The 57,671-nt window shown below is 71.8% G+C and carries 17 protein-coding genes and 4 tRNA genes (2 of these 21 only partly in view); 4 read left to right on the top strand and 17 right to left on the bottom strand.

The features are described 5' to 3' along the window. The 12 genes from EV699_RS12075 to cysS all read right to left on the bottom strand — a co-directional run. On the bottom strand, window positions 1-38,238 hold the 5' portion of the coding sequence (locus tag EV699_RS12075; protein WP_165904118.1) for a CARDB domain-containing protein. Its footprint begins 3,450 nt before the window's first position; the window shows 38,238 of its 41,688 coding nt (coding positions 1-38,238); its start codon is at window positions 38,236-38,238; the stop codon falls past the left edge of the window. Between the two features lie 512 nt (window positions 38,239-38,750). Further along, window positions 38,751-39,557: an efflux RND transporter periplasmic adaptor subunit gene (locus EV699_RS12080; RefSeq protein ID WP_132543021.1), complete on the bottom strand. Its 807-nt coding sequence runs from the start codon at window positions 39,555-39,557 to the stop codon at window positions 38,751-38,753. Continuing rightward, complete coding sequence (locus EV699_RS12085) at window positions 39,554-41,533, bottom strand: preprotein translocase subunit SecA (RefSeq protein ID WP_132543023.1); 1,980 nt, start codon at window positions 41,531-41,533, stop codon at window positions 39,554-39,556. Before EV699_RS12085 ends, EV699_RS12080 begins: the two co-directional genes overlap by 4 nt. Then, window positions 41,526-43,673 carry a PqqD family peptide modification chaperone gene (locus tag EV699_RS12090; RefSeq protein WP_165904119.1) on the bottom strand — a complete coding sequence of 716 codons (2,148 nt, stop codon included), beginning with the start codon at window positions 43,671-43,673 and terminating at the stop codon, window positions 41,526-41,528. The genes EV699_RS12085 and EV699_RS12090 overlap by 8 nt, the downstream gene beginning before the upstream one ends. Before the next feature lie 16 nt (window positions 43,674-43,689). Further along, complete coding sequence (locus tag EV699_RS12095; protein ID WP_132543027.1) at window positions 43,690-45,525, bottom strand: efflux RND transporter periplasmic adaptor subunit; 1,836 nt, start codon at window positions 45,523-45,525, stop codon at window positions 43,690-43,692. An 86-nt stretch (window positions 45,526-45,611) separates the two neighbouring features. After that, complete coding sequence (locus EV699_RS12100) at window positions 45,612-45,896, bottom strand: DUF3467 domain-containing protein (protein ID WP_132543029.1); 285 nt, start codon at window positions 45,894-45,896, stop codon at window positions 45,612-45,614. Between the two features lie 567 nt (window positions 45,897-46,463). Further along, the gene (locus EV699_RS12105; RefSeq protein ID WP_132543031.1) at window positions 46,464-47,030 is read right to left on the bottom strand and encodes a cohesin domain-containing protein; all 567 of its coding nucleotides are present in this window, start codon (window positions 47,028-47,030) and stop codon (window positions 46,464-46,466) included. Window positions 47,031-47,554: 524 nt separating this feature from the next. After that, window positions 47,555-47,630 (bottom strand) — tRNA-Lys (locus EV699_RS12110). A gap of 6 nt (window positions 47,631-47,636) precedes the next feature. Continuing rightward, window positions 47,637-47,712, bottom strand: a tRNA-His gene (locus EV699_RS12115). Window positions 47,713-47,740: 28 nt separating this feature from the next. Next, window positions 47,741-47,817 (bottom strand) — tRNA-Arg (locus EV699_RS12120). 30 nt (window positions 47,818-47,847) lie between these two features. Continuing rightward, a tRNA-Pro gene (locus tag EV699_RS12125) sits at window positions 47,848-47,924 on the bottom strand. 83 nt (window positions 47,925-48,007) lie between these two features. Next, window positions 48,008-49,390, bottom strand: coding sequence for a cysteine--tRNA ligase (cysS, locus tag EV699_RS12130; RefSeq protein ID WP_132543033.1), 1,383 nt, complete (start codon window positions 49,388-49,390; stop codon window positions 48,008-48,010). A 182-nt stretch (window positions 49,391-49,572) separates the two neighbouring features. On the opposite strand from cysS, the gene EV699_RS12135 reads away from it, so the two are divergent. From EV699_RS12135 to lpxH, 3 genes are read left to right on the top strand one after another with little or no spacing between them, the layout of a single operon-like run. Further along, window positions 49,573-50,133 (top strand): peptidylprolyl isomerase, encoded by a 561-nt coding sequence (locus EV699_RS12135; RefSeq protein ID WP_132543035.1) that lies wholly within the window; start codon window positions 49,573-49,575, stop codon window positions 50,131-50,133. 14 nt (window positions 50,134-50,147) lie between these two features. Next, a complete protein-coding gene (locus EV699_RS12140) occupies window positions 50,148-50,636 on the top strand; it encodes a peptidylprolyl isomerase (protein WP_132543037.1) in 489 nt (162 codons plus the stop codon). A gap of 10 nt (window positions 50,637-50,646) precedes the next feature. Then, entirely contained in the window at window positions 50,647-51,360 is a 714-nt protein-coding gene (gene lpxH / locus EV699_RS12145) for a UDP-2,3-diacylglucosamine diphosphatase (RefSeq protein WP_132543039.1), read from the top strand. Window positions 51,361-51,566: 206 nt separating this feature from the next. On the opposite strand, the gene EV699_RS12150 is transcribed toward lpxH, so the two are convergent. The 5 genes from EV699_RS12150 to EV699_RS12170 form a co-directional block, all read right to left on the bottom strand. Next, complete coding sequence (locus EV699_RS12150; RefSeq protein WP_132543041.1) at window positions 51,567-51,803, bottom strand: hypothetical protein; 237 nt, start codon at window positions 51,801-51,803, stop codon at window positions 51,567-51,569. Between the two features lie 207 nt (window positions 51,804-52,010). Next, the gene (locus EV699_RS12155) at window positions 52,011-54,089 is read right to left on the bottom strand and encodes a carboxy terminal-processing peptidase (protein ID WP_132543043.1); all 2,079 of its coding nucleotides are present in this window, start codon (window positions 54,087-54,089) and stop codon (window positions 52,011-52,013) included. An 8-nt stretch (window positions 54,090-54,097) separates the two neighbouring features. Further along, window positions 54,098-55,039: a LabA-like NYN domain-containing protein gene (locus EV699_RS12160; RefSeq protein WP_132543045.1), complete on the bottom strand. Its 942-nt coding sequence runs from the start codon at window positions 55,037-55,039 to the stop codon at window positions 54,098-54,100. A 127-nt stretch (window positions 55,040-55,166) separates the two neighbouring features. Next, window positions 55,167-55,628 (bottom strand): PaaI family thioesterase, encoded by a 462-nt coding sequence (locus EV699_RS12165; protein ID WP_132543047.1) that lies wholly within the window; start codon window positions 55,626-55,628, stop codon window positions 55,167-55,169. Window positions 55,629-55,634: 6 nt separating this feature from the next. Then, the gene (locus EV699_RS12170) at window positions 55,635-57,449 is read right to left on the bottom strand and encodes a methyl-accepting chemotaxis protein (RefSeq protein WP_132543049.1); all 1,815 of its coding nucleotides are present in this window, start codon (window positions 57,447-57,449) and stop codon (window positions 55,635-55,637) included. Between the two features lie 199 nt (window positions 57,450-57,648). Between EV699_RS12170 and EV699_RS12175 the strand changes: the two genes are divergently transcribed. Then, window positions 57,649-57,671, top strand: the beginning of a protein-coding gene (locus tag EV699_RS12175) for a response regulator (RefSeq protein WP_132543051.1). Its footprint extends 658 nt past the window's final position; the window shows 23 of its 681 coding nt (coding positions 1-23); it begins with the start codon at window positions 57,649-57,651; the stop codon falls past the right edge of the window.

Here is a 57,671-nt window from a genome sequence, read left to right on the forward strand (position 1 = left end):
GCCGTCGGCGTCGAGCGCGGCGTGCACGCCCGGCGCCGCGAAGCTCAGCGTGCCGTCGGCCGCGAGCGCCAGGTGGCGGTCGTAGCCGTCGTAGCCGTGCACGAAGCCGAGGGTGTGCCCGACCTCGTGCGCGATCACGCTGAAGAGGTCGTAGCGGCCCGCGGCCGGGCCGTCCGCAGCGGCGAATTCGGACGCGTCGAGCGGGGTCGCGTCGACGAACCAGCCGTGGCCGTCTCCGTTCCAGTCGAGCACGATGCGCCCTTCGGACGGGCGGCCGTCGGCGTCGAGCTGGGTGATCGTGGCCGCGCCGAGCTCGCCGTCGGGCAGGTCGGCCAGCGCGAAGCGCAGGTGCGGCACCTGCCCGCCCGCACCGCCACCGAGCTGCGCGCCCCACAGTTGCAGCGCCTGCTCGCCGAGCGCGAGCGCCGCGCTCCAGGAAGTCGCGAGGCTCGCCGCCGCGACGGCGGGTGCGGCGCCGGTGGCCGTCGGCAGCGCGAGCAGGGGCGTGCCGGGCCGGTTCGGCACGCTGCGCACGTCGACCAGGTTGCCCGCCTGATCGCGCACCGTGCGCGTGTAGCTCTGCGGGATGCCGCCGCTGAACGGGCCGGTGGCGCCCGAGGGGGGCGGCTCGAACGCCACGTCGATGCGCACCCGCACCCCACCGGTCGCGGCCCGCTGCTCCGCCTGCGCGTTGGTCCAGACCTCGAGCTGCCGCCACTGCCCCTGGTTGAGCCCGGTCGAGCCGCGGCCGACCATCGGGCTGACGTTGGACATCACGTCGAGGTCGCGCACCGCCTCGTGATAGGTCCCCGCCAGCTCGCGCGGCGCCAGGTGGCCGCGTTCGTAGACCGTGTTGGTGTACGCCGACGAGGGGATCTGCTGCGTGCGCGGAATCGTGCCCTCCAGCCGGAAGCCGGTGCGCTCCGGCAGCGCCAGCCCCTCGGCGCCGCTCAGGTTGAACTCGACCCAGCTCGGCTGCATCCGCACCGGGTCGAAGCCGAAGCGCATGCCGAAGGCCGTCTCGGCGCTGTTGTACTCGTGGAACTGCATCCCCGCGCGACCGTAGGTGCCGAGGTCAGCCGCCTGCAGGATCGCCGGGTCCACCCGCGTCGCGTCGACCAGGCCGACCTCGGGCATCACGCCTCGCCACGCCTGGCCCGCGCCCACGTCGAGCTGGAGCGCCGCACCGGCCGCGGCGTCGGCCTCCGACAGCGGGCCGACGCCCTGGAAGCTCACGAACCAGCTGCACTCGTCGGCGTTGTGCACCAGCACCGCGCCGTCGGTGTCGTCGAGCGGCGAGACGAAGTAGCTGTGGTAGCCCTCGACCTCGATGTTGCACACCGCGGTCGGCTCGACCGTCACCGCCTCGCTCGCGTCCACGCGCGCGCGGCTGCCGCGCACGCACAGCAGCTCGTCGCCGGCCACGATGGCGCCCGCCCGGGTCCAGCCACGGCCGACGACCCAGAACGGGTGCTCGTCGGTGGTGCGCAACGCCTGCCCCGCCAGTTGCAGCACGCGCAGGCTGCGCGTCGAGCGGCGGAACACGTGCACGACGCGGGCGAAGCCGCGCGCATCGCCGTCCGGGTCGGCGGCGAGCACCTGGTCGCCGGGTTCGAGCGCCTCGATCGGCCGCGTCGTGAGCGCCCCGCCCGCGCCCGCCACGACGACGCGCGTGCCCTCGACGAAGCACACGCCGACCGGCGGCGACTTCGGCACGTGGCCGCCGACGAGTTCGATGCACTCGGGCCCGTTGTTCAGCAGCCCCGGGCCGAGCACGTCGCCGGCCTTCGCCGAGGTCGCGCCGAGTTCCGCGCCGGCCTCGCGCAGCGCCGGCGCGACCTTGCGGTAGGTGGTGCCGCCGTGGATCGTGTCGCGCGTGCCGGAGAGCTCGTACAGCGCGCCCCGGCTCTGCGCGGTGTCGCCGAGCAGCGTGGTCTCGAACTCGCCGATGTAGCTCGCGCCGCGCTGGCGCACCACGTTCGGGCCGGGCACCTCGACGTCGACCCGGAGCAGGTAGGGCTTCTTGCCCTCGCCCTTGTTGAAGCGCACCGCCCATTCCTCGGCGGTCTTGCGGTCGGCGGTGAAGGAGATGCCCTGGGTGTCGGGGCCGGAGCCCTCGACGTGGTAGGCGGCGTACTTCTCCTCGTTCGACGCCCCCTTCAGCCAGGCGCGGTCGCCGCTCTGCCGCTCGGCCCATTCGATCGCCTCGCGCCGCCACTGCGCCTGCTGTTCGGCGGAGAAGCCGTTGCGCGTGGCGTTGCTGAGGATCGGCCGGCCTTCGGCGAGGTCGGCCGCCATCACCGCGGCCTGCTCGTCGGTGAGGTACACGCCGCGCCACAGCGTGATGTCCTTCTTCGCCGCGCTCGCGGCGGTCGCCACCTTCTCCAGGCGCGCGGCCTCGATCAGGCGCTCGGCACGCGCCGCGCGCGCGGCGACCTCGGCCGCCGTCAGTGCCTGCGAGGCGACCTCGACCGCGGCGGCCTCGGCCTTCAGCACGCGCCCGACCGACATCGCGGCGCCGACGCCGCTGCGCACGAGGCGCGCGGCCTCGGTGGTGATCTCGGCGACCACGCGCACGCCGGCGCGCGCGATGCCCGCGCCGCCTTCGACCACCTGCGCGGCGGTGCCGACCGCGAAGCCGATCTTGGCCGCGGCGCCGAAATCGTCGCCGCGCAGCACGCGCCGCTCGACGTCGTTCCACCACTCGCCGGCCGCCTGCTTGGCGACGCCGGGTAGCGACTTCACCGCCGCCGGCAGCTTGGCGACCGCACCGGCCGCATCGCTGACCAGCCCCCAGATCACCTTGGCGGTGTCGCCGCAGGCGGCCTGGTAGCGCTGCTGGACGTTCTCGTAGGCGTCGTAGGCGAGGTCGCCGAGGCCGCCGGTGGCCAGGTGCGCGATGCCCTTGGCGAGTTCGGCCAGCGGCACGACGACCGAGCCGGCAACGCCGATCAGCCCGCCGGCGGCCTGCTGCGCCAGCAGCAGCGGGTTGGTCAGGTCGCGCGCCAGCCCTTCCCACGGCCCGGCCTGCGAACCCGACGGGATCAGCGCGCGGCCCGGGATCACGTAGTCCATCGCCTTGTCGACCCAGGCCGTCGCGGTCTCGTGGCCGCTCGGGTCGACGCGGTCGAGCGGGCGGTTGGCGACGTAGCGGTACAGGTTGGCGTCGCCCGCGGCGAAGCCGATCGGGTCGACCGACACGAACTGGCGCAGGTTCGGGTCGTACCAGCGCGCGCGGTAGTCGAGCAGGCCGGTCAGCGTGTCGAGCTCGCGCCCGGTGTAGCCGAAGCGCGGCGCGGCGGCGGCGTCGCTGTGCCCGGTGACGACGCCGAAGCTGTCGTAGCGCAGGTGGTCGCGCACGACGCCGTCGGCGTCCGCCACGTCGCGCACCGTGTGCTGCAGGTCGGTGAGGCTCCAGCGCAGTTCGCCGCCGCGCTGCTCGGCGAGCACGGCGTCCATGCCGTCGCCGTGCAGGAAGGTCTCGCGCAACTGCTGCGCGCCGTCGAACAGCATCGCGACGTCGTCGCGGTCGTGCACGTAGAGGAGCCGGCTCGCCGCCTGCGCGCCGTCGCCATCGGCATCGGTGGTCGTCGCGACCTTCCAGTCGAAGGCGTCGTAGCGCAGCGTCTGCCACGCGGTGACGTGGCCGCCGGCGTCGCGCTGCACGACGCCGACCAGGCGGTTGCGGTGGTCCCAGGTGTATTCGGTGACCGCGCCGGTCGCGATCTCGGTGCGGCGGATGCGGTTGCCTTCGGCGTCGTAGGCGTAGCGGTAGCTGCCATCCTCGGTGATGCGGTTGCCGGTGCCGACCGTGGTGCCCGCGCCGCTCGGGTTGCCGCTGGCGTCGTAGCTGAACGACTGGTCGGCCTGGTACGAGAAGTCCGCGGCGATGAGCTGGTCGCGGTCGTCGTAACCGAAGCGCGCGCTGCCGTCGGTCGAGTCGACGCCGACCAGGCGGCTCGCGGCATCCCACAGGTAGTGGTAGCTCGCGAGCGCCGTGCCGGCCGCATTGCTGTGGGTGATCGCGGTGAGCCGGCCGGCGGCGTCCCAGGCGGTCGTGGTCGAGAGGTCGGCGCCGCTGCCGGTGGCGTCGTAGCGGCGCGTGGCGACGTTGTGCCCGGCCGCGTCGTAGTCGAACTCGACGCGCTTGCGCAGCGCCTGGCCGCCGGACTGCTCGATCGCGATCACGCGGTTCAGCGCGTCGACCGTGTAGCGCGTGCGCCAGTCGGCGTTGCCGGCGATCGTCGTCGCCACCTCGCGCAGGTTGCCGGCGGCGTCGTAGGCGTAGTCGAGCACGACCGGCACGAGCCCGGGCGACCCGGCGTTGTCGATGCGGGTCATGCGGCCGAGCGCGTCGTAGCCGAGCGCGTAGCGCGCATCGGGGTCGCGCACCGTCAGCAGCCGGCCCATGCCGTCGAAGCTGCGCTCGATCACGCGCGCGACGCTGCCGTCGGCGTTGCGCCAGGTCTCCGCGGTGTTGCGGTCGAGCGCGTCGAACGTGAACTCGGTGACGCGCCCGAGCGCATCGACCGTCCGCACCCGGTTCCCGACCGCGTCGTAGGCGTAGCTGCGCACCGCGCCGAGCGGGTCGGTCTGCGCGACCAGGCGCGACAGGCGGTCGTAGGTCGACCGTGTCGCGTTGCCCGAGGCGTCGGTCAACGCGGTCACGTTGCCGAGCGCGTCGTAGGCGTAGGCGGTGTCGTTGCCCGCGGCGTCGGTTTCGCGCACGACGCGGTTCAGTGCGTCGTAGTGCCGTGCGCTCGTGTGCCCGAGCGGGTCGGTGACGGCCGTCAGGTTGCCGAGTGCGTCGTAGCCGAACGTGGTCAGCAGCGGCTGCGCCGGGCCGCCGGCACCGTCCGGGTCGGGCTGCTCGACGCCGATGCGCCGGTCCAGGCCGTCGAACACGTAGCGCGTGCGCTGGCTCAACGGGTCGATCGTCGCGATCACGTTGCCGACCGCGTCGTACACCGTCTCGCTGAGCTGGCCGAGCGCGTCGGTGCTGCGCACGCGGCGGTTCAGCGCGTCGTAGGCGTAAGCGGTGACATGGCCGAGCGGGTCGGTGATCGCGACCAGGTTGTCGGCCGCGTCGAACGCGTAGCGCGTCACCGGCGCCGCCAGCGGGCCGCCGCCGTCCGGGTCCGGTGCGGTCACGCCGACGCGCCGGTCGAGCGCGTCGTAGGCGTAAGCGGTGACGTGGCCGAGCACGTCGGTCGACGCAAGCAGGTTGCCGGCCGCGTCGTAGGCCATGGCCGCGGTCTGCCCGAGTGCGTCGGTGATCGTGATGCGACGGTTCAGCGCATCGTAGCCGTAGGCGGTGCTGCGGCCGAGCGCATCGGTGCTGCCGACCAGGTTGCCGACCGCGTCGTAGCGGTAGTGGTCGACCGGCGCGGCCTGCGCACCGCCGTCGTCCGGATCGGGCCGCGTGACGCGGATGCGTCGGTCGAGGGCGTCGTAGGCGTAGTGCGTCGTCGCGCCCGAAGCGTCGGTGCTCGACGCCACGTTGCCCGCCGTGTCGTAGGTGAGCGTCACCACCTGGCCGAGCGCATCGGTGCTGCTGGTGCGCCGGTTCAGCGCGTCGTAGCCGTAAGCGGTGACGTGGCCGAGCGCGTCGGTGCTCGCGATCAGGTTGTCGGCGGCGTCGTAGGCGTAGGCGGTCTGCGGGGCGGTCGCGGCGCCGCTGCCGTCGGGGTCGGGCGCGCTCACCAGCACCCGGCGGTTCAACGCGTCGTAGGCATAGGTGCTCGTGCGCCCGAGCGCATCGGTGGAGGCGATCACGTTGCCCACGGCATCGAGCGTGAGCCGGGTGACGCCGCCCAGTGCATCGGTGACCGTCGTGCGCCGGTTCAGCGCGTCGTAGCCGTAGCGCGTGACCCTGCCGAGCGGGTCGGTCTGCGCGACCAGGTTGCCCTGGGCGTCGTAGGCGTAGCGCGTCACCGGCGCCGCCTGCGCACCGCCGCCGTCGGGGTCGGGCCGCGCCAGCGTGATGCGGCGGTTCAGCGCGTCGTAGGCGTAGGTGGTCGTGCGCCCGAGCGCATCGGTGCTCGCGCTCAGGTTGCCTTCGGCGTCGTAGGCGTAGCTGCTGTCCTGCCCCAGCGCGTCGGTGCGCCGCACCAGGCGGTTCAGCACGTCGTAGCTCAGCGTGGTCACGCGGCCGAGCGCATCGGTCATGCCGGTGCGGTTGCCGGCGGCGTCGTAGGCGTAGGTGGTCTGCGGCGCGGTCCCGGCACCGCTGCCGTCGGGGTCGGGCTGCGTGACGCCCACCCGGCGGTTCAGGGCGTCGTAGCTCAGCGTGGTCACGCGGCCCGCGGTGTCGGTCGTCGACACCACGTTGCCGTTGGCGTCGTAACCGGTGCGCCGGGTCCGGCCGAGCGCGTCGGTCTCGCTCACCGCGCGGTCGAGCGCGTCGTACGCGGTTTCGGTGCGGTGGCCGAGCGCGTCGGTGCGCGCGACGAGGTTGCCCCCGGCGTCGTACTCGAAGGTGAGCACCGGCGCCGCGCCGCCGCCGCTGCCGTCGGGATCGGGCAGCGTGGTGCGCACCAGGCGGTTCAGCGCGTCGTACTCGCGCGTGGTCACGCGGCCGAGCGGGTCGGTCGTCGCGATCTCGTTGCCGGCGGCGTCGTAGGTCGCGCCGCTGCTGTGGCCGAGCGCGTCGATGGTCTCGATGCGGCGGTCGAGCTTGTCGTAGCCGAACTGCGTGACCTTGCCGAGCGCGTCGGTGGTGCGCACCAGGTTGTCGCTGGCGTCGTAGCGCATCCGCGTGACCGGTGCGGCCTGCGCGCCGCCGCCGTCGGGGTCGGCGTCGATGCGGGTCACCAGCCGGTTCAGCGCGTCGTACTCGAAGCGGGTCGCGTGGCCCAGGCGATCGGTGCGGGCGAGCAGGTTGCCGACCGCGTCGTAGGCGAGCGTCGTCGTCGCGCCGGCGGCGTCGGTGGTCGCGATCAGCCGGTGCAGCAGGTCGTAGGCGTAGGTCGTCGCGTGGCCGAGCGCATCGGTCACGCGCGTGCGGTTGTCGGCGGCATCGTAGCCGTAGGTGATCACCGGCGCGGCCTGCGCACCGCCACCGTCCAGGTCGGGCAGCTCGGCGCGCACCCGGCGGTCGAGCGCGTCGTAGCCGTAGCGCGTCGCATTGCCGCGCGCATCGATCGTCTCGATGACGTTGCCGACCGCGTCGTAGCCGGTGCGCGTGACCTGGTCCAGCGCATCGGTGCGGGTGATCTGCCGACCGAGCCCGTCGTAGGCGTAGCGCGTCGTGTGGCCGCGCGGGTCGGTCTCGGCGATCAGGCGGCCGCGGGCGTCGTAGGCGTAGTGCGTCACCGGCGCACCGCCGGCACCGCCCGGGTCGGGCGCGGTCATCGACGTGCGCCGGTCGAGCGCGTCGTAGTGGTAGCGCGTCACGTGGCCGCGCGGGTCGGTGCGCGCCAGCAGGTTGCCGACCGCGTCGTAACTCGCGCCGCTGATGCCGCCTTCGGCGTCCTCGGTCTCGATGACGCGGTCGAGCGCGTCGTAGCGGTAGAGCTGCGTGTTGCCGCGGCCGTTGGTGCTGCCGGTCAGGTTGCCGGCCAGGTCGTAGCTGAAGCGCTCGACCGGCGCGGCATCGGGGCCGGTGCCGTCGGGGTCGGGGTGCGTGATCGAGGTGCGGCGGTCGAGCAGGTCGTAGCCGTAGTGCGTCACGCGGCCGAGCGCGTCGGTCGTCGTCAGCACCTTGCCGACGGCGTCGTAGGTGGTGCCGGCTTTCTGGCCGAGCGCATCGGTGGTCTCGACCAGCCGGCCGAGGGCGTCGTAGCGCAGCGTCGTCAGCGCGCCGAGCCCGTCGGTCATGCGGGTGCGGCGGCCCGCCGCGTCGTAGCCGTAGCGCAGCACCGGCGCCGCGAGCGGGCCGCCGTCGTCCGGGTCCGGCCGTTCGACCTCGATCAGCCGGTTCTGCGCATCGAAGCCGTTGCGCGTCACGCGGCCGAGCTCGTCGGTCGAGCTGACGAGGTTGCCGACGGCATCGAAGCGGCGGTACGCGGTGTGGCCGAGCGCGTCGGTGATCGACACGACGCGGTTCAGTTCGTCGTAGCCGAACACGGTTTCGAAGCCGAGCGCATCGCGCGTGCGCACGCGGTTGCCGACCGCATCGTACGCGTAACGGGTGACCGGCGCGGCCGCACCGGCCTCCGGCACCGGCTCGGTCACCGTCACCAGGCGGTTCAGCGCGTCGTAGGCGTACCCGGTGCGCCGCCCCAGCGCATCGATCGTCGCCGTCAGGTTGCCGGCCGCGTCGTACTCGCGCTGGCTCACGCCGAGCAGCGCGTCGGTGGTCGTTTCGAGGCGGTTCAGCTTGTCGTAGGTGTACGCGGTGACGCGGCCGAGCGCATCGGTCGTCGACGCCAGGTTACCGACCGCGTCGTAGCTGCGTCCGGTCTTCGTCGTCAGCGCGCCGGCCTGCTGCGGGTCGGTGCGCTGCGTTTCGACCAGCCGGTTCAGCCTGTCGTACCGGTACTCGGTGCGCCGGCCGAGGAAGTCGACCGCCGCGACCACGTTGCCGGCCCGGTCGTACTCGGTGCTCGCGGTGTCGCCCAGCGCATCGATCTCCGCGACGAGCTGGTTGAGCGCATCGTAGTGGTACTCGGTCGCGTGGCCGGTGGGGTCGATCGTGCGCACGCGGTTGCCGGCGGCGTCGTACTCCATGCGCGTGACCGACGGCCCGGCCGCGCCGCCGCTGCCATCCGGGTCGGGCAGCGTGACCGACACCAGCCGGTTCAGGGCATCGAACACCGCCTCGGTGCGCCGGCCCAGCGCGTCGATCGTCGCGGTACGGTTGCCGACCGCGTCGTACTCGCTGCGCGTCGTCCGGTCGAGCGCATCGGTGATCGCGACGATGCGGTTGCGCAGGTCGTAGGCATAGGTGGTCACGCGGCCGAGCGCATCGGTCTCGCGGATCACGCGGCCGACGCCGTCGTACTCGGTCTTCCACAACTTGCCGAGCGCATCGGTCACCGAGGTGCGGCGGTTCAGCGCGTCGTAGCCGTAGTGCGTCGTGCGCCCGAGCTCGTCGGTGGTCTCGACCAGGTTGTTCGCGGCGTCGTAGACGTTGACGAACACCTTGCCGTCGGCGTCGGTGCGCTCGACCAAGCGTTCGCGCGCGTCGTACGCGTAGTGGGTCGCGTTGCCGCGCGCGTCGATCACGGTTTCGGCGTGCTCGCCGCCGCCGTAGCGGTACTCGGTGATGCCGCCCAGTGCGTCGGTCTGGAAGCGCACGCGGTTGCGCTCATCGTAGGCATAGGTGATGCGCCGGCCGAGCGCATCCTGCTGCCAGTCGAGCTGATCCTTGAGGTTGTAGCGGTAGGTCGTGACCCCGCCGTCGGCCGCGGTGCGCGTCAGCAGCCGGTTGCGCGCGTCGTAGCTCATCGACGTGGTGTGGCCGTTGGCGTCGGTCGCGCTGGTCTGGTTGCCGGCCGCGTCGTAGCTCCAGCGCAGCTCCGGCCTGACCGTGGCACCGCTCGCCTGCACCGCCGGCTGGATCGTGCGCAGCAGCCGGTTCATCGCGTCGTACACGTACGTGGTCGTGCGCCCGGCCTCGTCGGTCGCGGTCCTGATGTTGCCGGCCGCGTCGTAGCTGTAGCTGCGCGTCGTCGCATCAGGGTTGCGCACGCGTTCGAGCCGCCCGCGCGCATCGTAGAAGTACGCGGTCTGGTGGCCGGCCGGGTCGGTCGCGGTGCTGACCAGGCCCTGCGGCGTGTAGGTGTAGTGCCACTCGCTGCCGTCGGCGTGGCGGATCAGCGTGACGTTGCCCCTGGCGTCGATGCGGTAGGTGGTGGTGCGGCCGAGTTCGTCGGTGACGCTGGTCACCTGGTCGAACACCGGATCGTAGGTGGTGACGATCGCCGCGCCGCTTGCCGACGCCTCGTCGCTGACGCGGATGCGGTTGCCGCGCTCGTCGTAGGCCGAGTGCACGACGTGGCCTTCGGCGTCGGTGAACTCAGTGACCTGCCCGGCGTCGTTGCGTACGAAGCGGTCGAGCGGCCCGAGCGCATCGCGCTCTTCGAGCACGAAGCCGCGCGCGTCGAGGGTGACGTGGCGCACGTTGCCGTTGGGCGCCGTGAAGCTCGCGGCGAGGTCCTCGAGCCGCCCGACGGTGACGAAGGCCGGCTGGTCCTTGCTCGCGGTCGTCGTCGGGTCCTGCAGCGCGAGCGTCTGCCACGGCGCGATCTCGACCACGGTGTTGTCGGGCCGCACCGCCTCGAGCGCCCGGCCGTGGAAGCCGTAGCGGGTCGTCTCGCGGCCGCCGAGCTTGTTGACCTCGGCCGTCATGTGGCCGCGCGCGTCGTACTCGAAGCGGCGCACCGAGCCGTCGGGGTCGGTGATGCGCACCAGGTCGTTGCCGCTGTATGCGAGCTGCGTGCGCCGCCCGGCGGGGTCGATGATCTCGGTGACGTGATCGCCCGAGTAGACGAACGAGGTCGTGAGCCCGACCGGGTCGGTGATCGACAGCAGCCGGCCTTCGGGGTCGTAGCCGTAGCGGGTCTGGTTGCCGTAGCGGTCGGTCACCGCGACCAGCTTGCCGGGCACGACCTTGCCGGTCGGGCTGACGTGCGGCTGGCTGTACTCGTAGACCGTGCCGTCGTTCAGCGTGCGGCGGTAGTTGCCGCTCGTGGTGCGCACGAACGTCGAGTCGTCGCCCTTGAGCGTGTCGAACACCTCGGTGACGCCGGGCGCGCAGCTCGACGCGGCGTACGGTGGCAGTTCGCGGCGGTTGAACTGCTGGCTCTGGCCGTTGCCGTCGTTGATCGTCACCGAACCGTCGAGGCTGAGGTTCAGGTCCTGCTGCCCCTGGATGCCCCAGCCGCGGCCGAACGGCCCGTCGCTGTTGTTGACGACGAGCTTGGTGCCGGTCGACTCGCGGTCCTTGCCGGCGAAGCTGGCCTTGATCGTGTACGTGTAATAGCCCGTCGGCAGGTTGCCCAGGTCGGTCTGCACCGCGACGCTGAAGTCATCGGCGGTGCGCGGGATCGACCAGTACTGCTGCGGGCCGGTGACCGACCCCCCCTTGCCGGTGAAGGTGACCTGCGCCGTCAGGATCGGATTGCCGGCGAGCGTGAGCTCGGGGTTCGGGCCGCTCAGGTAGGCGGCCAGCTCGGGTCCGATGTCCTCGAAGCTGAAGGTGACGATCGGGCGCGGGTCGGCGCTCAGCGAGTCGTAGGCGAGCGTGATCTGCTGCGCCTTGCCGAGCGAGCTGTAGGAAGCGAGCGCGTGCGTCTCGGTCATCGCGCCGGTGTCGAGCTGCACCTCGGAGTTGGTCTGCACCGGCGGGCAGTCCTGCGGCTCCTGCAGCTTCTTCAGCAGGTCGTTGACGCCGAGGTCGTCGCGCGTGTCGATGCCGATCTTGCGCCCGAGGTCGAACTGGTTCTGCACCCGCGGCCCCGGCGCGACCTCGGTCGGGTGCGCCGACAGCCCCTGCGCGGTGCCGCCGGTGGCGAACGGCCCGTTCGGCGACGGGATCCTGTTGCCGCTGGCATCGAGCAGGTAGTTGCCCAGCCCGTCCATCAGGTACGGCACGCCGAAGACGAAGCGGCCGGCCTGGAAGTTGGCCTTGATGATGCGGTAGTCGGCCTTGATGTCGATCGCGGTGTTGAAGAGCTGCAGGTCCTCCTGCAGCGGCAGGATCTGGTCGAAGTAGAGCTGCTCGATCGGGAAACGCGCCATGCGCTCCTGCAGGTCGGGGCGGTCGTCGAAGAAGTACTCGACCTGCCCGACCAGGTTGACCAGGTTGTAGGCCATCACCGCGCCGGTCTCGCGGTGCGTGCCGGTCGGCGAGGCCGGGTCCGGCACCTGGATGTCGACGCCGCGGAAGGCCGCGAACAGGTAGTTGTAGCCGCTCGCGAAGGCCAGGTTGTCGAGCACGCCGATCGGGATCTGCGTCGTCGCGGCCACCAGCTTGCCGTCGCGCACGATGCCGATGTTGGCGCCGCTCGGCGTGCCGGCACCGGGGCCCGAAAGGTAGTCGGGGTCCGACGACGGGATGCCCTGCTGGTAGCGGTTGTAGGCCGCCACGAAGATGTACTCCGGGTGCTCGCCGATCACCGGCTTCAGCGCGTCCTTGGGCAGCACCAGCAGCGCGTTGGCGTTGTTGGCGTCGAAGCTGTCGGCCGAGGTGCCGAGCGTCAGCCCCTCGGCCGACAGCAGCGGCGCCACCGAGAAGCGGGTGGCCTCGTCGTTTTCCACCGTCAGCGTGCTGACGGCGGCGTCGTCGTCGAGGTAGCGGTTGGTGAACAGGATGCGCTTCGGGTCGCCGGTGTTCTGCAGCGCGTAGGTTTCCTTGCCGGTGTCGACCCAGGTCAGCGTCTCGCGGTAGTGCCTGGGGTTGGTCGACGGGTCGGCGGGCTTGTCCTTGTCGTCGATGTTGATCACGTAGATGCGGCTCGACGACAGCGGGAAGTCCGGCTGCAGCCGCCCGTCGCGGTCGGGCGCGGCGACGTACAGGCGCCGGCCGTCCTCGCTGACGACGAGCTGGCGCAGCCCCGACGGCGCCTCGCCGACGTCGATCGTCATGATCGCCTGGTGGAAGGTCGCCGACTTCGGATCGATGTCGATCACGTAGACGAGCCCGTCGCGGCCCGACGGCCCGCCCGGGTCTTCGTCGGACACGTAGGCGTAGCGGTTGCTCGGGTCGAGCGCGATCCAGAACGGCCGCGAGTTCAGCGGCAGCGGGATGATGTCGAGCGGGTCGGGCCCGGTGACCGCACCGCTGCCGTTGCGCGGCGCGTTGCCGGGTTTCGCGTCGGCCTGCTGCATCGCCACCAGGTCGAGCACCGCGACGCCTTCCTTGCCGGGGACGCCGGACAGCGTGACGTAGGCGCGCGTGTGGTCGCTGGTCAGCGCGGTCGCCCGCGGGTAGGCGCTGACCGGGATGCGCGCGGCGAGCTTCAGCTCCTCCTCGGGCTGCGGCGCGAACGGGTTGCCCTGCGTCATCACCGCAACCTGCTGTGCGCCGCGCAGGGCCGACAGCACGTAGTTGCCGGTCGCCGGCAGCGTCAGCTCGTTGCTCGCGTAGGCGCGCTCCTGCAACTCGTAGACGCGGGTGCACGGCGCGAGGCCGTAGACGCTGTCGATGCGCACCAGCGACACCGCGGCGAGGCCGGTGATCACGCTCTGCGGGATCTCGACCGCCACCTCCTCCAGGCCGTTGGGCGTCGTCGTCACCGGGCCCACCGGCGTCGCATCGAGGGTCGTACCCTGCTGGGCGAAGCGCACGACGAAGCGCGAATGGAGGCTGGTGCCGCCGATCGACGCGAGCTGCACGCCGGTCAGCACGATCACCGGCCGGGTGGTGCCGCCGACGTTGCGCAACTCGCTGCGCGCGGCGATCAGCACCGGGCTCTGCGGTAGCGCCTGCGGCGGCCGGCTCAGCGTGACCGCCACGTCGGTGACGCGCGACGGGTCGAGCTGCACGCCGACCGTCGAGACCACCGGCAGCCCGTCCTGCGGGATCGCGACGATCTTGAGCTGCGAGATCGACATGCTGATCGCGACGTACGGCGCGATCGTCGCGATGCCGCCGATACCACCACCGGTGATGATCGGGATCACGCCGAGCGGGAAGTTCGCGGTCAGTACGCCGCGGGCGATCGACACCCTGGTATTGGGGTCACCGATCGCGTACAGCCCCGACGGCGACACCCCCGGCAGCGGCGGCGAACTGGTGCGCGCGACGTGGTCGGCACCGACCACCGCGACCTCGTCCTGGAACCACATGCGCACCAGGTGGCCGGTCTCGTCGGGCACGTCGGCGGCGCGGAACAGGTAGAGCTGCTTGCCGACCGGGATCGACGTCGGCACCGGGATCGCGAACTGCGCCGGCGTCGCCAGCGCGGCGCCGCCGAAGTCGAGCTGGTAGGCGGCGACGAAGCCGAAGTCGGTCGGCATCGCCATCGGCAGCGCGCTCTCCGCCACCCGGGCGATGTGCACCGTCGTATCGGTGCCGAGCGAGCCCGGCGCGACCGCGATCACCGCACCGTCGGCCGCGGCCACCGCGCCGCCCTGCGCACCGAGCACCGCCTGTGCGAGCGCCGGCGCCTGCACCCGCACCGGCACGACGAACTCGGTGCCCCTGTGGATCACCGTGACCGTCGACTCGCCGGCCTGGCGCGCGCGCACCAGCCCGTCGGGCCCGACCTCGAGCACGCGGTCGCTGCCGGCGAAGTAGAGCGTGCCGGCGCCCGCCGCCGAAACCGCATCACCGCCGTTGATCGTGACCAGCAGCGGCTTCTCGCCGCTCTCCGGCACCAGCGTCAGGCCGTGCGGGTAGACGTCGATGCCGGCGGCGAGCTGCACCTCCTCGAAGGCGTTCGGGTGGCCGGCGACGACCGCCGTCGCGGCCCGGATGTCGCCGCGCCGCGCGACCAGCGCCGCGAAGCCTTCGCCGACCGCGAGCACCCCGTCGTCGCCGATGCGGCGCACGATCCCCGGATCGGTCGAGCTCAGCGTGAAGTAGTCCGCCGGCAGCTCGACGCCGGTCTGGTCGGCGAAGCCGCCGAGCACCCGCGGGTGCATGACGTTGCCGGGTTCGAGCAGCGGCCGCCGCTCGGCGAAATCGAGCCGAAGCAGCGGCGCATCGCTGACCTGCACGGTCAGGGTGCCGGGCGCCGACGGCGTGTAGCCGTCGTCGGCGACCACCGTGAAGCTCGCAGCACCGGCGTAGCCGTCGTCGGGGCGAAAGATCACCTGCGTGCCGTCGCCCGACAGGCGCGCGCTGCCGTGCGTCGCGCCGGTGAGGCGGAAGGTCAGCGGGTCGCCTTCCGGATCGGTGAGCAAGGAGGCCACGTCGACCGTCGTCGCCAGCGCCACGTGCGTGAAGCCGGAGCCGGCGCCGATCTGCGGGCCCTGGTTGGGCGAGAAGCCGAGGTTCGCGAACAGCAGCGCGGCGTCGGCCGCGTCGATGTGGCCGTTGCGGTCGACGTCGGCACCGGCCACGTAGCCGGGCTCACCGCTGGCGCTGCCGCGGGCGGCGATGAAGGCGCTGACGTCGTCGCCGTCGACGCGCCGGTCGCCGTTCACGTCGCCGGCCGCATACAGGCGCAGCGTGTAGGCGCCGGCGCCACTGCCGCCGACCCGCAGCGTGCGCAGCCCCTCCCCGGTGACGCGGAAGATCGCGAACGCGCGCCCTTCGGTGCGGCCGGCGGCGATCGCGTCGAGGCCGTCGAGCTGCGGCAGCGCCGGCACGAGCGCGCTGCCCGGCGCCGCTTCGAGCTCGACGCCGAGCAGGAAGGCGCCGCCCTGCGGCAGCGCGATCTCGCTCGGCCGCACCGCCAGCGTGTAGAGGTCGGTGGTCCCGGCGCCGAGCACGCCGCCGAACGGCCGCGCGAGGTAGTTCAGCGCGCCGCCGAGGTCCGCCGTCGCCGCGCGCGTCGTCACGTCGCTGCCGTACTCGACCGCGACCCCGCCGGCCGGGCCGGCGACCAGTGTCAGCCGGTGGCTCGCCGGGTCGGCGTAGCCGTAGCGCTCCGAGCTGCCGGCCGCGAGGTCGCGCGCCGACACCAGCCTGCCCTGGGCATCGTACGCGTAGGCCCAGTTGCGCCCGTCGGGGGCGGACACCCCGGTGAGCCGGCCGGCGGCGTCGCTCGTGAAGCCGATCGCCGCGTTGCCGGGGCCGACGATGCCGCTGTCGCTGACGATCAGGCGCACACCGTCGGCATAGGTGATCGCCGTGGTGCCGCCGGCCGCCGTCAGTTCGTAGCGTGTGCCGGCGCCGTCGATCAGCGTGTACTGCGCGCGCTCGCCGTCGAGCGCCGCCGGGTTGTAGGGGCTGCCGTCGTCGAAGCCGTAGAAGCTGCCGGCGGCGCGCTGCAGCAGCCGGTGCGCCGATTCGAGCTGCCACGGGTGGCCGGCATCGGCGACCCAGCGCGGCAGGAAGTAGGTGAAGCCGCGGTCGCTGACCTGCTGCGGCGCGAAGGTGAAGCCCACGCGCGCGCCGTCCGGCGTGGTGATGTACAGCCGCGAGCCCTCGCGCAGCGGGCCGTAGACCCCCGCGGCTTCGGCGCCGGTGGCCGGCACGTCGGTCTCGACGCGCAGGTCGCGCAGCGCGAGGCTCCAGCCGTGGCCGAAGCTGCCGGCCTCGGCGGCGCCGAACGAGTCGTAGCGGCGCGTGAACGCGAGCGTCTTGCCGCCGAGCGTGGCGCTGAAGTCGGTCGCGGTGCGCTCGTAGCGGCCCGCCGTGGCGGTGGCGGCGAGTTCGAACGCGCTGAAGGTCTCGGCGCTGCGCCCGGCGACGTCGGTCGCCGTGAGCCGCAGGCGGTAGAAGCCGCTCGCGTAGCGGCGCGGGTCGAGCGTCGCGAGCACGCCGTCGACCGTGGCCGTACCGTCGGCGAGCACGACCCAGTCGTCGCTGCCGGCGCGCGCGATCGCGAGCGACCAGCGTTCGAGGTTCGCATCCTCGACGCTGCCGCGCAGCGCGGTGGGCGCCTGCAGGCGGCCGCCGGACAGCGTCGCGTCGAGCGCCACGGCCGGCGCGGCGTGGTCGAGCGGGTCGCGCACGCGCAGCAGTTGCGTGGTCGTGCGGGTGAAGCCGTCGAGGTCGGTCGCGGTCGCGACCAGCGCGTAGACGCCGCTCGCCGGCGCGGTGTAGATCGCGCGCCCGTTCGCGTCGAGCGCGAGCGCCACGCCGTCGACCGTGAGCGTGCGCCCCGCCACCGCCGAGTAGGCATCGGCCAGCACGTTGATCGCGACCGGCTGGCCGGGCACCGACGGGAAGCTCGGCGTCAGCGACAGCGCGACCGCCGGGCCCTGCGGCTGCGCCGCGACGCGCAGCGCGAGCCCGCGCTCGACCCGCGTGATGCCGTCGGACACGCTCAGCACGACGAGGTGGTCGCCGACCTGGCCGGCGCCCGGCGTCCACACCAAGCGGCCGGTGGCGGTGTCGAAGTCGACGCCGTCGGGCTGCCCGCGCACCGCGTAGACCAGCGTGGTGCCGCTGTCCGGGTCGCTGCCGGCGACCGTGAAGTCCAGCGTCTGGCCGAGGCCGACCTGGTGGTTGGTGAAGGCCAGCGTCGGCGCGCGGTTCACGTCGGCGATCTGCAGCCGCACGGCGATCGCGTCCTGCGCGCCGCTCGGGTCGCGCACCGCGAAGTGCAGCAGCGTGTCGCCGGCCTGGTCGTAGTCCGGCGTCCACTCGAAGCGGCCGTTCGCGGTATCGAAGAAGGCGCCCGCGGGCAGCGGGTCGAGCGCCGCGTAGACCAGGCCGTCGCCGTCGGGGTCGGTGCCGACCAGCGTGAACTGCAGCAGGCGCTGTTCCTGGCCGCCGAGCGTCGGCATCTCGACCAGGAGCGGTGCCTGGTTGGTCGGCGTCACCGTGAGCGCGACGGTCTCGCTGCTGCTCGCCGCGCCGTCGCTGACCGTCAGCACCACGTTGGCGTAGCGCCCGGCCGAGAAGTAGTCGGTGGCCCACGTGAGCAGGCCGCTGTCGGCGTCGAGCGTCGCCCCCGGCGGCAGGTTGCTCGCGCCGTAGCTCAGCGGGTCGCCGTCGGCATCGCGTGCGGCGAGCTGCAGCGTCAGCGTGGCGTTCTCGGCCACCGTACGGTTGCCCACCGGCAGCAGCACCGGCGCGGCGTTGCTTGCGCGCGCGACGATGCGCACGGTCGCCTGGTCGGTGTTGCCGAGGCTGTCGGTCACCGTGAAGGTCACGTCGTGCGCGCCGGCGTCGGCGGCCGTGGGCGTCCACGTGAACACCGCGCTGCCGTACTGCGCGCCGGGCGTGAGCGTCGCGCCGGCCGGGCGGTCGTCGGCGCTGAAGGCGAGCGCATCCTGGTCGAGGTCGCTCGCGCGCAGCGTGAACTGCAGCGGCTGGCCGAACACCGCCACCTTGGGCCCGATCGGCGCGAGCAGCGGCGGCTCGGATGCCGAATCGGCCGAGATCACGAAGCTGCGCGAGGCCGACAGCACCGTCTTCGCGCCGCCGCCGTCGCCGTCGTCGCTCGCGGTCACCGTGACGACGTAGTCGCCGCGGTCGCGCGCGCCCGGCGCGATGCGCAGCACCCCGCTGCCGTCGTCGCCGGGGATCCAGCTCGCGAAGTGCGGCAGGTGCTCGAAGCGCAAGGCGATCGGGTTGCCGTCGGCGTCGGTGGCGACGAGCGGCAGGTCGAGCACGCTGCCCTTGTCGACGTGCTGGTTCGCGATCTCCGGCAACTGCGGCGGACGGTTCGCGTTGCGCACCTCGAGCGTCACGCCGACCGTCGTCGCGAGCGGCTGCCCGGTGCCGTCGCCGTCGTCGGTCGCGGTGACCGCGAGCTGCCAGGTGCCCGCCTGGTCGTAGCCCGGCGTCCAGCGCAGCAGCGAGGTCGCGGCGTCGAAGGTCGCCCCCTGCGGCAGGCCGGTGACGCTGTAGCTCACGCTCGGCAGCGTGCCCTCGGGCGGCGACAACTGGCCGTCGGCGAGCCGCACCTGCGGCAGGTAGCGGGGGTTGTCGGCGTCGAAGGCGAACAGCCGCAGCGCGAGCGTCTCGTTCTCGAGCACCGAGAGGTTATCGAACGGGTCGAACACCGGCGCGACGTTGACGTTCTGCACCTCGAGCCGCACCGTGCGCTCGACCGTGGTGTGCCCGTCGCTCGCGCGCAGGCGGATCGGGTAGGTGCCGGCCTGCGCGTAGCCCGGCGTCCACGCGAACGCGCCGGTGTTCGGGTCGAGCGTCGCGCCGGCCGGCAGGTCGATCGCGCTGTAGCCGAGCGCACTGCCGTCGGGGTCGTCGGCGACGATCGTGAAGCGCACCGGGTCGCCCTGGCGCACCGTGCGGTCGGGGATGCCGCGCAGCACCGGCGGTGCGTTCACCGGATCGACGGTGAAGGCGACCGTGCGCGTGACCGTCTGCGTGCCGTCGTCGACCGAGAACTGCACGTTGCGGTATTCGCCGGCCGCGTCGTAGCCCGGCGTCCACTCGAACACGCCGCGGCGCGCGTCGAAGCGCGCCCCCGGCGGCAGGTGCTCGACCCAGTACGACAGCCGCGCCCCTTCGGGGTCCGACGCCGGCACCGCGAGCGTGTAGGGCTGGCCTTCGAAGAGCCGCACCGCCGGCGGCAGCTCGAGCGCCGGCGCGCGGTTGCCGCCGGCGACCTCGATCGTGAACGCCTGCGTCGCGTAGCCGCCGCGCGTGTCGTAGGCGCGCAGCACCACCGCCGCCCGGGCGACGCTCGCGCTCGTCGGCAACCAGTCCAGCAGCCCGGTATGGGCATCGAGTGCAAGCCCCGCGGGCGCATCGAGCAGCACGTAGGTGAGCACCACGCCGTCGGGGTCGGCGGCATGCGCCTGGTAGCGCCACGCGCTGCCGGCCGTGGCCGCGGTCACCGGCGCGCTGTCGAACGCCGGCACCTGGTTCGGGTAGGGCAGCGCGTAGACGCCGCTGCCGAGTTCGACGTGCTGGCCCAGTGGGTTGGTCAGCGTGACGGTGCGCACGAGCGTCGTGGCGCCGGGCGCGAGCACGCCCGCGGGCAGCCCGGCGCCGATGTCGAGCAGCCACAGGCCGTCGCTGCGCTCGGGGGCGCCGACGGCGCTGCCGGCGAAGTAGCGCGACGGGTCCAGCGCGAGCATCAGCGGCACGCGCAGGTCGTAATCGGTGCGGTTGGTGACGCTGACGTCGAAGGAGACGGTGCCGCCTGCACGCTCGGAGCGCGTCGCGACGAACTGCACGTCGACCAGCGCGGAGAAGTCCTGCACCGCGGTGAAGTCGAGCGTGTACGCAGCGGTCAGTTCGAGCCCGCCGCTCGAGCGGATGCGCTTGTCGACCACCAGCGTGTACTGCTCGGGTTGCGGCGCATCGAAGCGCAGCGTCGTCGTGCGCGTCGCCGGGTCGTAGTCGACCGCGGTGTAGTGCACCTGGCGGCCACCCGAATCGGTCAGCACGTAGTTGGCCGGGTTCAGCACCGAATCGGGCGCGGTCGGGTCGCCGCGGCGCATGTCGCGGTCGAAGGTGACGGTGATGCTGGCGAGCGGCAGCGCGACGATGCTGCCGGCCACCGGGTCAGTGCGCAGCACCGACGGCGCGACCAGCGGCGCGATCACGTCGACCTGCGCGCCGTTGGCCACCAGCAGCCGGCCGTCGCCCGTCGCCAGCAGCTGCTCGGCGCTCGGTCCGCCCTGCGCGACCCGGACGCTGCGCAGGGTCAGCAGGTCGATCATCGTCAGGTCGGCGAGCGCCGCCGAGCCCGACGGGATGCGGCTGGACACGAACAGCAGCCCTGCGAGCGGCGTGCCGGCGCGGCCGAAGGCGAGCGAATCGGCCGCGCTCGCCAGCCGCACCTCGACCTGCGCACGGCCCTGGGCGTCGAACGTCAGCACGTCGCCGCGCCGCGGCCAGGCGCTGCCCCACAGCGTGCCGTCGGGCGCCACCGCGAGGTCGTCGACGCGCACGTTGCTGAAGTGGCGGAAGCTGCGCGTGGCCGGGTCGAAGCGTTCGATGCCGTCGCCCGACGAGACGTAGAAGGTGCCGCTCGCGGCGTCGAAGGCGAGCGACTGCGTCAGCCCGTCGCCGTAGCGGTTGAGGATCGCCAGCGTGCCCGGGTCGAGTTCGAGCAACTGGCCGCCGCCCGAGGTGGCCCACAGGCCGCCGTTGGCATCCCAGGCGAAGTCGTACACCGGCGTGTCGAGCTGCACCGCGGGCTGCAGCACGCGGCCGCCGTCCTGGTCGAACAGGTACAGCGCGCCGCGGTTGCCGCCGCCCGAGACGATGAAGGTGCCGTCCGGCCGCTCGGCGAGCGCGAGCGGGCCGATGCCCGAGAAGCTCTGCGTGACGCCGGTGCCGAACACCTCGCCCGAGAACGGCGCGAGCACCGTCGCGAACGCCGACGGACGGTCAGGCGCCGCCGCCGGTAGCCCCGCCTCGGCCTGCGTGAACAGCGGGTTGGTCGAGGTGGCGTTGCCCGGCGCCGGCGGCTCGCCGACGTCCTGCGTGGTGCGCCCGACGCCCGGCGTGCCGCCGACGTCGACCTGCGTGCCGTCGTCGGGCACGCCGGCGCTCGGCGGCTGCTCGCGGTTGCCGGCGTTGTCGGTCGACAGCGCGAGGAAGTGGTAGCGGTGGCCGGCCTCGCCCTGGTAGACCGCCTGCGTGTCGGTGGTCTGGCGCAGCCAGATCGTCCACTCGCCGTCATCGGCGCGCACGTAGACGGTGGTATGGCGCACGCCGGAACCGGCGGGCTCGTCGCTCGCCTGCCACTGCACGGCGTAGTCGCTGCTGCCGGGCGCCACCGGCGCCGCGGTGAGCGTCGTCAGCGGCGCCTGCGCGTCGAGCGTGCTGGTGATCGTCGGCGTGTCGAGCGCCGCCTGGTTGTCGAACAGCACGCGCGCGCTGGCCGTGATCTCCTCACCGCTCGCGGCGCCGAAGGCGGCCTGCACCGTGTAGCTGACGAAGCCGGCGCCGCGGCCCTGGCTGTTGTCGGGCGGCAGCAGGCCGCGCGTCGCGTCCTGGAGCACCTCGCCGGTCTCGGGGTCGATCGCCTGCAGCACCCAGCGCACCGTGCGCGTGGTCGGGTCGATGCCGGCGCTGATGCGCACGACGAAGCCGAGCGCGTTCTTCAGGTCGATGTCGCCCTGGTAGTTCGCGCGGTCCTTCGGCAGCGCGATGTCGATGCCGCCGAGCTTGATGTCGCCGAGCCGGAACGAGCGCAGCGCGAGGCTGTCGTCGAGCGTCGTGACGACCTGCACCTCGTTGGCGGCGGCGGTGGCGAGCGCCGGGTTGCTGAAGCGGATCGTGTACGGCAGCGCGGTCGCGGCTGGCACGAACTGGCGCTCGCCCTGCCCCGCCGGCCCGCTGATCGACGCCCCCTCGGTGGTCTGCGCGATGCGGTCGAACAGCGCCTGCAGGTCGAGCGCGGTCAGCGTGTTGCTCGACGCGAGCGACGAGAAGCCGGGGTCCACCGTCAGCTCGGCGCCGGCGCCGCGACCGGGCGAGAACACGTTGACGGCCTGGAAGTAGGTCGGGTGCGACAGGTGCAGGTCGAAGTCGGCCGGCGCCGGCACCTTGGGCACCGGGATGCCGTACTCGCCGCAATCGTCGCTCTCGCGCACGTCGTAGCCGAACAGCGGTGCGAGCGTGCGCGGCTGGTCGCCGTACCAGCGGTGCACCTGCTCGAAGAAGGCCGTCAGGCTCGACGGGCTCTGGATCTCGTGCCCGGCCGGCCCCACCAGCACGCCGCTCGCGAGCACGCCCAGCAGGCTGACGACCTTGGGGTCGGTGCGGATCGGCGGCGCCTGCTCCTCGCTGCGCAGCAGGCCGCTCTCCTCGAGCGCGCCGAGGTAGGCATCGACCCAGCGCCCGCTCGCCGCGGCGAGGTTCACCAGCGCGGCGTTGGCGCTCGGGTCGGCGAGGATCGCCTCGCGCAGGCGCAGCGCCTCCTGCGTCTGCAGCATCACGAACTCGGTGCGCGTGAGCGGCGTCGCCGAGGCGTTCACGTTGAACAGGAAGGGCATGAACAGGTCGACGCAGTCGTCGTTCAGCTTCTTGTTCGGGTTCGAGAAGTACGCCGCCAGCTCGCTGCCGAGCGAGGCGAGGCCGTCCTTCAGCACGTCCTGTTTGGCGAGGTCGGGGGGCGCGTCGTAGAGCGCGCGCTTGTAGGCCTCGAAGTCGCGGTCGTACAGCGCCTTCAGCCCCGGGTAGGTCGTCACGCTGAAGCTCATGCCGACGTAGCCGCCGGCGGCGACGTCGAACGCGTAGCCGGGCGCGAGCAGGTAACCGCCGGTGTTGACCTCGCTGTTCAGGCTCGCCCAGGCGACGTCGCTGCGCCGGCCGTTGTCGGGCTTGCCGCGGATGTCGGAGTTGAAGCTCACGTACGGCAGCCCGAACACCTTGGCGTTGTCGCCGAGCTCGGTGGTGCCGACGTTGAAGTACACGTACGGCGTGTCGACGTTGGTCAGGCTCTGCAGCGAGACGCCGTAGATCGCGCTCTGCCCCGCCGGCACCACGCGCGGCCCGCCGAGGCCGATCGTCACGTCGATCGGCAGCGCGGTCTCGATCAGGTAGCGGTACGGCAGCGTCGCCAGCGCGCCGTCGGGGTTGGTCACCGCGACGTCGTAGAGGCCGTGCGGGGCGTTGCGCAGGTCGAAGGTCGCGATGATCTTCGTTGCGTCGATCACCCGGTAGACGGTCGGCTCGATCTCGGCGATGCCCGGCCGCACCAGCTTGACCAGCGCCCCGTCCTTGAAGCGCGCGCCGGTGATCGTCGCGGTGACCCAGCGGCTGTCGCCGCCCTGGTCGACCGCGATGTCGGTCACCTGGAACGGCAGCGCGCGCGCGGTCAGCGTGACCGGCGCGTTGTTCTGGCTGCCCGCGCGGCCCTGGATCAGCACGTAGTAGTCGCCGGCCTGCGTCGACGCGATGGTCGCGCTCGGGTCGGCCGACAGCACCTCGGTGGAGGTGACCGTGAACGCCGACGGCGTGGCGACGTCGCCGTAGCGTACGTAGAGCTCGTTGGCGCTCGTGTCGTCGGCGGCATCGAGCGTGAAGCGCAGCGTCTCGTTGGCGCCGATGGTGATCCGGTACAGGCGCTGCTCGCCGGGCGACAGCGTCGTCGGCAGCGGCACGCCGGGCGTGAGTTCGGGCACGCTGAGCGCCAGCGTGCCGGCGCTGACCTTGGTGTTGTTGCGTTCGTCGACCGCTTCCGGCACCTCGTCATAGATGTCGGTGCGCACGATCAGGCGGTAGTTGCCGGCCCGAGCCGGCGGGATCGTCGCCGTGAACGGCGTGGTGTAGCTCGCGCCCACCGCGAGGCCGCCGCCGTGCTGCACCTTCTTCAGCAGCACGTCGTCGAGCCCCCACTGGCCGTCCGCCGACAGGTAGATGGCATCGGTCCAGGCGCCGGCGGCGTCGATGCCGTGGGTGTTGGTGACCGTGTAGGTGACGTTCAGCGCCGCGCCGGTGGTCCCGGCCGCGGGCAGCGTGATGTCGGTGACCACCAGGTCCGACGGCGGCGGCAGCTCGATGCGGATCGGGTCGGCGGAGGCCGTGGCGTTGTTGCCCTCGTTGCCGGCCTCGAACACCTGGCCGCGCGGCTGGTTCGCACCCAGCACCGGGTCGGTCTCGACGAACAGGTAGTAGTTGCCGACGAGATCACGCGGCAGCTTCAGCGTCGCATCGACGCTGTAATGGCCGCCGTTGGCGGCGACCGCGCCGGCGTGCTCGATCTCGCCGAGGTAGCGGTCGGCCCGGGGGTCGAACAGCGGATCGGCCGACAGGTAGATGCGGTCGCGCCAGCGCGTGTTGCCGCCCGGCGTCGCCGCACCGCCGAGGTTGCTCACCGTGTAGCTGAAGTCGATCGACTGGCCGCGCACGTAGGCCGCCGCACCCGGCTCGACCGCGGTGACGCGCAGGTCCGCGGCGGGCGCGCGCGTCACCTGGATCGGCACCACGGTGATGTTGTCGCCCTCGTCGCGGAACTCGGGCACCGCATCGGGCTGCAGCTGCACCTGGCCCAGGCCGACCGTCGCCGCCTGGCCGCTGCGCTCGTTGCCGACGACGTTCGAGTCGGTGAAGGCGATCAGGTAGAACGGCCCCTCGGCATCGCCGGGGAGCTGGAACGTGGCCGAGCGCGGGTATTCGGCCTGGGCGTCGAGCGGACCGTAGCGCAGGAAGCTCGCGAGCTGCAGGTCGTTCGGGTCGAGCGAGGGGTCCTTCGACAGGTACGGCCGGTCGCTCCAGATCCACTCGCGTGTCGCACGCGTGCCCGCATTCTTCACCTTGAAGTCGACTGTGACCGTCGACCCCGACAGCAGCGGGCCGGGCGGGAGCACCAGGTCGGTGATGGTCAGGTTCGGCTCGCGGTAGGTCACGTCGATGTCGCCACGGCCGAGGTTGTCGGCCGTCGCGGCATCCTCGTAGACGCTGGCGCCGTAGCTCGCGCGCGAACGCGAGTTGTCGCCGCTGACCGGTTCCGGGGCACCGTAGCCCGCGGTTGGCGAGTGGTCGGTGAGCACGTAGACGTAGTACGGCCCGTCGAAGCCGGCCGGCAGCGTCACCTCGGCCGAGGCGGTGTAGCCCGCACCGTGGGCGAGGCCGTCGCCGGCGGCGTGGGTCTGCGTGCCGAGCAGGCGCGTGCGCCCGCTGTTCGGGTTGAACACCGGGTCGGGCGAGATGAACACCGCGTCGGTCCAGAAGCGCGTGCCGCCCCATACCGCGGCGCCGTCGTTGCGCACGCTCCAGGTGATGGTGGTCTTCTCGCCGGAGAAGTTCTGCGCCGGCGCGCTGACGCCGGTCACCGTCAGGTTGGCCGGTCGCGCCACCACCTCGGCCGCGACCGTGCGGCCGTTGTTGGTCTCGTTGCTCTCGGCGATCGTGCGCAGCGGGTCGGTGTCGGCCAGCACCGTCACGTACAGGCCGCGCGCCGCCGGCGAGAGGTCGAAGCGCTTGGTCACCGTGTAGCCGGCGCGCGACTCGAGGTCGTTCGGGCGGTCGAAGGTACCGAGTTCCCAGATGTGTACGCCCTGCGCGCGGATGTCCGGCAGGTCGTGCAGCAGCACGGTATCGGTCCACGGGCCGGCGGCCTTGCCTTCGGCGAGGTTCTGCACCGTCCAGGTCACGCTGAACGGCGCATCGACCGAACCCGGCGCACCCGGCGCCGCGCTGGTCTGCACGTCGGTCACCTGCAGGTCGGGCAGCGGCGGCACCGGCGTGCCGATGATGTCGATCGCGCGCGCCTTGTAGTTGTTGCTGTCGAGCTCGTTCGGGTCGTCCGGGTTGACGTTGACGGCCAGCGTGTCCTCGAACACCGCGTCGTAGGCATCCGACCACGGCGTGATGTAGTAGGTGCCCGAGGCGATCTGCGCCGGGATGCGGACCTTCACCTCCTGCTGGTAGCGGTCGCCGACCGCCAGCACGCCGCTGTGCGCGAAGGTGCCGAGCAGCACCGCCGAATTGCCGGGGATCTGGATCGGCGAGCCGTCCTCCGACAGCACCGAGCGCGGCCCCGGGCTCGGCCGCGTCGCATCGCGCGTGAGCCACAGCGTGTCGGACCAGCCGCTGCGGTTGGTGGGGGCCGAGCCCTTGTTGGTCACCGTGTAGCGCACGCTGATCTCGGCGCCATACACACCCTGCGTCGGTGCGACGACGCCGCCGGTGACCAGATCCGACAGCGGCTGCGGATCGACCGTGACCGCGCGCGCGATGACGTTGTTCTGCTCGCTGGCCTGCGGGTACTCGTCGACCGCGTTGCCGGCATCGGCGATGACGAGGAAGTAGCCCTGCCCGCGGAAGCGCTCCGGGATCACGAAGCTCTTCGGCCCCGAGGTGTAGGCGGCGTCCTTGGCGAGCGCGCTGCCGTTGTCGAGGCTGCCGAGCAGGATGTCGTCGGCGCCGGCCTGGTTGTCGAGCGACAGGTAGACCCGATCGGTCCAGTGGCCCGACGCCGTGGCCGGGCCGCGGTTGACGACCGTGAAGCCGACCCCGGCGGTCGCCCCGGCCGTCACGCGGTCGGGCGCGACGATCGCCTGCACCTGCAGGTCGGGGCGCGGCAGCAGCGACAGCAGCAGCACCTGGTCGTCGAGCGTGGTGTTGTTGGCCGGCTCGGTCGCACCCTCGTACACCGTGTTGCCGACGTCGGTGCTCACCGCGAGCTGCCAGCCGCCTTCGCTGCGCGCGGGCAGCTTGAAGCGCTCGGTGCGGGTGTACGCAAGCCCTGCGCCGAGGCCGGCGCTGTAGGTGAACGCACCGAGCGTGATCGGCCGCGGCGTCGCCGGGTCGGCGGGGTCCAGGCCGGGCTTGATCAGCGTGACGGTGTCGGTCCAGCTACCGGCGGCGCGCGCCTGGCCGTCGTTCAGCACGCTCCAGGTCACGTCGATGGTGTCGCCCTCGCGGGCCTCGGCCGGGCCGCTGATCGACGTCACCTTCAGGTCCGGCGTCGGCGAGCGGCTCACCTGCACCGGGCCGCCGCTCACGCTGTTGTCGTCGTCGAACACGAGCTCGAACGGGCCGCCGGTGCGCACCGTCACGTACACCGGCCCTTCCAGGTCGTCGGGCAGGCTCACGTTGCCGGTGCGCTGGTAGCCGCCGCCGACCTCGAGCACGCCGATGTGCTCGAAGCCGACGGTCTTGATCACGTCGAACCCGGCGGCGTCGTGCGCCAGCACGACCGTGTCGCTCCAGCGTTCGAGGTCGGTGCGGCCGATGCCCTCGTTCTTCACCGCCCACGTCACCTCGAGCGTGCCGCCCGAGTCCGCCGTCGCCGGCAGCGTCAGCCCGTGCACCGTGAGGTCGGCGTACGGGTACGGCATCAGGTCCAGCGGCGCCGGCGCGGCCCCCGTGTTGTCGCTCTCGTGGCCGTTCTCGAACACCTGCGCGCCACTGTCGCTGCGCACGTAGACGTTGAAGCGGCCGCTCTTGGCGGGCGGCGCGAACATCGTCTCGGTGCGGCTGTACACGGCACCGTCGGCGAGCCCGCCGTCGTGGCGGAAGCTGCCGAGCACGATGTCGTCGCTGTCGCCGTAGACGGCGTTCGCCGACAGCACGACGGTGTCGGTCCAGCTCGACGTCAGGCCCGGGCCGGTGCCGGCGTTGGTGACGGTCCAGCCGACGGTCACGCGCGCCGGGTCGGCGATCAGCCGCGTCGGCGCGGTGACGTTCGAGACCACCAGATCGGCGTACGGCGTCAGCGTCACCGCGAGCGGCGCGACGCCCTGGTTGTCACTCTCGTGGCCGGGCTCCCTGACCACGTCGGCGGCGTCGCTGACGGCGATCAGCCGCCAGGCGCCTTCGGCGTCGATCGGCACCGTGACCGTGAAGGTCGAGCGATAGGCTGCCCCCGGCGCCAGCGTCCGCGTGACGCTCTGCGCGCCGAGCAGGCGGTCGCCGCTGTCGAGGATGGCGTCGCGCGACAGGTACAGGCGGTCGGTCCAGCGGCCGTCCAGCGTGGCGGTGCCGCCCTGGGTGACGTCGAAGGTCACCGTGATCGGGTCGGCCGATGCCGCCGTCGCCGGCGCGCCGACCGGGCCGGCCTGCAGGTCGACGTGGCGCAGCGCGAGCGCGGCCGCCGCGACCGCGGTGTTGTTCGCCTCGCGCGCCGCCTCGTAGACCTGGTTGCCGCCGTCGGTCACGACGACGAGCCGCATCTCGGCGTCGGCGATCGCCGGCACCGTGAAGTCGAGACCCTCGTCGTAGCTCGCGCCGGCCGCGAGCCCGCCGCCGTGGGTCCGCGAGCCGAGCAGTGTCGCGCCACTGAGCTGGCCGTCGGCCGACAGGTAGACGCGGTCGGTCCAGCTGCCGCTGGCATCCGCCTCGCCGGCGTTGGTGACGCGCCAGGTCACCCGCGCCGGGCCACCGGCGAGGCCGACCGGCGGGCCGGCGACGGCCAGCGCCTGCAGGTCCGGCGCCGGTGCCGGCGTGACCGTCAGCCGTTCGAGGCTGGCGCCGACGTTGTCGGCGCTGCGCCCGCCGTCGAACAGCACGCCGTCGACGTCGCTCCGCACCAGCACGCGCCACGTCCCGCTCAGCGCGACCGGCAGCGTGAAGCGCTGCTGCTGCGTATAGGTGCTGCCGGCCGCCACCGGGCCGCTGACCGTCACCGTGCCGAGCACGAGGTCGCCGGCGTCGTACACGTCGTCCTGCGACAGCACGACGCGGTCCTTCCAGCTGCCGCTGGCCGGCGTGTCGCCGGCGTTGCGCACGCGCCAGGCGACCTCGACCGGCGCGCCCGACAGCGCCGTCGTCGGGGCGGTGACGACCTCGACCGCGAGGTCGGTGTACGGCGCCGTGAGCGTGATCGCGCGCGGCGCCGAGGTGTTGTCGGCGCGCGTGTCGGGTTCCAGCAGCGCCTGGCCGACGTCGCTGCGCACGATCCACCGCAGCGTGCCGTTGCGACCGAGCGGCAGCGTCACGGTCGCGCTCGCGGTGTAGCTCGCGTGGCCTGCGAGCGGGCCGGCGTGCGGCACGTTGACGCTGAGCAGGTCGTCGCCATCGCCGAAGCTGCCGTTGACCGAGAGCACGAGGCGGTCGACCCAGTTGCCGGCGGCGGCCGCGTCGCTGTCGTTCTTCACCGTCCAGCTCACCGTCACCGGCGTGCCGCCGCGGCCGCTCGCGGGTGCGTCGAGCGCCACCACCTGCAGGTTCGGGTAGGCGACCGCGTTCGACGTGAATGTCAGGCTCGCGCTGTTGTTGGCTTCGGCGTTGCCGCCGTCGATCGCCTCGATCACCGAGCCGGTGCCGCTCGCGTTCGCATCGGCGGTCACGGTGACGACGAGCGTGCCCGCGCCGCGCGCGCCGTCGGGCAGCCTGAAGGTGTAGAGGCGGTCGCGCGACTGCTGCGGGCCGATCGCGCCCGACACCGCGGCGTCGTAGAGCTGCGCGGCGTTGACCAGCACCTCGCCGGTCGCGCCGTTGACCACCGTGATGCGGTCGCTGAAACCGCTCGCGACCGGCGTGGAACCGGCGTTGAAGTCCTGCCAGCGCACCGTGACCGGCTTGCCGGCCTCGGCGCCGCCGAGCAGCGCGAGGCCGCGCACCTGCAGATCGGGCGCGGAGGCGATCGCCAGCGTCGCGGTGTTGTTGCTCTCTCCGCTGCCCTGCGCGTTCGACTCGAAGACGAGCCCGCCGTCGTCGACGCTCACCTCGAAGCGGAACAGACCCTGCGTCGCGCTGCCCGCCGGCCAGTCGAAGCCGACGCTGCGCTCCACGCCGGCCTGGGGAGCGAGCTCGCTCGCGTCGTGCACCACGGTCTCGACGTGCACGAGCTGGTTGTTCGACAGGTTGCGCACCACCAGCGTCTCGTGCCAGGCGCCGCCGGCGGCCTTGTCGCCGGCATTGTCGGTGCGCCAGCTCACGCTGACCGGCTGCCCCGGCAGCCAGCCGGTGGGTGGGGTCACGGTCAGCCCGGCCGGCAGCAGGTCGGCATAGCGCGCGAGCGCCGAGGTGACGACGCTGGTGACGACGTTGTTGGCCTCGGCGTTGCCGCTGCCGTTCTGCTCGACGACCGTGTTGTCGACGTCGGCGCTGAGCGAAAAGCGCAGCGCGCCGGCGCCGCGCGCGCCGTCGGGCAGGTCGATCCCGACGCTGCGCTCGACCTGCGTGCCGGGCGCGAGCGGGCCGGCCGTGGCCGCGTCGTACGGCAGCAGGCGCGAGAGCAGGATCTCGCCGGTGTCGACGCGCGACACGACGAGGCGGTCCTGCCACGCGGTGGCGGTCGGCAGGTCGCCGGCGTTGCGGTCGAACCAGCGCACCGTCAGGTGCGCACCCGACTCGATCGGGCCGCCGGCCGCGCTGACCTGCAGCCCGAGCGGTGTGAGGTCGGGTCCCGGCACGCCTTCGAGGGCGGTCAGGCGTACCGGTGCCGTCTGCGACAGCGGCTGCAGGTTGAAGCGGTAGGTGTTGGGCGCCGTCACCGTGCGCCGCCCCTCGATCGCCAGCGTGTAGGTGCCGGCGTCGGCGAGCGTGAACACGTCGACGTCGCTGCCGATCGCGGCGTCCCACAGCCGGTTGCCGTAGGGGCCGTAGAGGATCCACTGGCCCTCGTTCGTCGTCGCGGCCTGGCCGTCGAGGTAGTAGCGGTCGCCGGCGGCAGCGGTGAAGCGGTAGAAGTCGGTCTCGCTGCCCGGACTCAGCACGCCGGTCTGCGCCGTGCCGGGCGTGAGCGGCGTCGCCGCGGCCACGTCGAAGAGCCGGAACGCGTAAGGCCCGGTGCGGTCGCCAACGGCGTCGATCGCCAGCGTGTAGTGGCCGGCGGCGAGCTCCAGCAGGTCGCTGCTGCCACCGTCGTTCGCGTCGGCCGAGCGCAGCGCGGTCGGCGCGACGAGCTGCCCGCGCGGGCCGGTGAGCGACCACCTCAGCGCGCTGTCGGTCAGGCTGTCGAAGCGCACGTAGCGCGGCGCGGCGAGCTCGAACGTGTACAGCGCGGCCTGCCCGGTCTGGGTGAGCGCACCGTCGATGCGATCGCCGAGCACCAGCGTGGCCGCCACGTCGCTGACCCGCTGCACGTTGAAGCGCAGCGCGTTGGTCGTGGCGGCCTGGTCGCGCCGGCCTTCGAGCAGCAGCGTGTAGCGGCCGGCGACCGGCATCGCCGGCGTGTCGACGTCGTTCGCGATGCCGGCGGTCCACAGCAGGTCGCCGTCCGGCGAGATCAGGCGCCAGGTCGCATCGCTGCTGGTGGCGGCCTGGCTGTCGAAGTACAGGTGCTCGCCGGCCGCGGCGACGAAGCGCCAGGCCTGCGTCGAGTTGCCCGGCGCGAGCGTTGCCGTGACCGGCGTGCCGGGCGTGAGCGGCGACGCGCCGGCGAGGTCGAGCAGGCGGAACGCGTAGGCGCCGGTAGTGTCGCCGTCGACGCGCAGCGTGTAGCGGCCGGGCGCGAGTTCGACCACCGGGTTGCCGGCGGCGTCGGTCGAGCGCTCCTGGAAGCTGCGCGTCGCGATCGTGCCGCGCACGTCGTCGATCAGCGTCCAGTCGAGCCTGCCGTTGTCGGTGCGCGTGTCCATCACGGCGCGCGTCGGCTGCGCGATCGTGAAGGTGTACAGGTCACGCTGCGCACTGCTCGTGCGGTTGCCCGACACCAGCGTGTCGAGCGCGAGCGGTATCGACGCGGCGGGCGTCGTCTGCAGGTGCACCCAGTCGATCGCGACATCGGTCTTCGCGGTCAGGCTGCCGCTGCTCGCGGCCTGGTAGAAGCCGACGCGCAGGCCGTAGGCGAAGCCGTCGGTGCCATAGCCGAAGGCGCGCGCCGCCAGCTCGTGGCCGTCGTCGTCGAGCAGCACCGCGCGGATGCTGCTGGTGGGCGAGCCTTCGATGCGCAGCCGGTACCAGGTGTTGTCGGCGAAGGCGAACGCCGTCGCCGCGGCTCCCCCCGACGGGCGGCCGTCGCTGAGGAACTCGCGGCTCCCGCCACTCGGGTTGCTGCGCAGCGCCGCAGCGGCCCAGCGGCCGGGGTCGGACACATCGGCCACGTAGAGGCCGAGCAGCTCGTTCCAGGCGACGTTGGCCGCCTGCGTCAGCGTGTTGAAGCGCGCCTCGTAGCTGAATGCCTGCGACGGGGCGACGAAACCCGACACGAAGGCCCTGACCTGCGCCGGTGCCAGCGTGTTGCGCAGGCGCAGCACGCCGGTGCCGGCGAGCGTCTCGAAGGCATACGCCGGTTCGCCGGCGGCGGTCAGCGTGGTCGGCCCGCGCCCCGGCTGCCACGCGGGGTCGAGCGGCAGGCCGTCGAATTCGTCGCTGAAAGCCTGCACCGTGTCGGCCGGCGTGTTGCCGCGCGGCAGCACGCGGAACGAATAGCCGTTGGGCCCCTGGCTGTAGCGCCGGCCCTCGACCAGCAGCGTGTAGGTGCCGGCCTGCAGGTAGGTGCGCTCGGCCACGTCGTTCGCGAACGAGGCGCCGAAGAGCTGCTCGCCGCCCGGCGCGACGAGGCGCCAGCGCATGTCGGTCTGGTCGGCGCCGAGCGCGTCGAAGGCGAGCCGGTCGCCGGCGGCGAGGTCGAAGCGGTAGGCGTGGGTCGCGGCGCCCCAGGGCAGCGTGGCCTGGATCGTGTCGCCGGGCGTGATCGGCGTCGCCGCGGCGAGGTCGAGCAGACGGAAGCCGAAGTCGCCGGTGCGGTCGCCGGCGGCATCGACCGTCAGCGTGTAGTGGCCGGGGCCGAGCGTGTGGATCACGCGGTCGATACGCGCGGGGTCGGCCGAATAGCCGTCGAAACCGGGCAGGTCCTGCGAGTCGCTGGACTGGAACGAGCGGTTCGCCACCAGCGTGCCGCGCGGCCCGGCGAGCGTCCAGGTGAACGGCGCATCGCTCAGCGCATCGAACACCACGCGCCGCGTGTCGGCGAGGTCGAGGCCGTAGACCACGCGCTGGCCGGGGGTTTCGATGCGCCCCGCCACCGCGTCCGGCAGCGCGGCGTAGGCATCGACGACGTGGCCGTCGAGGTGCAGCGGGCCGGCGTCGGCGAGCGCGGTGCCACCGCCCTCGTCGAAGCGGTAGGCGAGCACCAGCCCCGGTGCATTCGCGGCGGGCGGCTGGCTGCCCGCCGCGGCGATCTCGGCGGCGCTGCGCGCGATGTTCCACACCCGCACGTCGTCGATCGTGCCGGCGAAGTTCGAGCTCTGGGTATTCGGCTCGTCGCTGTGGCCGATGCCGAGCGCCGTCGCGTGCGAGACCATGTCGGTCCTGCGTACCGCACCGGAGGCGACCTCGGCGCTGTCGACGTACAGGCGCATCACGCCGACGTTGCGGTCGATCGTCGCCGCGACACGCGCGGTGACGCCGACCTTGATCAGGCCGCTCGCGCTGAACAGCACCTGCTCGCTGCCGTCGCTGGTCGACAGCGCGAGCTGGCCGCTGCTGGTCACGAACAGCGCGTAGCTGCGCTGCGCGCCGAGCGCACCGCTACCGGCGCCCTTGTAGAGCACCGGCATGTAGCTGTCCGCGAAGCGGTCGACGCTGATCGTCGCTTCGAGCGTCACGCTACGGCGCGGGTCGAGCGCGGCGTCGAGCGGGCTTTCGGCCCAGAAGTGGTCGCCGATGCGCAGCGCCGTGCCGCCGGGCGCCGCCGGCCACTGCGGCGCGATCGGCTGCGCCTGGCCGAGCACCAGCGGGCGCTCGACGTCGGCCGCACGGTGCAGCGTGAACGTGTACGGGTTGCGCAGCCCGGTCGCGGTGCGGCGGCCCTCGACCAGCACCGTGTAGCGGCCGGCGGCCGGCGTGACGAAGGTGTCGATGTCGTTCTGGATCGCGCCTTCGCGCAGCACGTCGCCGTACGGCGAAACGATGCGGATGCGGCCGTCGCTGATGCCGACCGCGCGCAGGTCGAAAAACCAGCGCTCGCCGGCGGCGGCGCTGAACGACCACGCGTCGGTGCGGCTGGCCGGGGCCAGCGTGCCGCTCGCCGGCATGCCGGGGGTCAGCTCGGGCGCCTGCGCCAGGTCGAGCAGGCGCAGCGCGTACGCCCCGGTGGCGTCGCCGCCGGCGTCGATCGTCAGCGAGTAAGCGCCGGGCTTCAGGTCGAGCAGCGCGCTGCCGTCAGTCGAGTCGGTGAGGTTGAAGCTCTTCGTCACCGTCAGGCCGCCCGGCCCGCTGAGGCGCCAGGTCAGGTCGCTCGCGACGAGGCTGTCGGCCGCCACCAGCCGCCGCCCGGTGAGCGTGAAACGGTAGGTGTCGGCCTGCCCCGGCGTCGCCAGCACGCCGGCGAGCGTGCCGGGCACGGCGACCGCATTGCTGACCTCGGCAGCGGGACCGCCGGGCCGCCCGCTCGGCGACTGACCGCCGTCGAGGGTCTCGAACGGCAGGTAGACCGCGAGCCCCGCCTCGTCGCCGGCGAGCGCCGCAGCGCGGCTGGCTGCGATCTGCGCGCCGCTGCGCACCACGTTCCACAGCCGCACCTCGTCGATCAGCCCGTCGAACGTGCTGCCGTCGGCCGCCGCGCCGATGCGCATCGGCTCGGCGTTGCCGGCGACGGGAAAGGCCGGCAGCGCGACGCTGCCCTGCAGCACACCGTCGACGTAGAGGCGCAGCTGCGGGGTGACGCCGCTGCGGTCGATCACGCCGGCGACGTGGGCCCAGGTGCCGAGCCGCACGCCGCCCGTGGCGCTGTCGACGACGCGCTCGCTGCCGCTCGCATCGGCCAGGCTCAGGCGCACGAAACCGGCGTCGTTGAGCCACAGCGAGTAGGTACGGCTGGCGATGGCATCGGTCGCCTTGACGACGATCGGCATCCAGGTGTCGTTGAAGTGCTCGGGCTTGATCCAGGCCTCGACCGTCACGTCGCCGCGCAGGTCGGTCGCGCCGCCGGAGGCGACGCTCGCCTGCACGCTGCCGCGCGCGGGCAATGCATTGCCCAGGCGCCCGGGCACGAGCGCGGGCTCGGTGCCGTATGTCTCGCCCAGGGCCACGTCGACGACGCGGTCGAGCGCCGGCACGAGCTTGAAGCGGTAGGCGTTGCTCGACAGCTGCGCGGTGCGCCGGCCTTCGACCAGCAGCGTGTAGCGGCCGGTGGCCGGCAGCGTGAACCCGTCCACGTCGGATGTCAGGCCGGTGGACCACAGCGCATCGCCGTTCGGCAGCACCAGGCGGTAGCGGCCATCGTTGACCGATGCGCCCTGCGTGTCGAAGAAGTAACGCTGGCCGGCCGTGCCCGCGAAGCGGTAGGCCGCGGTTTCGCTGGCGGGTCCGAGCACGCCGTCGACCACCGTGCCCGGCGTGAGCAGCGGCGCGGCGTCGAGGTCGACGAGGCGCAGCGCGTACGCCGAGGTGGCATCGCCGCCGCTAGAGTCGAGCGTCAGCGTCCAGGTGCCGGCCGTGAGGTCGAGCACGGTGAAGCCATCCGTGGAATCGGTCGCGTTGAAGTTCTTCGGGCCGAACGCGGCCCCCTCGGGCCCGTCGAGCCGCCAGCGCGCGCGGCCGTAGGCGTCGTTCAGCGCATCGACCGCGATGCGCCCGGGCTCGGCGAGGGTGAAGCGGTAGCGGTCGATCTGCGCCGGCGTGTCGAGGACGCCGGCGATCGCCCCGGCGGTGTTCTCGAACAGGTGGTGGATCGCCACCGGCAGCGCGTTCGGGCCGGCATCGTGCGCGGGGTCGGCCGACTCGAACGGCAGCCGCAGCACCAGCCCGGCCGGCGCCGCGCCGGCGAGCGCCTGGTCGCGCGTGGCGGCGATCTGCGCGCCGCTGCGGGCAACGTTCCACAGCCGCGCCTCGTCGATCGCGCCGTCGAAGCGGTCGTAGGCACCGTTGGTTTCGAGCGTCGCGCCCAGGCGCAGCGCTGCGGTCGGCAGGTCGATCGCCGGTGCGGCCCGCAGCGCGGCGCTCGCCGCGAGCGCACCGTCGATGTACAGGCGCAGCTGCGGCGTCGCGCCGCTGCGGTCGATCACGCCGGCCACGTGCGTCCAGCGACCGAGCGCGACGCTGCCGGCGGCGCTGCTCACCGACTGCAGGCCGCTCGCGTCGCGCGTGTCCCAGTACAGCGAGCCGTTGTCGTTCAGCCACATCGAGTAGCTGCGCTGCTGCGATACCCCGCTGCCGCGCACGACGATCGGCATCCAGGTGTTCGCGAAGCGCTCGGGGCGGATCCAGGCCTCGAAGGTGACGTCGTTGCGCAGGTTGGTCGCCGCCGCGTCGCCCACGACCACCTCGCGCTGCGCATCGAAGGCCAGCGCCTCGCCCGCCCCCAGCGCCGGTGCGCCGGCCACGCTGCGCACCCCGGTGCCGACGCTGTCGCCGAGGGCGATCTCGGTCGTCGTGTCCTGCACCGGCACGACGTTGAAACGGAACGGGTTGGCCGCCGTCGCGCTGCTGCGCCCCTCGATCAGCAGCGTGTAGCGACCGCTGCCCGGCAGCGGGCCGGTGGCGAAGTCGCCGACCGCGGCCGAGGCGATCGGGTCGCCGTCGGGGGAGATCAGGCGCCACTGCGTGTTGGTGCTGGCGATCGCGAGCAGGTCGACGAAGTAGCGCTGGCCGGCCTGCGCGTCGAAGGCGTAGGCGAGCGTCGAATTCCCGGGTTGCAGGCTGCCTTCGACCGGTTGCGACACGCCGATCGGCGTCGCCTGCGCGAGGTCGAGCAGGCTGAACGCGTAGTCACCGAGCGTCGCGCCGCCGACGCTCATCGTGTAGGTCCCGGGCAGCAGCTCGATCGCGGCGTTGCCGCTCCAGTCGCGGCTGTCCTGGGTGAAGGTGCGCTGCAGCGTGCCGCGCGGGCCGCTCAGCTGCCAGAGCATGTCGTGGTTGCTGCGGGCATCGAACGCCACGCGGGTCGGCGCATCGACGGTGAAGACGTAGCGGTCGACCTGCGCCGCCGTGCCGCGCTGGCCGCTCGCCACCGTGCCGAGCGTGTAGGCCGTGCCGGTGGGCGTCGGCGGCGGCGTGTTGCCCTGCCGGCGCACCGCGAACGCGACGTCGTTGGCCGTCGAGTACTGGCGCCGGCCTTCGATCAGCAGCGTGTAGGTCCCGCCGGTCGCGATCGTCAGCGTGCGGTCGGTGCTGAACACGTCCGAGAAGACCTGATCGCCGTACGGATTGACGAGCCGCCACTGCGTGTCGGCGTTCCGCGCCGAGACGACGTCGAGCAGCAGCTGATCGCCGGCGGCGGCGTCGAAGCGGTACAGCCGGGTCTCGTTGCCGGCCACGAGCGTGTCGGTGACGACCGTATCGGTCGCGATCGGCTGCGCGCTCGCCAGGTCGAGCAGGCGGAAGGCGTAGGGGCCGGTGGCGTCACCGTCGGCCTCGACGTGCAGCGTGTAATGGCCGGGCGTGAGGTCGAGCACCTGGCGGTCGCCGCGGGTGGGGTCGTAGCCGTCGTAGCCGGCGTAGTCACGCGAATCGCTGTTCGAAAACGCGCGCGCCAGGTGGGCGGGGACGACCGCACCGCGTGGCCCTTCGAGCCACCAGCGCACGTTGCTGCGGTTCGCGAGCGAGTCGAACACCGCCTGGGTGCGGCTCGCGACGTCGAAGGTGTAGGCCTTCGCCTGGCCCGGCATGTCGATCGTGCCGCTGACGGTGCCGCCGAGCGACAGCGGCTGCGCCGTATCGACGACCTTGTGGACCGTGAACGCGTACGGCACCGGCGGCTGCGCCGCCTGCGTCACGCGGCCTTCGATCAGCAGCGTGTACGGGCCGCTCTGCGGCAGCGTCGTCGCGTCGACATCGGTCGACATCGACTGCGGCCCCCACACCTGCTCGCCATCGGGCCCGATCAGGCGCCACCAGGTGTCGCTGCCCGACGCGGTGCGGTCGAAGTAGAAACGCTCGCCGGCCGCGGCACTGAAGCTCCAGGCGTCGGTTTCGTTGCCGGGGTCGAGCGTGCCGGCGATCGCGACCCCGGGGGTCACGACGCCCGCCCTGCCGAGATCGAGGACGCGGAAGCTGTAGTCGCCGGTCGCGTCGCCGCTGCCATCGATCGACAGCAGGTAGTCGCCCGCCTTGAGGTCGATCGCACCGAGCGAGGCGTTGTCGGCCGCGTCCGACAGGCGCAGCGTGGTCGGCGCGACCACGGCACCTTCCGGTCCGTCGAGCTGCCAGCGCAGGCTGCTGCTCGGCGTCAGCGAATCGAAGACGATGCGGGCGTCGTCCTTCAGCGTGAACGTGTAGCGGTCGACCTCGCCCGGCACGTCGATGCGCGCATCGACCCGTGGCACCACGGGGTCGGCCGACAGCAGCACGCGCGGCTCGATAGTTTCGAACACCAGGCGGGGCGTCGCCGCGGGCGCGGTGGCAGGGCGCAGCACCCGGGCGACGACACGCTGCAGCAGCGACGCCCGGAACGGCGTGGCGGCGGGAGGCTCCGCCGGGAGGGCGGCGCGGGGGCTATCAGAGGTGCCCGGTCGGGAGCGGCTGGCCATGGCGCTACCTCGCGGCCCTTGCGGTATCACGGGGCCCCGTCGCGCGCCGCGTCCAAACCCGGAACTCCATGCCCCACCCCACGAACAGGACGGCGCCGACCGGACGGCATCGTCGCCCATCGACACCTGTCGACCAGACTTTCGGGTTCCGCCGGATCGGGTCCGCCGCGGCAGGCGCCGGCGCAGGGATGCCGCGCGGTCTACCTCGACCACGCCCCATCAAGGGGTGCCCGTGGTCGGACCCGGCTGCGGCAGACGGGACGCAGGCGCTGGCCCCCCGACCACCGTCGTGGCCGTCCGGCACGAGGCGGACTCCGGCAAGCTGAAATCGATTGCAAAAAACAAGCCCTGAAAAGCAAATAATTGAAAATTTTCAACTATGCATCGCCGCCCGCGGGTGATTTGCCGCCGGAGTGTAAAAAGCCATGACACGAGCGTCCGGCGCCGGGAGGCCGTGTCGATCCGCGCGCGGTCGGGACGCCGCCGCTCGTCCCGCCTTTCCCGCCGCCGGCTCAGTGAAAGCGCAGCCGGCATTTCACGCCGGCGGTGATCCCGAGTTCCGGATTGGGCAGGTTCAGCCGGACCCGGAACGTCCCGCTGGCGGAATCGACGACGGGGTCGACGATCGCCACCACGGCCTCGTAGCGGCCCTGCTGCGGGTACTCGGGCTCGACGGTCGCCACCGCGCCGAGCTGCACGCTGCCGTACTGGGCGACCGGCAGGACGACCTCCACATGCAGCGCATCGATCTTGGCGAGCCGCAGGATGGCGGACGCGCCGTCGCCGGTCTGCGCGAGTTCGCCCGGATTCTGCAGCCGCTCGGTCACCACGGCATCGACCGGGCTGCGCAACGAGCGCTGGGCGACGACTTCGGCGAGGCGGCGGCCTTCCAGCACGGCCAGCTCGCGGTCGTCCTGGGCTTCGAGCAGTTCGGCTTCGGCGAGGTGCAGTTCGGCGAGGACGTCGTCGCGCTCCTGCGCGGACGCGAACTTCCGGCGCTGGATCTCCTCCAGGCGGCGCAGCTTCTCGCGCGAGTAGGCGATGCGGGTCTCCGCCGAGCGAATCGCGCCCTTCATCACCGCGCGATAGCGCGCGGCGGCGAGCGCGGCCTGCTCGATGTCGCTGTTCAGTTGCAGCAGCACGTCGCCCTTGCGGACGCGGCTGCCGCGGTCGACGTTGACGGCATCGATCAGCGCCTCGACGGGGCTGCGGATCTCCAGCCGCTGCGCCGGTTCGATCAGGCATTCGTGCACCGCCGGCTCGGCATGGGCCGGCAGCAGCGCCGTCAGCAGGCATAGCAGCACGATGCGTCGGGTCATATCGCGTTACCGGCGAACGCCAGGCTGGCGTCGAGTGTGCGGTCCTGCTTCAGGGTGTCGCGGCGCACGCGGCGGTGGATGCGCTCGGCGCCCCCCTGGGCCTGGCGCCGCAGGCCGAGCAGCAGCCAGTGCGGCGGTTGCCCGTGCGGGTAGAGCCGGCGCAGCAGGCGCAGGAGTGCGCCACCGTGGGTGCGGAACAGCGCGTCGTCGAGCGCGACGACCGCCTGGACGCTGCCGCGGTTGCCCTGGCGGGCGCAGCGGCCGAGCAACTGGCGGTCGATCCGCGGGGTGTCATGGTACTCGGTCAGGATGACGTGCAGTCCGCCGAGCTCGTCCACCCCCGGCCCGAGCGGAATGTCGGTGCCCCGCCCCGCCATGTTGGTGGCGACCGTGATCGCACCGGGCTGTCCGGCCTGTTCGACGATCGCCGCCTCGTCGGCGTCCTGACGCGCATTGAGGACCCGGTGCGCAAGCCCCGCCGCATCCAGCACGGCGGACAGGCGTTCGGAGGCCTCGACCGAGCGCGTGCCGATCAGCACCGGCCGGCCGGCCGCGTGCACGGCGGTGACCTGCGCCGCCACGCGATGCCACTTGCCGGCCTCGTCGGCGCAGCACAGCGTGGGCAGGAACACGCGGCGGCAGGGCTTGTGGGGCGGGAGGCTGACCGTGTCCAGGCCGTAGACGGCGAGGATCTCGCCCTTCACCTCGCGCGCAGTGCCGGTCATGCCGGCCAGATGCAGGTAGCGGCGGAAGAAGCGCTGATAGGTGATGCGGGCCTGGGTGCGCGTCGCCACCGACAGCGCGCAGCCTTCCTTGGTCTCGATCATCTGGTGCAGGCCCTGCTCCCACGTCCGTCCGGGCAGGACGCGGCCGGTGTACTCGTCGACGATGTGGACCTTGCCGTCCGCCACCAGGTACTGCTGGTCGCGATGGAACAGGTGCAGCGCCCGCAGCGCCTGCGCCACCAGTTGCTCGCGATTGCGGGCCACCGCCCAGGTGGCGCCGAGGCCGCGGCTGCGCTCGGCCAGCACGGCCCGGCCGGCGGGCGTCAGCTGCAGCACGCGCTGGGCCGGCGAAAGCTCGAAGTGCAGCCCGGCTTCGAGTTCGGCAGCGAGGGCGAGCGCGCGCGTGAACACCGCCGGATCGTCGCGGTTCGAACCCTGCTCGGCCAGGATCAGTGGCGTGCGCGCCTCGTCGATGAGGACGCTGTCGGCCTCGTCGACGATGGCGAAGTGCAGGCCGCGCAGCAGCAGCCCGGCGTGCTGCCGGCCGCGGCACAGCGCGCGCAGCCTGTGCTGCGCGAGACTGGTCCGCCCGCCGGCGGCGACGCGATCCTTCAGGTAGTCGAACACCAGTTCCTTGTTGGTGCAGTAGGTGATGTCGCAGGCATAGGCGGCACGGCGGGCCTCCAGGCTCATCCCCGACACGATGGCCCCGGTCTTCAGGCCGAAGAAGCCGAACAGCCGCCCCATCGACGCGGCATCGCGCTGCGCCAGGTAGTCGTTGACCGTGACGACGTGGACCGGCACGCCGGCGGCCGCCGCCACGCACGCGGCGAGCGCGGCCGTCAGCGTCTTCCCCTCGCCGGTAGGCATTTCCGCGAGCCTGCCGGCGAACAGTGCCGCTGCCCCCGTCAACTGGGTGCCGAACGGGCGCAGGCCCAGGCGCCGCTGCGCGGCTTCGCGGACCACGGCAAACGCCCGCACCATCGCGCGGGGCTCGGTGAGCGCCGTCCGCGCCCCCCGCGCGAGCTCGCGCTGCAGTGCCTGATCGTCCAGCCGGGCGACGTCGGCGGCCTGCGCGTCGATCGCGGCGACGAGGCGGTTCGACCGGAAGAGCAAGGGCCGCAGGCGATACCAGAGCCGGGCGGCCGCCACGCGCGCCCAGGCGTCCCAGGTGGATTCGTCGGCGTCGAGCCGTTCCGGGTAGACCGCGTGCGCGCGTTCGGCGCGAAAAGCCATCGGGGTGCTAGACATGGAAGCGGGACATGAACAGCCGTCGCAGCGAGCGCCAGAGGCGCTGCCCGATCGGCTCGGCGGGGTGTTCGAAGCGCACGTGCACGTGGCTGCCGATGTAGCCGGCCGCCGCGGTGCGGGGCAGTTCGAGTTCGAACTCGAACAGCGATTCGAGCGTCCGGGTGAGCCGTTGATCGCGCGGATCGACGATGATCTCGCCGCCCCCGCCCTGCCCCAGGACCGGGCTCGGCAGGTCCCGCGCAGCCTTGGGTACCTGGCGGATCAGCCGCGCCGGCCAGGTGGTGCCCAGGTCCTGGGGCAGCTTGATGTCGACCGCGCGCGTCGCCAGGCGCACCTGGTCAGCCTCGGCCTGCGGCACCACGACGCGCGCCAGTGGCAGGTACTCGCCGACGACATAGCCGACCACGTCGCCCTTGCGCAGGAAGCGGCCGGGCAGGTCGGGCGCCCGCTCCAGCAGCAGGACGCCATGGGCTCCGGCACACAGGGTCAGGCGGCGTGCGTCGTCCTGCAGGCGCTCGAGCGCCGCCTGCTCGCGGCGCAGTTCCTCGCCCAGCTGGCTCGCGCGCGCGGGGTTGACGCCCCAGGCCGCGTCGCGGCGCACGTGCACTTCTTCCACCTTCGCCGCCTGAACCGCGATGTCGGCGGCGAGGGTGGGATTGACAGCCTCCAGCACTGCCGCGCCCAGGGCCAGGGTCTGGCCCGGGTCGACCAGCACGTGCTCGACGAAACCGCTTTCCTGCGCCCGCAGGATGGCCTGCTCGGGCAGCCAGACGACGCCCTCGGCATGGGTGTGATGGGGCACGGGCAGCACGAAGAGCAGCAGCAGCACGCCCGCGCCCGCCGCCCCGAGCACCGCGCGGACCCGCCCGGCGCGCAGCGCGTAGCGCGGATCGCGCAGCAGCGCCGCGGCGCCCCGGTAGAGCGGCAGCGCGAGGTTCGCGGCGAGCCCCCACAGCGCCAGCACGACCCCGACGAAGAAGTACTGCTCGGCGACGAACAGCGCGATGAACAGCGCGACGAACATGCGGTAGGCGAATGCCAGCGGCGCGTAGCCGAGGAACCAGCGCCGTTCGCCCGCGGTGGCGGGTGGCGGCTCGCTCGTGCGGATGCCGAACAGGTAGCGGTCGGCCAGGTGGCGCCAGTACTGGTTGGAGCGGGTTCCCAGGTTGGGAATCTCGATGCCGTCGAGGAGCACGTAATAGCCGTCGTAGCGCAGCAGGGGATTGGCGTTGAAGGCGACGGTCGTGACACTCGCCAGGACGATCACGTTGTAGGTCAGCGAGCGGACGAAACCGGGCTCCAGCAGCACCCAGAGGTAGAACGCCAGCGCGGCGATGAACAGCTCGGTGAGCATGCCCGCGGCGCCCACCAGCATCCGGTCCGCCTTCTTCACGAACGCCGAAGCGCCGGACGCATCCACGTAGGGCACCGGGAAGAACGCGAGCAGCATGATGCCCATCTCGTGCACGTCGCCGCCGCGGGCCTTGACGGCGATCCCGTGTCCCAGCTCGTGCAAGGCCTTCACCAGCGGAAACACCACCGCGATCAGCAGCACGTTATCGAACGCGAGCAGCTGCTCGGTGAAATTCTCGGTCAGGTCCGGCCAGTACGGCGGCACCAGCAGCAACGCCGGCAGCACCACGGCCAGCCACACGAAGAGCACCCGCCCCCCGCCGCAACAGCCCAGGCCACGCACCAGCCGGCCGATGAAGGCATCGGGGTCCCACAGCGGGAAGCGCAGCGCGATCGGGTTCAGGTAACGGCTCATGAACTGGCGCCGACGCTGCCGGGCACGGCGCTCGAACAACTCGGCGACATCGGGGTTGACGTCGCACTGGATCAGGTCGGCGGTGTGGAGCTGCCCCAGCAGATTGACCACCTCATCCTGCGCGGGGGTGTCATCCGCCAGTTGTTCGGTGAGGCGCGCCCACACCGTGTCCATGTCGCGTCGGCCGTCGAGCAGGCAGATCACGCGATACGAGGCCGGGTTGAAGCGGTAGTACTTGCCCGCCACGCGGTCTTCGACGACGTACCAGACCTGGCCGCGGTAGACGTGCCGGTGGATGCGCACGTGCCCGCGCAGGCGCGGCCGCAGGCCGGCGACGCGGTACCAGTGGGTCGACAGCAGCCCCGGGGTCATCGCGCAGATCATCGCTTCAGGGCGTCCATTTCCACCAGGCGAGGTGCAGCCAGTCGGTGAACCGGTGCGTCCAGATCCACAGCAGGCTCGCCTTGCCCACGTACACCTTGGCCACGCCTTCCATGCCGGGCCTGAGTTCCGGTGCGCTATCGCTCAGGTCGGCTTCGACGCGGAAGTAGTTGCGCCCTTCCTCGGCGACCGACACCGGCGTCACCGTCTTCACCTGGAACGCGAAGCGCTTGCCGGTCAGGCTCGTCAGGATCAGCTCGCCGGATTGCCCCCCGCGCAGGGAGGCGATATCGCGCTCGTCGGCCTTGAGGATCACGCGCCAGGCATCCAGCGGGGCGATTTCGAACAGCACCTTGCCCTGCTCCACCGGAGCGCCCAGCTCCTGCGACAGATCGCCGCGCATCACGACGCCGTCGAAGGGCGCGCGTATCTGCACGCGCTCGAGCTTGGCGAGCACGAGGTCGAGCTGGGCCCTGGCCTGGCCGGCCTGTGCCGCCGCCAGGCGCAGCGCCACGCGGTCGGCGCCCGCCATGGCCTCGCGCTCCCTGCGCAGCGCCACCTCGAGTTCGGCCTCCCAGCGCACGCGTTCCAGTTCGAGGTCCTTGTCGTCGAGCCGCGCCAGGGGCTGGTCACGCCGCACGACATCCCCGGCGCGCACCGAGGCCTCGCGGATGTAGCTGTCGAACGGCGCCGCCACCACCCGCTGCACGGCGCCCTCGACAACCGCCTGCGCCGCGATGCGGTAGTCGGTGCGATACAGCGCCAGGATCGCCATCGCCAGCGTCAGCAGGAGCACGAGGAGCTTCAGGCCGGGGCGGGAGGTGTCGGTGCAGCGCTGCAGCAGCCTGCGCCCGCTGCGACGCGCATGGGCGAGCAGGCTCTCGTCGGCGGTCAGCTTCAGGCCCAGGACCGGCCCGAGCGCCAGCGCCAGCGTATCGAGCAAATCGAGTTCTTCGGCGGTGAACGCCTCGTCGCGTTCGAGCAGCCAGATCGCCACCACGCGACCGCCCGCTTCCAGCGGCACCGAGCACAGCGTGCGGCTGCCGCATTCCTCGGCGTAGCGGCGATGCGCGGCCGTGATCAGGAGGGCCCCCGACGGCGGTTCCGGCCACACGACGCGCGTGCGCTGGTCGAACGCCTCGTCCATCGCCAGGGCGGCGAGGTTGACGCGGGTGGAGCGCTCGTCGAACCAGGCGGCGTGGGACACCGCGGCGACACGCACGGTCTTGCCCTTTTCCACCCCCACCTGCACCTGGATGCAGGCCAAGCGCTGCGCCAGGCGATTGGCGACCGCGAGCGCGGCCTTGGCGAAATCGGCTTCGCCCAGGGCGGACAGCGACAGGTCGAGCACGAACGCCGCGTTCGCCAGCCGGAGTTCCTGTTCGCGCAGCAGCGCGCGCCCGAACAGGTCGACCAGCCAGCCCGCTCCCCAGTGCGTGAGCCGCATCGCCTGCGTGAGGGTCGCGTCGTCACGCGCATCGAGATCGATCACGACGGCGCCGTGCATCTGCTCCGCGGCCAGCAGGGGGTAGGCAAACTGCACCCGGCCGTCGGCCGCGCGGTGGACCGCCCCCTGGCGCTTGCCCAGCGCCTCACCGGCGACATCACCGAGGTACGACGGTTCGAGGTCGAGCGGCCAGACGGCAACCGGAACGTAGCTGCCATCGCTGTCGCGCAGCAGCAGCAAGCCCGCGCGGGTCTGCGCCAGCATGCTGCAGAGGATGGGCAGCCAGGCCCGGCAGAGTTCGGCTGCCGTGTGCGCCTGGCCGAGATCGAACCAGTAGTCCCTCTGATCGTCTTCCCGCGCCCCTGGCGACAAACGTTCGGCACTGCGTGTCTGCATGGACGCTGCCTTGATGCCTTTTGACCGGGCGTTCGCCTCAACCGGTTGGAGCGACGCGCCCGAGCGGATTCACGGGAGGGAACGGCTTACTTCAGCTCGCCATAGCGGCCCTCGTACTCCGCGACGAGTTTGTTCATCAGCTCCGCCAGCCGCTTGGCGGCGAACGGGCTCAGCACGATGCGGTGCGCGAGCTCGATCTCCATCTCGGGCGTGGTGCGATCCCAGGTGGTGTTCATGCCGAAGTTGAGCACCACCTCCTCGCGCGTCGAATTGGCATTGATGAAATTGACGTACGAGCTTTTCAGATTCTCGACGTTCCACTTGACCCGCGGACTGGCCGCGGTCTCGGTCGGCTTGTCGGCCTCTGCCATGCTGTCGCTCTCCGATCTGGGACTGATACGTGCCTTCGGGCTAATGCCGACGCACACCGGTCATCATCGCCATGCTGCGCGCTTCGTCGGTGGGCGTGAAGACGGCGGCTCGATTCCATCGCAACGGCAGGTGCGACGACACAGGCCGCGAAAGCCGCCGACGGGACGGTGGATGAGGCTTCCGGCCCATACGTTTGCCCGCGCCCCAGGTCGGCAAGGTCGACGGGCACATCGAGCGTGCCACCGACCTTTGCGCACGGCAGTTGATAGCGCGGATTCGCAGCGTCATTGATGCGAGACGACAGGCCGGCATCGTCATTGACGATGACCAGTATTCCCCTGTGCAGCGGTTCCGTACCGTGGTGAACGACGGTTACCGCCTCCCGAAGCGTTTCGGTGACGGCTGCGCCCGCAGCCACCGGCCGGCGGGAATCTCTCGAATGGCCAGGATGATGATGGGATCCGCTCGCCATGGCATTTCGCTTCCCATCGCGGCATCCGCAACGTCGGACCGGACACCTGCCTTCACTCTTCCTTCCAATACCGTTACCCCTCGTGGGGGGCGAATCAGTTGCAATCCATCCCCGTCCGCCGCCGCCCCACCAATAAAGGCAGCCCCGACGCCATCAGCCAGACGGGAGCCGGCACCGGAATCTGCGGTCCGGGCGCGTTCAGGACGGTGATGGTCCCCGAAGTCGGCGGGAAGGCGTAGTCGACGCATCCCAGCCCGGGGCCGAAGTCCGTACATGAGAACGTGACCGGTGTCGGCCCCACGGGCGCGGTACCGAGGATCGTGAAGACGATTTCCGCGATCGATCCCCCGACTCCATCAAGCGGCGCCGCGGCGCTGGCCAGACTGACATCCAGTCGACCCGCCGAAGGTACGAAGAAGGGCAGGAAGTCGGCCGCCGTCAGCGTGCCGAGCTTGAATTCCTTGAACACCAGACGCAGGGGATCCCACTCGACCTGAAACGTCGCGGCATCGAACTGGCTGACGGCGTCGTCACTCAGCACCGTACTAACCGTATCGCCCGGCAATCCGTCGTCGTCCGTCACCGAAACCGGCAGGGCGGTTGCCCAGGCCGATGACATCAACAATGACAGACCTGCGAAAATGCGCCTGCAAGTGAGCATGGGGTGGATTCCTGACGCTTTGGCACTTGTGGTTGCGGCCCCACCCCTGTCGCCGGCCCGGCTCGACTGCATGGGCTGAGCAGAACCCTGACGAGTCACCGAATGCGGCGCTCACAATCAATAACAGTGTGAAAATTTGTTGCAAGGCGCGTACCCACCGGATAAATCCCTTTTGCGGCGAGGCATTACATGACAAGAGCCGATGCGGCGCGCGGCGCTCTGTAAAGTCCGATGACATCGCTGCACAACGATGTGGTGAACGTTCCAAGCCTTTCGCGGGAAAGCAGGTGCAGGCGCATGAAGGGCATCCCTCCGGCCACTCGCGTCGTCCCGTACCGACACATCACGGGCGTCGACACGGTGTCGAATTTACGATCGGGGCCGGAGCAGCCGGGGCTTACGCTGACCGGGGCGGATCATGGGCACGATCCGCTTCATGGCGTGGCGCCATGCCGTTACCGCGCAGGCGCTGCGGGAAACAAAAAGAGGCTTAAGCGCTATCGCTCAAGCCTCTGGGTTTCAAGTGGTGGGCCGTGTAGGACTCGAACCTACAACCAATTGATTAAGAGTCAACTGCTCTACCAATTGAGCTAACGGCCCGGAAACTGGGGTGACTGATGGGGCTCGAACCCACGACAACCGGAATCACAATCCGGGGCTCTACCAACTGAGCTACAGCCACCATTGAAGCGTATGTTTACCGCCGGGTTTGGCGCGCCCGGCAGGACTCGAACCTGCTACCCTCGGCTTAGAAGGCCGATGCTCTATCCCGATGAGCTACGGGCGCCGAGTTCCAACCATAACACGCCTGCGAAGCTGGTCGGGGTAGAGGGATTCGAACCCCCGACACCCTGCTCCCAAAGCAGGTGCGCTACCAGACTGCGCTATACCCCGCCGTTTCAGACCAGTCCTGCACCCGGGTTCGTGCAAGGCGCCGAATGATAAGGAGGCCCCCCCTCGGTGTCAACGCCGCCACTTCAGGCCCGGCGCCAGGTGGTGCCGGCCGCCGTATCCTCGAGGACCACGCCGCGCCGCGTCAGTTCGTCGCGCAGGCGGTCCGACTCGGCCCAGTCCTTCGCCTTGCGCGCCAGGGCGCGCTCGGCGATCAGCGCTTCGATCGCGGCGTCGTCAGCGCCCTCCCCGCCCTTCAGGAACGCCTCCGGATCGGCCTGCAGCAGGCCGAGCACCTCGCCGAGCGCGCGCAGGGTGGCGGCGAGCGCGCCCGCGCGGGTGGCGTCCGTCGCTTCGGCCCGCGCGCGGTTGAGGTCGCGCGCCACCTCGTCGAGCACGGCGAGCGCGCCCGGGGTGTTGAAGTCGTCGTTCAGCGTGTCGCGGAAACGCGCGACGCAGGCTTCCACCGGTTCGCCACCCGCAGGCGCGCCGCGCAGCGCCGTGTAGAGCCCCGCGAGGCGGTTGCGCGCGGCATCGAGATGGCCGTCCGAGTAGTTCAGCGGGCTGCGGTAGTGGCTGGAGAGGATGAACAGGCGCACGACCTCGGCCGGGTAGCGCGCCAGCACCTCGCGCACGGTGAAGAAGTTGCCGAGCGACTTCGACATCTTCTCCTCGTCGACGTTGACGAAGCCGTTGTGCATCCAGACGTTGACGTAGGCGTGGCCGTTCGCCGCCTCGCTCTGCGCGATCTCGTTCTCGTGGTGCGGGAACTTCAGGTCCATGCCGCCGCCGTGGATGTCGAAGTGCTCGCCGAGGCAGCACTTGCTCATCGCCGAGCACTCGATGTGCCAGCCCGGTCGGCCGGGCCCCCAGGGCGAGGGCCAGGCCGGTTCGCCCGGCTTGGCGGCCTTCCACAGCACGAAGTCGAGCGGATCGTCCTTGGTCTCCCCGACCGCGACGCGCTCGCCGGCGCGCAGGTCGTCGAGCCGCTTGTTGGAGAGCCTGCCGTAGGCTTCGAAGCGGCCGACGCGGTAGTAGACGTCACCGCTGGCGCCGGCGTAGGCGTAGCCCTTGTCCATCAGCGTCGCGATCATCGCGACCATCTCGCCGATGGTCTCGGTGGCGCGCGGCTCCAGGCTCGGGCGCAGCACGCCGAGCGCGTCGGCATCCTCGTGCATCGCGGCGATGAAGCGTCCGGTCAGCGCGGCGATGCTCTCGCCGTTCTCCTGCGCGCGGCGGATGATCTTGTCGTCGATGTCGGTGATGTTGCGCACGTAGGTCACGTCGTAGCCGCACCAGCGCAGATGGCGCACGACGACGTCGAACACCACCATCACCCGCGCGTGGCCGATGTGGCAGTAGTCGTAGACGGTCATGCCGCAGACGTACATCCGCACCTTGCCGGGCTCGATCGGCGTGAACGCTTCCTTGCGGCGGGTGAGGCTATTGAAGATCTGCAGCGGCGACATGGCGGTACTCGACGAGGCGCAAGGGTCCGGCGGGGCGAGGCGTGAGGCCGTCGCGCGCGGCGGCGCCGGGGCGCGGACGGCCCACGATGGTAGCGGAATCGCCGGGGCCGACAAACCGTGACGCGCGTCCGGGTCGCCACTATCATGCGCCGGCTTTCGGCCGCCCCCGGAGTCCGCCCGCCATGCGCTTCGCCCGTATCACCGCCTGCGCCCTCGCGCTCGCCGCCAGCCCCCTCGCCCTTGCCGCCCCGCTGGTCGCGCTCGATACCAGCGCCGGGCGCATCGTGCTCGAACTCGACGATGCCAGGGCGCCGAAGACCGTCGCCAACTTCGTGCAGTACGTGAAGGCCGGTCATTACGACGGCACGATCTTCCACCGCGTGATCCCGAACTTCATGATCCAGGGCGGTGGCTTCACCGAGAAGCTCGACGAGAAGCCGACCCACGCGCCCGTTCCCAACGAGGGCCAGAACGGCCTCAAGAACCTGCGCGGCACCATCGCGATGGCGCGCACCGCCGATCCGGACTCGGCGACCGCGCAGTTCTTCATCAACGTCGTCGACAACAAGGGACTCGATTACCCGCGCCCCGACGGCCACGGCTACGCCGTGTTCGGCCGGGTGGTCGAGGGCATGGACGTCGTCGACCGCATCAAGGCCATGCCCACCCGCACCGTCGGCCCTTACGAGAACGTGCCGAGCATCGCCGTGATCATCAAGAAAGCCACGCTGCAGGCGAACTGAACGAGGACACCCCCATGATCAAGCTCCACACCAACCGCGGCACCATCACGCTCGAACTCGATGCCGGGAAGGCGCCGGTGAGCGCCGCCAACTTCGAGCAGTACGCGCGCGACGGCTTCTACACCGGCACGATCTTCCACCGTGTGATCCCGAATTTCATGATCCAGGGCGGCGGCATGGAACCCGGCATGAAGCAGAAGACCACCCGCGCGCCGATCGCCAACGAGGCCAAGAACGGCCTGAAGAACGTGCGCGGCTCGATCGCGATGGCACGCACGTCCGATCCGCACTCGGCGACCGCGCAGTTCTTCATCAACGTCGCCGACAACGTCTTCCTCGACTATCCGGGGCAGGACGGCTGGGGCTACGCGGTGTTCGGGCGGGTCACCGAGGGGCTCGACGTGGTCGACGCGATCATCGGCGTGCGCACCGGCCGCTCCGGCTACCACAGCGACGTGCCGGTCGAGGACATCGTCATCGAACGCGTCGAAGTCCTCGACTGACGCCGCCGGCATGGCGACGCTGTTCATCGCCGACCTGCACCTGGACGCCGCACGGCCCGACACCACGCGGCTGTTCCTCGACTTCCTCGGCCGCCGCGCGGCACGCGCCGAGGCGCTGTACATCCTCGGCGATCTCTTCGAGGCCTGGATCGGCGACGACGACGACGCCCCGCTCGGCGCCGAGGTCGCCGCCGCGCTGGCGCGGCTGAAGACGCCGAAGTTCTTCGTGCACGGCAACCGCGACTTCCTGCTCGGCCCCGCCTACGCGGCGCGCGCCGGCCTCACGCTGCTGCCGGAAACCTCGGTGATCGATCTCTACGGCACGCCGACACTGCTGCTGCACGGCGACATCCTCTGCACCGGCGATGTCGACTACCAGCGCTTCCGCGCCGCGATCCGCACCCCGGAGAAGATCGCCGAACTGCTCGCGCAGCCACTGGAGGCGCGCCGCGGGCTCGCCCGCCAGTTGCGCGAGGACAGCCGCAGCGCGATGGCCGGCAAGAGCGCCGCGATCATGGACGTCGACCCGCAGGCCGTCGCCGCGGCCCTGCGCGCGCACGGCGTCACGCAGATGATCCACGGCCACACCCACCGCCCGGCGCTGCATGAACTCGATCTCGACGGCCAGCCGGCCTGGCGCATCGTGCTCGGCGACTGGTACACGCAGGGCAGCGTGCTGGTGGTCGGACGCGACGAACTGCGCCTGGAGGGGCTGCACGCCTGAATCCCCCTGCGGCGCGGCCGCGAAGGCGTGCGATGGGGCTACGCTGTGGCGTCCCGCACCCCTCGGTTCCCCCTTGGCGTGCGGCGATGTGGCACACACCGGCCCCCCGCGAAGGGCCCCGAGCAGGGCGGTAGCGATCACCCGCGTCGCTGTATTCCCCCCGACGGCCGAATGGCGCCGGGCCGGTCACCGCCGTGCGGTGACGTTCAGCGGCGTGGGCGGCGTGGCGATGGACGTTGGTGACCGGCCGGTTTGGCGGGAGCCGGCGGAGCCTTGGATTTGAAGCGCTCGAGCATGAACTTCATGCCACGCTCGAATTCTCGGTTGGAGATTTCCGATTCCGCGCGGGCGACGAACCGTTTCAGTTCGTCGAGGGTCCAGCTCGCGAAATCGATCGCACGCACACCGATTCGACGGCTGGCGGAGATCTGCGGGTACGGCATGGTCTGTTTGGGCATTCCTGAGGGGGCTAGGTCTGGGTGGAACATCAAATGCCGGACATGGGGAGCGTCCGGACTGCTTTCAAGTCACCGCCGAAGCCCGCCAGCGTGAGCGGGCGGCGGAACTGACTTGGACTATAGGCGATCGTGCGGATTTGACATCCGCCGCAACCCTTTTTGTGCTGACGGCTGCGGCGGACGGGTTTCGCATCAGCGAACCGCCACCCGCGGCATGCCGCGCAACTGGATGTAGTCGAGCAGCACCTGGGCGGTTTCGTCGAGGAAGGGGTCCGGCCCGTCCTTGCGTTCGCTGCCGTCGTCCTCGCTGTCCGGATCGAGCCGGGCACGGCCGTCGCGACCGCGGATGCGGTTCTTGTTCGCTTCGTACTCCGCGCGGCGTTTGCTCTCGAGCAGGCTCACGGTGGTCTGCTTGCGTAACTGCCGTGAGTAATCCAGATCGGCCTTGAGTTCCTGATAGGCGGCATCCTGGCGCACGCGCGCCTCGTGCATGCGCGCCATGTCAGGCACGTACTCGGCCACCTTGCCGGCGACCCGGTAGCGCGTCGGCGCGATCTCGTCCCACGGCAGCGCGTGCGGCTGCGAGCTCTCGCCGACCTCGTCGGCGGCGAAGGCCGCCGGCAGCTGGAGGTCGGGGATCACGCCGCGGTGCTGGGTGCTGGAGCCGTTGATGCGGTAGAACTTGGCGATGGTGAGCTTGAGCTGGCCGAGCTTTTCCTTCACCTGCGGCAGGAAGCGTCCGAGCTCGATCAGCGTCTGCACCGTGCCCTTGCCGTAGGTCTGCTCGCCGACCACCACCGCACGGCCGTAGTCCTGCATCGCGCCGGCGAAGATCTCCGATGCCGAGGCGCTGAAGCGGTCCACCAGCACGGCCAGCGCACCGTTGTAGGCCACTGTCGGATCGGGGTCGCTCTCGATCGAGACCTTGCCCTTGGCGTCGCGCACCTGCACCACCGGCCCTTCGGTGATGAACAGCCCGGTCAGCTCCACCGCCTCCTGCAACGAGCCGCCGCCGTTCTGGCGCAGGTCGATGACCACGCCGTCGACCTTCTGCCGGTCGAGTTCGGCGAGCAGCCGGCGCACGTCGCGGGTGGTGCTGCGGTAGTCCGGATCGCCGCGCTGCGCGGCGGCGAAGTCGATGTAGAAGGTCGGGATGGTGATCACCCCCACGCGCCGCTCGCTGCCGTCGCGCTGGAAGGTGCGGATCTGGCTCTTCGCCGCCTGCTCTTCGAGCTGGATCTTGTTGCGCACCAGGCGCACCGCCGACCCCCCGCTGCCCGCCGGCGCCTGCGCCGGCACCACCTGCAGGCGCACCACCGAGCCGCGCTGGCCGCGGATCAGGTCGACCACGTCGTCGAGGCGCCAGCCGACCACGTCGACCATCGGGCCGTCGTCGCCCTGGGCGACGCCGACGATGCGGTCCTTGGGCTTGATCGCCTTCGACAGGTCGGCCGGGCCACCGGGCACCAGTTCGACGACGACGGTCTCCTCGTCCTCCAGCCGCAGCACCGCGCCGATGCCTTCGAGCGACAGGCGCATCTGGATGTTGAAGTTTTCGGAACTGCGCGGCGACAGGTAGCCGGTGTGCGGATCGAACACCCCGGTGACGGCGTTCATGTAGACCTGGAACACGTCCTCGGGCGAGGTCTGCGCGGCGCGGCGCAGCCGCCCCTCGTAGCGCCGGCGCAGCGTGTCGCGCGCCGCGGCCTCGTCCTTGCCGGCGAGCATCAGCGTCAGCGCCTCGTGCTTCAGGCGCTTGCGCCAGATTTCGTCGAGTTCCGCGACGTCGCCGGCCCACGGCGCCTTCTTGCGGTCGAGCTCGATGCTTTCGTCGACCTTGAAGTTGAACGGCCGTGCGAGCTGCTCGCGGATGCGCGTGGTGCGTTCGAGCAGGCGCTGCTGGTAGCGGTTGAAGATGTCGAAGGCGGCGCTCAGGCGGCCGTTGCGCAGTTCGTCGTCGAGCACCGTGCGGTAGCGTTCGAACTCGTCGATGTCGCCGGCGAGGAAGAAGCTGCGGCTGAAGTCGAGCGCCTCCAGGTAGGCGTCGAACACCTTCACCGACAGCGCATCGTCGATCTTGAGCTTGCGGTAGTGGTACTGCGACAGCAGGCTCGCGACGGTCTGATCCACCCGCGATTGCACCGTCGCCGGCGCGAGCGGCGCCAGTTCGGTCGGCAGCGGCAGCGCATCGGGCGCGGTGGCCGCGCAGGCGCTCGTGCCAACCAGGCCGAACGCGAGTGCGAGGGGCAGCAGCAGGCGGCGTAGGAGCATGGCGGATCTCATTCGTCGGCGGCAGGCGCGTCGCTGGCGCCCGGTTCGCGGGAGTCGGTATCGGCGGTCTCGGCGGCGACCGGCGGGTTCGTCGGCGCGCGCGTGCGGCTGGTCAGCGGCGGGCTCGGATGCACCAGCACGATGTCGGTCGCGACCGGCTGGCGGCCGTTCGGCTCGGCCAGCGTGAATTCGAAGATGTGGTTGCGCGAGGGCAGCCGCGCCACGTTCAGGCCGTCGGGCATGCTCGAATCGTGGAAGAACGCGGTGCGGTACGGCGAGTCGGCATCACGCGAGTCGGTCTTCCACAGGTAGGGCGAATTCTCGACCAGGAAGCGCATGAAGCCGTAGCCCTTGTTGTCGTCGTGGTGGTAGCAGTAGCCGCGCACCCGCGAACCGATCTCGCCCCACGCCGCACTCGGGTCCTCGCCGCGCGTCGGCAGCAGCGACGGCACCAGGTAGCCCGACACGTACAGGTCGGCCTCGCGGCGCAGTTCCTCGGAGACGTTGTCGAAGGCCAGCACCTCGACGCGCAGGCCCTTGTTCTGCAGCGCCCGCACCACCTGCACGAAATCGCCGTCGCCGGTGACCAGCAGCACGCGGTCGAGGTTCTGCGACTGCAGCAGCAGGTCGACCGCCATGTCGAGATCGGCATTGGCCTTGGCGTAGCGGTTGCCGTTCTCGTCCTCGAACCACTTCACCCGTTTTTCGATGACCTTGTAACCGAGCTCACGCAACGCCGACTGGTAGGCCCTGGCCTTGTCGCGGTACAGCGGGCTCGAACCGGCGCGCTCCTCGTCGTAGGTCAGGTAGACGTTGAGGCGCAGCGCCTCGGCGAGATCGCGGCAGGCGAATTCGCGCAGCACGTCGTACTGCATGCGCTGCCCGCCGTTGCGCGAAATATTGGCCGCATCGACGTAGACGCCGACCTTTGCATGAGACTTGTAAACCACGGACGACCCTCGCCCCGTCGTGTGCGTCGGGGCCTGAATGGACGGATGCTCTCGCTGATGAAGGTGACGATCGAAATCCCGGGCGGACTCCGCGCCGCATTGTGGCAGAAATCCGGCCGGCTGGCCTCTACTCGGGCATGTGGCCGGCCAGCAGTTCGGCAAGATGGGCCTTCTTGCTCAACGGGTAAAGCGTGAACGTCCCGATCGCCTTGGCCACGCAGTGGCCGGCGCGACAGTCGCGGATCTCGCCCGACACCACCACCAGTTTCGAGCCGGTGAAATCGAGCGTGCCCCGCCCTTCGAGCTCGTCGCCGCGGCCGACCGGGGCGAAGAAATGCGTCTTGAACTCCACCGTCGCGCACAACTTGCGGTGCGTCACCGCCCAGGTCAGCGCAGTCATGCCGAGGGTGGCGTCGAGCATCGCTGCGAGCACCCCTCCGTGGCAGGCGTTCACCGAACTCAGGTGCTGCTCGCCGACGCGCAGTCGGTAGCGGATCGCGCCCGGGCCGTCGACCGCGAGGTCCATGCCCAGATGGCGGTCGAAGTGCGCCATCTCCTTGTAGATCGCCTCGAATTCCTTCGCGTTCATCGTCGCTCACACGGTACGGATCGCCGCCAGGAAGTGGTCGACGTCGCCGCGCAGGTGGTGCGCACGCATCGACAGTTGCGCCACCGCCGCGCTCACCTGCTCGGCCATCGCCGCGGCATCGGTGGCCGCGGCGCTGACCCCGCCGATGGTCTGCGACACGTCCCCGGTGCTGTCGGCGGCCACCCCGAGGTTGCGCGCGATGTCCTCGGTGGCGCGCGACTGCTCGCCGACCGCAGCGGCAATGGTGCGCGCGATCCGATCGACCTCGCCGACGATCGCCGCGATGCCGCCGATCGCGGTCACCGCCTCCTGCGTGCGCTGCTGGATCGCCGTGACCTGCGCGACGATCTCGTGCGTCGCCTGCCCGGTCTGCCCGGCGAGGCTCTTGACCTCGGCCGCGACCACCGCGAAGCCGCGCCCGGCGTCGCCGGCGCGCGCCGCCTCGATGCTCGCGTTCAGCGCCAGCAGCTTGGTCTGCTCCGACACCGAGTTGATCAGGTCGACGACCTTGCCGATGGTCTGCGCCGCCCCGTGCAGGCCCTCGACCTGGCCCTGGGTGCGCGTCGCGGCGTCCACCGCGCGCGCCACGATGCGGGCCGACTCCGCCGCCTGCGCGGTGATGCTGCGCACCGTCGCGGCGAGCTGCTCGACCGCGGCGGCGACGCTGCGCACGCCGTCGGCCGCCTGCGCCGAGGCCGCGGCGACGCGCTGCGCGCGCGCCGTGGTGTTGCCGGCGGTCGAGCCCATGCCCTGCGCCGCGCCCTGCAGCTCGCGGCAGGCCCCCTCCACCGCCGCCAGCGCCTCCAGCACCTGCGCATCGAAGGTGCGCGCGAGCCCGGTCAGGCGGTCGGCACGCGCCTCGCGCTCGGCGCGCCGGCGCTCGGCGTCGGCCTCGCGCTCCTCGCGGGCGCGCTCGCGCGCCGCCGCCTCCTCGGCGCGCCGCTGCTCGGCCGCGCCGCGCTCGCGCTCGCGCTCGGCGGCGAAACGCTGCTGCTCGGCGCTCTTCTCGGCGGCGACGTGCTCGGCCTCGGTGGCGGTGTCCTTGAACACCTGCACCGCGCGGGCGATCGCGCCGACCTCGCCGCCGCGCGCAAGCTCGGGCACCGCCACGCCGCGATCGCCGCGCGCGAGCGCGAGCATCGCCTCGGTGATGTGCGCCAGCGGCGTCACCACCTCGCGCTGCACACGGCGCGCGCCGTGCACGCACACCCCGATCGCCGCCAGCGACATCAGCGTGCAGCCGGTGATCGCGAACCACACCACGCGGTCGCCGGCCTCGTCGCTCGCCGCGACGAAGGCCTGGATCTGCTCGGTGACCTTCTCCATGGCGTCCTCGAGCGCGCTGAAACGCTCCATGAACGCGGCGAAGCGCGCCGGCGAGGCGTCGCCACGCTCCAGCACCGCGGCGACGTCGGCCCGCGCCGCCGCGATGTAGGCGGCGAGCGGCGCCTCGACCGCGACGATCTGCTCGTGCAGCGCCTGCGGCAGCCCCTCGGCGGCACGGTTGGCGGCGATCGCCTGCTCCAGGTCGTGCGCGTGCCCGGCGAGGTCCTCGCGCACCTGCGCCTGCTCGGCCGGCGCACCACTGGCGCCGATCTGCCGCGCCAGCAGCACGTCGGCGCGCAGCGCGTCGTGCATCATGTCGGCGCCGAGGTGCTCGCGCAGCGCCGCCGCGGCGCGCCGGCTGTCGCCGAGCTGCAGCCGCAGCCACTGCACGCTGGTGAGCGCCACCAGCGCGAGCAGCACGATCGCCCCCCCGCTGAGCAGGCTCGACCGGCGCAGGCGCGCGCCGATGCCGTCCATGTGTTCCTTCGTCTTCATGTGCTGCTCCGTGTATCCGTGAATCACGGGGCCGCGCGACCACGGCCCGCCATGACGCCCCCGCGCCTTTCGGCGACCCCCCGCGTCAGCACGCAACCATAGCACCGCCCCGGCCGGCCGGCAGGCACGCCCTTGCGCCCGCGCGCGCGGCGGCTAGGGTTTGCGCAGCGCACGCCGTCGCCGCAGCGCAGGAGCCGTCATGGAATTCGTCTACGAGGCCGG

Source organism: Plasticicumulans lactativorans (assembly GCF_004341245.1).
GTDB lineage: Bacteria > Pseudomonadota > Gammaproteobacteria > Competibacterales > Competibacteraceae > Plasticicumulans_A > Plasticicumulans_A lactativorans.

Excerpts from the sequence above, each read along its gene's own strand:
- EV699_RS12150 (WP_132543041.1), bottom strand. The coding sequence starts at position 51,803 with ATGCCGTACCCGCAGATCTCCGCCAGCCGTCGAATCGGTGTGCGTGCG.
- EV699_RS12095 (WP_132543027.1), bottom strand. The coding sequence starts at position 45,525 with ATGCAGACACGCAGTGCCGAACGTTTGTCGCCAGGGGCGCGGGAAGAC.
- lpxH (WP_132543039.1), top strand. The coding sequence starts at position 50,647 with ATGGCGACGCTGTTCATCGCCGACCTGCACCTGGACGCCGCACGGCCC.
- EV699_RS12170 (WP_132543049.1), bottom strand. The coding sequence starts at position 57,449 with ATGAAGACGAAGGAACACATGGACGGCATCGGCGCGCGCCTGCGCCGG.
- EV699_RS12140 (WP_132543037.1), top strand. The coding sequence starts at position 50,148 with ATGATCAAGCTCCACACCAACCGCGGCACCATCACGCTCGAACTCGAT.
- EV699_RS12105 (WP_132543031.1), bottom strand. The coding sequence starts at position 47,030 with ATGCTCACTTGCAGGCGCATTTTCGCAGGTCTGTCATTGTTGATGTCA.
- EV699_RS12165 (WP_132543047.1), bottom strand. The coding sequence starts at position 55,628 with ATGAACGCGAAGGAATTCGAGGCGATCTACAAGGAGATGGCGCACTTC.
- EV699_RS12080 (WP_132543021.1), bottom strand. The coding sequence starts at position 39,557 with ATGACCCGACGCATCGTGCTGCTATGCCTGCTGACGGCGCTGCTGCCG.
- EV699_RS12155 (WP_132543043.1), bottom strand. The coding sequence starts at position 54,089 with ATGCTCCTACGCCGCCTGCTGCTGCCCCTCGCACTCGCGTTCGGCCTG.
- EV699_RS12135 (WP_132543035.1), top strand. The coding sequence starts at position 49,573 with ATGCGCTTCGCCCGTATCACCGCCTGCGCCCTCGCGCTCGCCGCCAGC.
- cysS (WP_132543033.1), bottom strand. The coding sequence starts at position 49,390 with ATGTCGCCGCTGCAGATCTTCAATAGCCTCACCCGCCGCAAGGAAGCG.
- EV699_RS12090 (WP_165904119.1), bottom strand. The coding sequence starts at position 43,673 with ATGACCCCGGGGCTGCTGTCGACCCACTGGTACCGCGTCGCCGGCCTG.
- EV699_RS12100 (WP_132543029.1), bottom strand. The coding sequence starts at position 45,896 with ATGGCAGAGGCCGACAAGCCGACCGAGACCGCGGCCAGTCCGCGGGTC.
- EV699_RS12085 (WP_132543023.1), bottom strand. The coding sequence starts at position 41,533 with ATGTCTAGCACCCCGATGGCTTTTCGCGCCGAACGCGCGCACGCGGTC.